The 57671-nt window shown below is 42.6% G+C and carries 52 protein-coding genes, 1 tRNA gene and 1 pseudogene (2 of these 54 only partly in view); 49 read left to right on the top strand and 5 right to left on the bottom strand.

The window, feature by feature from the left end; genetic code table 11:
* Both HMPREF9624_RS02375 and HMPREF9624_RS02370 read left to right on the top strand, forming a co-directional pair.
* Positions 1-25: the end of an S-ribosylhomocysteine lyase gene (locus HMPREF9624_RS02375; RefSeq protein ID WP_009536370.1), read on the top strand. 455 nt of this gene lie to the left of the window's left edge; 25 of the gene's 480 nt are visible here — the last part of the coding sequence; its start codon lies off the left edge, out of view; it ends in the stop codon at positions 23-25.
* Between the two features lie 108 nt (positions 26-133).
* Complete coding sequence (locus tag HMPREF9624_RS02370; RefSeq protein WP_009536369.1) at positions 134-1327, top strand: LL-diaminopimelate aminotransferase; 1194 nt, start codon at positions 134-136, stop codon at positions 1325-1327.
* A gap of 118 nt (positions 1328-1445) precedes the next feature.
* On the opposite strand, the gene HMPREF9624_RS02365 is transcribed toward HMPREF9624_RS02370, so the two are convergent.
* Positions 1446-1841: a hypothetical protein gene (locus tag HMPREF9624_RS02365; RefSeq protein WP_009536368.1), complete on the bottom strand. Its 396-nt coding sequence runs from the start codon at positions 1839-1841 to the stop codon at positions 1446-1448.
* A gap of 179 nt (positions 1842-2020) precedes the next feature.
* Positions 2021-2413, bottom strand: coding sequence for a hypothetical protein (locus HMPREF9624_RS02360; RefSeq protein WP_009427861.1), 393 nt, complete (start codon positions 2411-2413; stop codon positions 2021-2023).
* A 305-nt stretch (positions 2414-2718) separates the two neighbouring features.
* Between HMPREF9624_RS02360 and HMPREF9624_RS02355 the strand changes: the two genes are divergently transcribed.
* From HMPREF9624_RS02355 to HMPREF9624_RS02315, 9 genes are all read left to right on the top strand, one after another.
* On the top strand, positions 2719-3006 hold the full coding sequence (locus HMPREF9624_RS02355; RefSeq protein WP_009536367.1) for a co-chaperone GroES: 288 nt from the start codon (positions 2719-2721) through the stop codon (positions 3004-3006).
* A 42-nt stretch (positions 3007-3048) separates the two neighbouring features.
* On the top strand, positions 3049-4674 hold the full coding sequence (gene groL, locus HMPREF9624_RS02350; RefSeq protein ID WP_009536366.1) for a chaperonin GroEL: 1626 nt from the start codon (positions 3049-3051) through the stop codon (positions 4672-4674).
* A 39-nt stretch (positions 4675-4713) separates the two neighbouring features.
* Positions 4714-5199 carry a DUF6106 family protein gene (locus tag HMPREF9624_RS02345; protein WP_009536365.1) on the top strand — a complete coding sequence of 162 codons (486 nt, stop codon included), beginning with the start codon at positions 4714-4716 and terminating at the stop codon, positions 5197-5199.
* A gap of 48 nt (positions 5200-5247) precedes the next feature.
* A complete protein-coding gene (locus HMPREF9624_RS02340) occupies positions 5248-7302 on the top strand; it encodes an NAD(+) synthase (protein ID WP_009536364.1) in 2055 nt (684 codons plus the stop codon).
* A 274-nt stretch (positions 7303-7576) separates the two neighbouring features.
* Positions 7577-8230 carry a TrmH family RNA methyltransferase gene (locus HMPREF9624_RS02335; RefSeq protein WP_009536363.1) on the top strand — a complete coding sequence of 218 codons (654 nt, stop codon included), beginning with the start codon at positions 7577-7579 and terminating at the stop codon, positions 8228-8230.
* A gap of 104 nt (positions 8231-8334) precedes the next feature.
* The gene (locus HMPREF9624_RS02330) at positions 8335-8613 is read left to right on the top strand and encodes a hypothetical protein (protein WP_009536362.1); all 279 of its coding nucleotides are present in this window, start codon (positions 8335-8337) and stop codon (positions 8611-8613) included.
* Between the two features lie 20 nt (positions 8614-8633).
* On the top strand, positions 8634-9791 hold the full coding sequence (gene rpoD / locus HMPREF9624_RS02325; protein ID WP_009428904.1) for an RNA polymerase sigma factor RpoD: 1158 nt from the start codon (positions 8634-8636) through the stop codon (positions 9789-9791).
* 5 nt (positions 9792-9796) lie between these two features.
* On the top strand, positions 9797-10456 hold the full coding sequence (locus HMPREF9624_RS02320; protein ID WP_036594550.1) for an epoxyqueuosine reductase QueH: 660 nt from the start codon (positions 9797-9799) through the stop codon (positions 10454-10456).
* A gap of 109 nt (positions 10457-10565) precedes the next feature.
* The gene (locus tag HMPREF9624_RS02315) at positions 10566-10856 is read left to right on the top strand and encodes an HPr family phosphocarrier protein (RefSeq protein ID WP_009536360.1); all 291 of its coding nucleotides are present in this window, start codon (positions 10566-10568) and stop codon (positions 10854-10856) included.
* A gap of 197 nt (positions 10857-11053) precedes the next feature.
* On the opposite strand, the gene HMPREF9624_RS02310 is transcribed toward HMPREF9624_RS02315, so the two are convergent.
* A complete protein-coding gene (locus HMPREF9624_RS02310) occupies positions 11054-11911 on the bottom strand; it encodes an Mrp/NBP35 family ATP-binding protein (RefSeq protein WP_009428813.1) in 858 nt (285 codons plus the stop codon).
* Positions 11912-12014: 103 nt separating this feature from the next.
* Positions 12015-12917, bottom strand: a complete 903-nt coding sequence (locus HMPREF9624_RS02305; protein ID WP_009536359.1) for a LysR family transcriptional regulator — start codon at positions 12915-12917, stop codon at positions 12015-12017.
* Between the two features lie 342 nt (positions 12918-13259).
* Between HMPREF9624_RS02305 and leuC the strand changes: the two genes are divergently transcribed.
* The gene (gene leuC / locus HMPREF9624_RS02300) at positions 13260-14525 is read left to right on the top strand and encodes a 3-isopropylmalate dehydratase large subunit (RefSeq protein ID WP_009536358.1); all 1266 of its coding nucleotides are present in this window, start codon (positions 13260-13262) and stop codon (positions 14523-14525) included.
* Positions 14526-14760: 235 nt separating this feature from the next.
* Complete coding sequence (locus HMPREF9624_RS02295) at positions 14761-15261, top strand: 3-isopropylmalate dehydratase small subunit (protein WP_009536357.1); 501 nt, start codon at positions 14761-14763, stop codon at positions 15259-15261.
* Positions 15262-15312: 51 nt separating this feature from the next.
* Here HMPREF9624_RS02295 and HMPREF9624_RS02290 read toward each other — a convergent pair whose 3' ends face one another.
* Entirely contained in the window at positions 15313-16494 is a 1182-nt protein-coding gene (locus tag HMPREF9624_RS02290; protein WP_009536356.1) for a ribonuclease H-like domain-containing protein, read from the bottom strand.
* Between the two features lie 133 nt (positions 16495-16627).
* On the opposite strand from HMPREF9624_RS02290, the gene HMPREF9624_RS02285 reads away from it, so the two are divergent.
* The 36 genes and pseudogenes from HMPREF9624_RS02285 to HMPREF9624_RS02105 form a co-directional block, all read left to right on the top strand.
* On the top strand, positions 16628-17989 hold the full coding sequence (locus tag HMPREF9624_RS02285; protein WP_009536355.1) for an efflux RND transporter periplasmic adaptor subunit: 1362 nt from the start codon (positions 16628-16630) through the stop codon (positions 17987-17989).
* Positions 17990-17998: 9 nt separating this feature from the next.
* On the top strand, positions 17999-18757 hold the full coding sequence (locus HMPREF9624_RS02280) for an ABC transporter ATP-binding protein (protein WP_009536354.1): 759 nt from the start codon (positions 17999-18001) through the stop codon (positions 18755-18757).
* Complete coding sequence (locus HMPREF9624_RS02275; protein ID WP_009536353.1) at positions 18747-19973, top strand: ABC transporter permease; 1227 nt, start codon at positions 18747-18749, stop codon at positions 19971-19973. The genes HMPREF9624_RS02280 and HMPREF9624_RS02275 overlap by 11 nt, the downstream gene beginning before the upstream one ends.
* A gap of 113 nt (positions 19974-20086) precedes the next feature.
* Positions 20087-20746, top strand: a complete 660-nt coding sequence (locus HMPREF9624_RS02270; RefSeq protein ID WP_009536352.1) for a nitroreductase family protein — start codon at positions 20087-20089, stop codon at positions 20744-20746.
* 426 nt (positions 20747-21172) lie between these two features.
* The gene (ruvA, locus tag HMPREF9624_RS02265; protein ID WP_009536351.1) at positions 21173-21778 is read left to right on the top strand and encodes a Holliday junction branch migration protein RuvA; all 606 of its coding nucleotides are present in this window, start codon (positions 21173-21175) and stop codon (positions 21776-21778) included.
* Between the two features lie 9 nt (positions 21779-21787).
* On the top strand, positions 21788-22780 hold the full coding sequence (gene ruvB, locus HMPREF9624_RS02260) for a Holliday junction branch migration DNA helicase RuvB (protein ID WP_009428439.1): 993 nt from the start codon (positions 21788-21790) through the stop codon (positions 22778-22780).
* A gap of 20 nt (positions 22781-22800) precedes the next feature.
* Entirely contained in the window at positions 22801-23184 is a 384-nt protein-coding gene (locus HMPREF9624_RS02255; RefSeq protein ID WP_009536350.1) for a cell division protein ZapA, read from the top strand.
* Positions 23184-24506 carry a peptidase U32 family protein gene (locus tag HMPREF9624_RS02250; RefSeq protein ID WP_009536349.1) on the top strand — a complete coding sequence of 441 codons (1323 nt, stop codon included), beginning with the start codon at positions 23184-23186 and terminating at the stop codon, positions 24504-24506. Before HMPREF9624_RS02255 ends, HMPREF9624_RS02250 begins: the two co-directional genes overlap by 1 nt.
* Positions 24454-25284 (top strand): hypothetical protein, encoded by an 831-nt coding sequence (locus HMPREF9624_RS02245; protein WP_009536348.1) that lies wholly within the window; start codon positions 24454-24456, stop codon positions 25282-25284. The genes HMPREF9624_RS02250 and HMPREF9624_RS02245 overlap by 53 nt, the downstream gene beginning before the upstream one ends.
* A gap of 91 nt (positions 25285-25375) precedes the next feature.
* Positions 25376-26749, top strand: a complete 1374-nt coding sequence (locus tag HMPREF9624_RS02240; protein ID WP_009536347.1) for an FtsW/RodA/SpoVE family cell cycle protein — start codon at positions 25376-25378, stop codon at positions 26747-26749.
* Positions 26742-28322, top strand: coding sequence for a peptidoglycan D,D-transpeptidase FtsI family protein (locus HMPREF9624_RS02235; RefSeq protein ID WP_009536346.1), 1581 nt, complete (start codon positions 26742-26744; stop codon positions 28320-28322). Before HMPREF9624_RS02240 ends, HMPREF9624_RS02235 begins: the two co-directional genes overlap by 8 nt.
* Positions 28323-28338: 16 nt before the next feature.
* Complete coding sequence (locus tag HMPREF9624_RS02230) at positions 28339-30135, top strand: ABC transporter ATP-binding protein (RefSeq protein ID WP_009536345.1); 1797 nt, start codon at positions 28339-28341, stop codon at positions 30133-30135.
* Positions 30136-31890, top strand: coding sequence for an ABC transporter ATP-binding protein (locus HMPREF9624_RS02225; protein WP_009536344.1), 1755 nt, complete (start codon positions 30136-30138; stop codon positions 31888-31890).
* Positions 31891-32182: 292 nt separating this feature from the next.
* The gene (locus HMPREF9624_RS02220; protein ID WP_009536343.1) at positions 32183-33934 is read left to right on the top strand and encodes an ABC transporter ATP-binding protein; all 1752 of its coding nucleotides are present in this window, start codon (positions 32183-32185) and stop codon (positions 33932-33934) included.
* A complete protein-coding gene (locus tag HMPREF9624_RS02215) occupies positions 33924-35828 on the top strand; it encodes an ABC transporter ATP-binding protein (protein ID WP_009536342.1) in 1905 nt (634 codons plus the stop codon). The genes HMPREF9624_RS02220 and HMPREF9624_RS02215 overlap by 11 nt, the downstream gene beginning before the upstream one ends.
* Positions 35829-35944: 116 nt before the next feature.
* Positions 35945-36017, top strand: a tRNA-Thr gene (locus HMPREF9624_RS02210).
* 219 nt (positions 36018-36236) lie between these two features.
* Complete coding sequence (locus HMPREF9624_RS02200) at positions 36237-36656, top strand: NusG domain II-containing protein (protein ID WP_009536341.1); 420 nt, start codon at positions 36237-36239, stop codon at positions 36654-36656.
* Positions 36657-36673: 17 nt separating this feature from the next.
* A complete protein-coding gene (locus tag HMPREF9624_RS02195; protein WP_009536340.1) occupies positions 36674-37600 on the top strand; it encodes a radical SAM protein in 927 nt (308 codons plus the stop codon).
* Positions 37601-37609: 9 nt separating this feature from the next.
* Positions 37610-38885 (top strand): annotated as a pseudogene (locus HMPREF9624_RS12350) (aminotransferase class V-fold PLP-dependent enzyme).
* 23 nt (positions 38886-38908) lie between these two features.
* A complete protein-coding gene (locus HMPREF9624_RS02185; protein ID WP_009536337.1) occupies positions 38909-39604 on the top strand; it encodes a B3/B4 domain-containing protein in 696 nt (231 codons plus the stop codon).
* 272 nt (positions 39605-39876) lie between these two features.
* Positions 39877-41166 carry a double-cubane-cluster-containing anaerobic reductase gene (locus HMPREF9624_RS02180; protein ID WP_009536336.1) on the top strand — a complete coding sequence of 430 codons (1290 nt, stop codon included), beginning with the start codon at positions 39877-39879 and terminating at the stop codon, positions 41164-41166.
* A gap of 53 nt (positions 41167-41219) precedes the next feature.
* Positions 41220-41474 (top strand): DUF3343 domain-containing protein, encoded by a 255-nt coding sequence (locus HMPREF9624_RS02175; RefSeq protein WP_009536335.1) that lies wholly within the window; start codon positions 41220-41222, stop codon positions 41472-41474.
* Positions 41475-41622: 148 nt separating this feature from the next.
* Positions 41623-42558 (top strand): C40 family peptidase, encoded by a 936-nt coding sequence (locus HMPREF9624_RS02170; protein WP_009536334.1) that lies wholly within the window; start codon positions 41623-41625, stop codon positions 42556-42558.
* A gap of 250 nt (positions 42559-42808) precedes the next feature.
* Positions 42809-43606, top strand: a complete 798-nt coding sequence (locus tag HMPREF9624_RS02165) for a L,D-transpeptidase family protein (protein ID WP_242822606.1) — start codon at positions 42809-42811, stop codon at positions 43604-43606.
* 8 nt (positions 43607-43614) lie between these two features.
* Complete coding sequence (locus tag HMPREF9624_RS02160) at positions 43615-44472, top strand: YitT family protein (RefSeq protein ID WP_009536332.1); 858 nt, start codon at positions 43615-43617, stop codon at positions 44470-44472.
* A 272-nt stretch (positions 44473-44744) separates the two neighbouring features.
* Positions 44745-45653 (top strand): hypothetical protein, encoded by a 909-nt coding sequence (locus HMPREF9624_RS02155; protein WP_242822605.1) that lies wholly within the window; start codon positions 44745-44747, stop codon positions 45651-45653.
* A gap of 14 nt (positions 45654-45667) precedes the next feature.
* Entirely contained in the window at positions 45668-46636 is a 969-nt protein-coding gene (locus tag HMPREF9624_RS02150) for a tRNA dihydrouridine synthase (RefSeq protein ID WP_009536330.1), read from the top strand.
* On the top strand, positions 46627-47730 hold the full coding sequence (gene fliB, locus HMPREF9624_RS02145; protein ID WP_009536329.1) for a flagellin lysine-N-methylase: 1104 nt from the start codon (positions 46627-46629) through the stop codon (positions 47728-47730). Before HMPREF9624_RS02150 ends, fliB begins: the two co-directional genes overlap by 10 nt.
* 134 nt (positions 47731-47864) lie before the next feature.
* Positions 47865-49349: a DUF1846 domain-containing protein gene (locus HMPREF9624_RS02140; RefSeq protein ID WP_009427960.1), complete on the top strand. Its 1485-nt coding sequence runs from the start codon at positions 47865-47867 to the stop codon at positions 49347-49349.
* A gap of 329 nt (positions 49350-49678) precedes the next feature.
* Positions 49679-51514: an NAD(P)-binding protein gene (locus HMPREF9624_RS02135; RefSeq protein WP_009536328.1), complete on the top strand. Its 1836-nt coding sequence runs from the start codon at positions 49679-49681 to the stop codon at positions 51512-51514.
* Positions 51508-53244: an NADH-dependent [FeFe] hydrogenase, group A6 gene (locus HMPREF9624_RS02130; protein WP_009536327.1), complete on the top strand. Its 1737-nt coding sequence runs from the start codon at positions 51508-51510 to the stop codon at positions 53242-53244. Before HMPREF9624_RS02135 ends, HMPREF9624_RS02130 begins: the two co-directional genes overlap by 7 nt.
* Before the next feature lie 383 nt (positions 53245-53627).
* A complete protein-coding gene (locus HMPREF9624_RS02125; protein ID WP_009429462.1) occupies positions 53628-54545 on the top strand; it encodes an ABC transporter permease in 918 nt (305 codons plus the stop codon).
* Between the two features lie 18 nt (positions 54546-54563).
* The gene (locus HMPREF9624_RS02120) at positions 54564-55616 is read left to right on the top strand and encodes an ABC transporter permease (RefSeq protein ID WP_009536326.1); all 1053 of its coding nucleotides are present in this window, start codon (positions 54564-54566) and stop codon (positions 55614-55616) included.
* A gap of 13 nt (positions 55617-55629) precedes the next feature.
* Positions 55630-56640: an ABC transporter ATP-binding protein gene (locus HMPREF9624_RS02115; protein ID WP_009536325.1), complete on the top strand. Its 1011-nt coding sequence runs from the start codon at positions 55630-55632 to the stop codon at positions 56638-56640.
* Positions 56640-57620: an ABC transporter ATP-binding protein gene (locus tag HMPREF9624_RS02110; RefSeq protein WP_009536324.1), complete on the top strand. Its 981-nt coding sequence runs from the start codon at positions 56640-56642 to the stop codon at positions 57618-57620. Before HMPREF9624_RS02115 ends, HMPREF9624_RS02110 begins: the two co-directional genes overlap by 1 nt.
* A gap of 45 nt (positions 57621-57665) precedes the next feature.
* Positions 57666-57671, top strand: the start of a protein-coding gene (locus HMPREF9624_RS02105; RefSeq protein ID WP_009536323.1) for a peptide ABC transporter substrate-binding protein. Its footprint extends 1668 nt past the window's final position; only the first 6 of its 1674 coding nucleotides appear in the window; the start codon lies at positions 57666-57668; its stop codon lies off the right edge, out of view.

Here is a 57671-nt window from a genome sequence, read left to right as displayed (position 1 = left end):
TGACAATACACATTACCCTGCATAAAGGTAGGTGTGCTTTAATTCATAACAAGTGGCGCAGGCGAAGCATGACATCTTGTTTGGATTCCGGTACGATTTGTTTTACCGGAGTTGTTAGTATAGAGGGCTAAAAATGGGAATGAAAGTGAATCATCATTATCAAGAGGTGAAGGAAAGTTACCTTTTTGCAGAAATTTCCAAACGTATCCGGGAATGGCAGGAGAAGAATCAGGACAAGGCTGCACAACTGATCCGTATGGGGATAGGCGATGTAACTCGGCCTCTTCCAAAGGAGGTAGTGAAAGCATTGAAAGCGGCTTCTGATGAAATGGGCGTAGCGGAAAGCTTTCATGGCTATGGACCGGAACAAGGATACGATTTCTTAAGAGAAGAAATTCAATCGTATTACAAGAAATTTTCGGTTCAGTTGGAAAAAGAAGAGATTTTTATTTCCGATGGCGCAAAATCCGACTTAGGGAATATTTTGGATCTTTTTGACAGGGGGATTACCGCTCTGGTTACGGATCCGGTCTATCCCGTCTATGTGGATACAAATATTATGCAGGGAAATAAGATTCTTTATGCTCGTGCAGGAGAGGAAAACGGATTTTTGCCTATGCCCGACTCTTCCGTAAAGGCTGATTTAATCTATCTTTGTTCCCCGAATAATCCGACCGGGGCAGTGTATGACAGGGCGGGACTTGCAGCTTGGGTGGATTATGCAAGGGCCCAGGATGCCGTTATTCTTTTTGATGCGGCTTATGAGTGCTTTGTGGAGGGAGATTTGCCGCATTCAATTTATGAGATTCCCGGAGCAAAGGAATGCGCGATTGAGTTTTGTTCTTTCTCTAAGAAAGCCGGGTTTACCGGAACGAGATGTGGCTATACCGTGGTGCCGGATAAGCTTGTCTTTTCCGGGCAGTCTCTCCGAAAAATGTGGTTGAGAAGACAGACTACGAAGTTTAATGGAGTCTCCTATATTGTGCAAAAAGCTGCCGCTGCCGTGTTTACAGAGCAAGGCGAAAAGGAAATTCTGGAGAATATTCAGTATTATAAAGAAAATGCCAAGACGATTATGGCTACGCTGGACTCTTTAGGAATTTATTATACAGGAGGAAAGAACTCTCCTTACGTTTGGATGAAATGTCCGGATGGAATGGATTCTTGGTCCTTCTTTGACAAGCTTTTGAATGAAGTTTATGTCGTTGGAACTCCCGGGGCAGGTTTCGGAGAGGCAGGAGAGGGATTTTTCCGTTTGACGGCCTTTTCCACACATGAAAAAACGAAAGAGGCCATGGAGAGATTAAAGACGCTTTTAGGAAGATAAATAGAGGCTAAATAGATGGAATCTGGAAAAGACCGATAAACCGGCAGTCGCCGGGCTTATCGGTCTTTTTCGGAACTTGTATTTTTAGGAATGAAACGCATCCAATCTTTTTCAGGAATTAATCTGCCCGGATTCCTTTGGAATCTACTCGATAATTGTCAGGAGTAAATTTATTCATATAAAGAGAACCAAGAGGTTGATTTTCAATAGACTTCTCAGAAAAATAATAAGTTTCATAGTTAATCTTTTGCCATCCGATAACCATACGACCGTTTGCGGCAATATAATACCACTGATGCTTGTTTACAATCCAACCGTACATGGGAGAACCCGTGTCATTACTGATAAATGACCAAGATCCGTCTCTGCTCTGAACCCAGTGTCCATAAGAATCCGGCGCAGTAGTGGTAGATCCGCCATAGCCAACTGTGTTATTTTCTTCTGCAAAGGACGGAAGTGCTGCTGTAACGGATAAGAGAAAAGCCCATCCGATTAAGACTATCATTTTTTTCATAAGCAGCCTCCTTAACGAAAAAATAGGAAATGAAACATTGCACATTTTATGCAAAATAGTTTTATGAATAAGAAATCATCGATACTGCAAAGAATCTTCATTCTGAACAAAAGACCGGGGGAAAGTTCCCGCCGGTCTTTTACGATCTTGAAGTGACACGAAAAATCAGAATAAACCGATTAGTTTACCCATCTTCCGTTGGAATCCACTCTGTACCCGTCCGGAGTCAGCTTGTTCATATAGAGAGAGCCTGTCGGCTGATTCTCTACAGCATTGGGAGAGAAATAGTACCAGTCAAATCCAAGCTTTACCCAACCGCCTACCATATGACCGTTATCAGCCATATAGTACCACTGACGCTTATAAACAACCCAACCGATAATGGGTCTTCCGGTCTCATTGCTGATGAAGGACCAAGAACCGTCGCTGTTGGTAACCCAGTGACCGTTTGATTCTGTTGCGTCTGTAGTTGAGCCGCCCCATGCTACAGCCTTACCCTCGGCAAAAGCCGGCATTACAGTTGCAGTGGAAAGCATAGCAATGATTCCTGCAATAAGAATATTCTTCTTCATAAAACTGAACCTCCAAAGTAATATTTTACAACGACTTTCCTCAAAATTAAGGCAATTCGTCTGCTGCATTCTTAATTATACTTAGAAATATTTATTTTACAATAAAGTTTTCTTTTCATTTTCAGCAAAAATTCATTTATTTGTAAGAAAAAGCCATTTATATTTTGGGAGAAACTGTTCACCAAAACTTCACAATCATTTTAGCACTCGATACTTGACACTGCTAATAAGGCGGATTATAATGCCTATTGTTGTTTAAAGAAATGCGTGATTGCATCTTATGCAGATTTGCGAGGAGGTAAGAAATGAAATTAGTTCCCTTATTTGATAAAGTTGTTTTGGAAAAAGAAAAAATGGAAGAAACCACGAAGAGCGGAATCGTTCTTCCGGGACAGGATGATAAGGAAAAGCCGGGACAGGCAGTTGTTGTGGCTGTAGGACCGGGCGGAGTGGTAGACGGTAAGGAAATCAGCATGCAGGTAAAGAATGGGCAGCATGTTCTTTTTTCTCGTTATGCCGGAACGGAAGTGGAATTAGAAGGTAAGAAATACACTGTAGTAAAGCAGAGCGATATTCTGGCAATTGTAGAATAAGGATAACAACATAAACAGGTTTTTCCGTACAAGGAGGATTATATGGCTAAGGAAATTAAATATGGAGTAGAAGCAAGAAAGGCATTGGCTGCCGGTGTAGACGCCGTTGCCGATACCGTGAAAGTAACTTTGGGACCAAAGGGAAGAAATGTGGTACTGGATAAGTCCTTCGGATCACCGCTTATCACGAATGACGGTGTTTCCATTGCCAAGGAAATTGATTTAAAGGATCCGTATGAGAATATGGGCGCACAGCTGGTTCGTGAAGTGGCATCCAAGACCAATGATGTAGCCGGAGACGGAACCACGACGGCAACAGTTTTGGCGCAAGCTATTGTCACTGAGGGATTAAAGAATCTGGAGGCGGGGGCAAATCCCATTATCCTTAGAAAAGGAATTAAGAAGGCGGTCGAGGCTGCCGTAGAGAGCATTCAGAAGCAGAGCTCCAAGGTAAAGGGAAAGGATCAGATCGCAAAGGTTGCCGGCATTTCCGCAGGAGACAGTGCAGTGGGAGAGATGGTTGCCGATGCTATGGAGAAGGTATCGAAGGACGGCGTGATTACCATTGAAGAGTCCAAGACCATGCAGACCGAGCTTGACCTTGTAGAAGGTATGGAATTTGACCGCGGCTATATCAGTGCATACATGAGTACCGATATGGAGAAGATGGAAGCAAACTTGGACGATCCGTATATTCTGATTACCGATAAGAAGATTTCCAATATTCAGGATATTCTTCCGCTCCTTGAACAGGTTGTAAAGACCGGTGCAAAGCTTCTGATTATTGCGGAAGATATTGAGGGCGAGGCATTAACAACCTTGATTGTCAACAAGTTAAGAGGTACTTTCAATGTGGTTGCCGTAAAGGCTCCGGGTTATGGCGACAGAAGAAAGGAAATGCTGAAAGATATCGCCATCTTAACCGGCGGTGAGGTGATTTCCGAAGAAGTCGGCTTAGATTTAAAGGATGCTACAATTGAGCAGTGCGGTAGAGCAAAGTCTGTTAAGGTAAGTAAAGATAAAACCACTCTTGTAGAAGGCTTAGGAAAGAAGAAAGAGATTAGCGATAGAATTGCCCAGATCAGAGGACAGATCGAGGCTACGACATCCGATTTTGATAAGGAAAAGCTTCAGGAGCGTTTGGCTAAGCTTTCCGGCGGTGTTGCCGTAATCCGTGTAGGAGCAGCAACCGAAACCGAGATGAAGGAGGCAAAGCTTCGTATGGAAGATGCTTTAAATGCTACAAGAGCTGCTGTGGAAGAAGGAGTTATCGCCGGAGGCGGATCCGCTTATATCCACGCACAGTCTGCTGTAGAGAAAGTAGTAGATAAGCTTGACGGAGATGAGAAGACCGGGGCAAAGATTGTCTTAAAGGCTCTGGAAGCACCGATGTATACCATTGCTTACAACGCCGGACTGGAAGGTGCCGTAATTGTAAATAAAGTCAAGGAAAGCAAGCAGAACTTCGGCTTTGATGCCTACAAGGAAGAGTATGTTAATATGATGGATGCCGGTATCATTGATCCTGCGAAGGTTGCCAGAACTGCATTACAGAATGCCGCATCGGTTGCCGCATCTCTTCTTACTACCGAGTCTGTAGTAGCAGACATCAAGGAGCCGCAGCCGCCTATGCCTCAAGTTCCGGGCGGAATGGGCGGAATGATGTAAACAGCATTTCACTTTCGTACAATAGAAGGAGATTTTCCCATGGAGAACTATATTGAGCATCTGGTCAAGGGAAAAAGAGGAACGAAAGAATACATGGAAAGGGGAGTGGCAATAGCTCTCCCCTTTCTTTGCTTTATTATCTTGTATTTACTTTCTTTACCGTTGATTTTCTTTGTATTTTCCTTTGTCTTGACATATTATTTATGGAACAGGACAAGTATAGAATATGAATATCTGTACATGGCAGGGGAGCTGAGTGTGGATATCGTATATCATAAAAGCAGTCGAAAAAAACTGTTCAGTGTTGAGAAAGAAGAGATTCTGGAAATTCGGCAGTGGAGCCCGGAAACCCTTGAACGATATAAGAGAGAGGGGATTCCCGTTCTGGATTTGGCGGGGGTTGGAGAGAATCAACACTACTTTTACCTAGTGCAACATGAAGGAAAGAAGACGGCATATATTTTAGATTGTCCGGAAAAGCTGCTTAAGGAAATGCGTTTGTATTCCCGTGATAAATGGCTTTAAAACTTTATTTTCCCCGAAAGAGAAAGAAAAGAGGAGTAGGAGTATAGCATGAATGATTTTGTGAGAGTGGCTTCGGTCAGCCCGAAAGTCAGTGTGGCGGACCCTTTTTATAATGTGGATGAGATGCTTAAATGGGCGAAAGAGGCAGAAAAGCAGTCTGTCTCTCTTTTGGTCTATCCGGAGCTTGCCGTTTCAGGTTATACGGCTCACGATTTGCTCTTACAGGAAAGCTTACAAAAAGCCTGTGCAGAGGCAGTCGGAATTTTTGCCGAGAAGACTGCAGACAGCCCGGTTTTGTTTGTTTTCGGTTATCCCTTTGTTTTACGCGGAAAGCTGTATAATACCGCGTTTGTGATGCAGAAAGGGAAAATCCTCGGAATTGTTCCCAAAAAGCATCTCCCCAACCACAGCGAATTCTATGAAGAACGCTATTTTCAGGAAGGAAGGGAAGAAGTGGAGTGGATTCCCGATTTTTTGGGGAAGGAAGAGGAATGGATTCCCTTCGGGATGCATCTTCATTTTACGGCGGAAAATGAGGCGCGTTTCAGGCTGGCCGTGGAAATCTGTGAAGATCTGTGGGTTCCGAATCCTCCCTCGGTTACGCATTGTCTGATGGGAGCTACGGTCATTGCCAATACTACGGCTTCCGATGCTTTGATTCGGAAAAATGACAGTCGAAGAGCTTTAGTACAGCATTCCAGCGGATGCTTACATAATGCTTATATCTACACCAGTGCCGGTCCATCCGAGTCCACACAGGATATGGTCTTTTCCGCACACAGTATGATTGCGGAAAATGGAAAGATTCTATCCGAGTCTCCTCGTTTTTATGAGGGGATGATTTATAGTGACATCGATCTTTCCGTCTTATGGCAGGAGAGGATAAAGCAAAATACTTTTGAGACGACGGAAGATTCCGCAGTGCAGGTTCCGTTTCCTCTTTATAAGGCAGACTATGAAGCACAGGGAGTTTCGGCCCCCTTCTCTTCGGAAAAGCGGAAAAAGAAGATTTCTTTAAAGCGTTTTATTAACCCTATGCCGTTTCTCCCTCCCGATTCCGGAAAAGACTATGAGAGAGGCGAAGAGATTCTAAGCATTCAGGTGCAGGGGCTTAAGAAAAGACTAAAGCATATCGGCGCACAGAAGGTCATATTAGGCTTAAGCGGCGGTCTGGATTCTACCTTGGCACTTTTTGTCTGTGTAGAGTGTTTCCGACTTATGGGCTATGATTTAGATAACATTTTAACGATTACCATGCCTTCCTTCGGAACGAGCAAGCTCACTCGTAACAATGCTTTGGAATGCGCGAGGCTCCTCGGAACGGAATTGAGAGAAATATCCATTGAAGATGCGGTACTGCAGCATTTTAAAGATATTTCCTATGATGAAACAATGCGCGACGTCGTTTATGAAAATGCACAGGCCAGAGAGCGGACACAAATTCTTATGGATTTGGCCAATAAGGAGGGAGCACTTCTTGTCGGTACGGGAGATTTGTCGGAATCGGCACTGGGATTTTCCACTTACAATGCGGATCATATGTCGATGTACAATGTGAACTGCGATGTACCAAAGACCGTTATTCCCCTTATTCTGAGATCCTTTGTTAAGGAAATGGAAAACGCGGGAAAAGATAGCATGGATAAGGAAAAAGTAAAGGCTTTGAAAAAAATTGTGGAAGAGATTATACAGGTTCCGGTCAGTCCCGAGCTTTTGCCTCCGGATGAAAAAGGCGAGATAAAGCAGAAGACGGAAGAAATTTTAGGGCCTTACGTTTTACATGATTTCTTCCTCTATATGCATTTACGATACGGCTTTTCGGCAAAGAAACTCTTTTTCCTTGCCTGCCATGCTTTTTCGGATGAAAATATGCAGTATTATAAGAGAGAGGAGAAGAAAACCTTTTCTCCGAAGGAAATTCTTCAGTGCTTGAAAGTTTTCTATAGAAGATTCTTTTCGCAACAGTTTAAACGTTCCTGTATGCCGGACGGTCCCAAAATCGGAAGAATTGCATTATCTCCTCGAGGTGATTTAAGGCAGGCGAGCGATGCTTCATCACGAGTTTGGCTTTTGGAACTGGAGGAAATTGAGCATAGCTTATAGTTGTAAAATTGAGCTTTGTCTGAAGGGTATTGAGTTTTGTCCGGGTTCGGAGGAAATTAAGCATAGCTTATAGACGTAAAGCCAAATTTTTGCTATACTTCTTGTTCATGGTGAGGATCTTTTCCGGTCCTCCTTTCGAGTTAAGAAGGATAGGTAAGGGCTGAATGCATAGAATTGATTCACCGGCAAATGCACTACTCAAAGAAATTCGAGAACTCAGTAAAAAAGGAAAAAAAGAAGAGAGAAAGGCTTTTTTATAGGAGAGGGAGAACGCTTGTTAAGGGATTTGCCTCTTTCTTCTCTTGTACAAATATTTATTTCCGAAAGCTATGAAGGAAACTTGCCGCACGGCTTAGTAAAAGAAGATGAACGGGTTTTTCTTCTCAGTAAAAAAGCGATGGAAAGTATTTCGACAACCGAAAGTCAGCAGGGAATCCTTGCTAAAATTGCCATTCCGAAACGAGAAGAGCCGGAAGGAGATTTTTATCTTATTTTGGAGGATATCCAGGATCCGGGGAATTTGGGAACTATTTTTCGAACGGCAGAGGCTGCCGGGATATCGCATATCTTTATGAATAAAACGTGCACGGATATTTTTAGTCCTAAGGCGGTTCGTTCTACTATGGGTTCTCTCTTTCGTGTTTCTTTCAGTATACATGAGGACTTGGAGAGCATTTGCAAAATGTTGAAAAAACGAGCTGTACGCATATATGCCATGCATCTTTCGGGGGAAAATGTGTTTTATCAAGAAGACTTTCGTTGCCCTTCCGCTTTTATGCTCGGAAATGAAGGAAATGGACTTTCGGAGAGTTTGACTAAGCTTTCCGATCAGCTCATACGTATTCCCATGCAGGGACAGATTGAATCTTTGAATGTAGCGACGACAGCAAGTATTCTTATGTATGAGGTTTACAGACAGAGACAGTAAAGAACAAAAACGGAATCCTTTTTCTGATTGGAATGAGTGTTATTGATAACAGTTGTGATACCTCATGGAAAAAAGGAATAATAGAACTATGGGGGTGGTTACAGATGATTGGCAGATCAAGAGGAAAGGTTCCCAATCATAAAATAGATATATTGTATGGAGTCATAGCCTTAATTATTTTTATCATGTCGGTTATGGCGCTCGGTAATCCGGATGAAAACATGGTTCTTTTCCCCTTTATCTTTTTCTTTGCTTTTGTTCTTCGAATCTTTGTTTTTATAGAGCGAAGAATGGAAGAGGGAAAGAGAAAATATATACAACTTGTGATAGCGCTGGCCTTACTTATACTCAGTGTGGTTTCCGGCATTAGCCTTTGGACTTAGTCCTAAGAAAGGAAGAAAACTTGGAAAGAGAAGAATTTGAGAAAATAATTGAAGAATTGATGATTAAGGCAAAGGGCAATAATAACTCTATTGACATGGGAGAGGTCCAGACCGCTGTAAAGGATTTGTCCCTTACAGAGGAGCAAATGGAGAATTTTCTGCTTCTTCTCGAAAATAAAGGCGTAGAAGTGACGCCGGTTCTGGATGAGGATACTTTAAAGAAGCTGGAAAAAGGAGATGAAAAAGAAGACAGTGAAGACGAGCTTCTGGGCTTGGAAGATGATGATTTCACTAAGGATGAAGAAGGTGAAGAAATAGATCTCGATGCGGTAGACCTTCTGGAGGGAATCGGTACGGAAGATCCGGTACGGATGTATCTGAAGGAAATCGGCACGGTTCCGCTTCTTACTGCTGAGGAGGAGTATTCTCTTGCCATGAAGAAGCAGGCGGGAGATGAGTATGCTAAACAGAGACTGATTGAAGCGAACCTTCGTCTTGTCGTATCGATTGCTAAGCGCTATACCGGACGCGGAATGAGTTTTCTGGATTTGGTTCAGGAAGGAAATTTGGGTTTGATTAAAGGCGTTGAAAAATTTGATCCGGAGAAGGGCTTTAAGCTTTCCACCTATGCGACATGGTGGATTCGACAGTCTGTAACTCGTGCACTTGCCGATCAGGCCAGAACGATTCGTGTGCCGGTGCATATGGTGGAAACCATCAATAAAATGTCCAAAATGCAGAGAAAGCTGACACTGGAACTCGGCTATGAGCCGTCTGTGAAAGAACTGGCAGAGCATCTGGATATGACCGAAGAAAAAGTGCAGGAAATCATGCAGATTGCCAGAGAACCGGCTTCCCTGGAGACGCCTATCGGAGAGGAAGACGATTCCAACTTGGGCGATTTTGTAGCCGATGCCAATGTTCTTTCTCCGGAAGGAAATGTAGAATCGGTTATGCTGAGAGAGCATATTGACAGTCTTTTGGATGATTTAAAGGAAAGAGAAAGACAGGTCATCGTACTTCGTTTCGGTTTGGAAGACGGTCACCCGAGAACCTTGGAAGAAGTGGGAAAAGAGTTTAATGTCACCCGTGAGCGTATCAGACAGATTGAAGCTAAGGCTCTGAGAAAACTCAGAAATCCGGTTCGTTCCAAGAGAATCAGAGACTTCTTGCAGTAAAGCTTATGGAAAAGAAAAATTATGAGTGTCTCATGGAGTCGATTCTCGGAGAGATAAAAGATGAGTCAAAACCGAGGCTTTTACTGCATGCCTGTTGCGCACCATGCTCGACCGCTGTACTGGAATGCTTGGAAAGATATTTTGCAATTACAGTTTTCTTTTACAATCCGAATCTGGAGACTGAGGCGGAATACAATCGTCGTGCAGAAGAATGTAAAAGACTTCTTAAGGAAATGAAGCTCCCTATTTCCTGCATAGTAACGAATTATGCCCATGAAGAATTTCTCCAAGTGGCAAGGGGCTTGGAAAAGGAACCGGAGAGGGGAAGAAGATGCACCGCCTGCTTTCAACTTAGATTAGAGGAAACTGCCCGCTTTGCTCAAAAATGGAATGCGGAGCATTCGGACACGCCTTTTGATTATTACTGTACAAGTTTAAGTATTTCTCCTTTAAAGAATGCTGCTCTTTTAAATAGCCTGGGAGAAGAGATTGGGGAGCACTACGGGATTCGTTTTTTACCGTCCGACTTTAAAAAGAAGGGGAGGTATCTACGTTCCGTAGAATTATCCAAGCAGTATGCTCTGTATCGACAGGATTATTGCGGCTGTGAATTTTCCAAGGCGGAAAGCCTCCGAAGGAAACAAGAAAAAGAGAGTATTCAGTAAAAACGGAAAATGAGAAAACAAAAAAATTAAGAATAAAAAAACAAGAAGATTAGGAATAGGAAAATCGGGAAGAGCATAGAATCGCTTCAGAGCAGGAAAAGGGGGAAAAATGACAAGTGCAGAAGTGAAGATTATCAATGAATCCGGACTGCATCTTCGTCCGGCAGGTGTTTTGACACAGACCTGTATCCGTTTTAAGAGTGAGATTATCCTGTATTACGGAGAAAGGAAAATCATCGGAAAATCGGTTTTAAATGTTATGGCTGCGGGCGTGAAAAAAGGCAGTACCGTGAGGGTGGAATGTAGCGGTATCGATGAAGAAGAAGCCTTAAAAGCTGTGGTAGAAGCGATTTCTTCCGGACTTGGTGAGGGCACAAGTACTCCGGAACCTTTGTTTTAGTCTTATGGAGTCGAAAAAGGCTTGTTGGGATGTTTTGACCTTTATCAACACGTTTTATCCTATAAATCTATAACTCGGTTTTCCTATAATTCTATAACTCTAACTTTCGAAAAAGAGCTGTAAAAAATCAAAAGCCAATGGGTTGATTTTTACAGCTCTTTTATTCTTAAAGAGTATCTTCTTTAATTTAGCGGTATTTATGATTGGATAAGCTTTTTTAAGCAAGCTACTGCTGTCTTTAAACTCTCTTTTGTGTCAATGGCTTCTACGGCTCCGGCATCCATATAGGAGGCATTTTGCGAATCGATGGGAAGCTTTGCAAGGAGTTCCAAGCCTTCTTTTTGACAAAGCTCCTCGATGTGGCTCTCGCCAAAAACATTGATTTTCTCATTACAATGCGGGCAAAGAAGATAGGACATATTTTCGATAATGCCAAGGATGGGGATATTCATTTTTTCCGCCATGCGAACCGCTTTTTCCACAATCATGGAAACCAAATCCTGCGGAGAGGTCACAATAATAACTCCGTCAATCGGAAGAGACTGAAAGACGGTAAGCGGTACGTCGCCTGTTCCGGGAGGCATATCTACGAAAAGATAGTCGATTTCCTTCCACTCTACCTCTTGCCAGAACTGCTTTACCGCATTGGCAATCATGGAACCTCTCCAAATCACGGGATCGGTTTCATTTTCTAAAAGTAGATTGGTGGAAATGATCTCCACACCGCCATTGCTGGTTTCTGGCACCATCGACTTTCCGTCCTCACTTAAAGCTACTCCGTCATGGAGGAGTCCGAATGCTTTCGGAATGGACGGTCCGGTAATGTCCGCATCCAAAATCCCGACATGGAATCCCTCTTTATTCATTGCGGAAGCAAGTAAGGAGCAGACGGTGGATTTTCCTACGCCACCCTTACCGGAGACGATGCCAATGACTTTTTTTACGGAAGAGCCTTCCCCTAAAGGAAGCTTTTCAATGCCGCTCTTTCTACTGGGACAATTTGCGGAGCAAGAGCCGCAGTGAGAGGAACAGGAGCTGTTATTTTGTTCTGCCATAAATCGATTTCCTTTCTTTCTATACTTCTATATTGTGTAAGACTGAATCCTATTGCTAAGAAAAGCCGTTACTATTTTACTTTCTATATCCTGAATCTGCAATTTAACCTTTTCCTTTTCTTTTTTCCAAAAAGGAAATAAAACTTTCCAGAGATTTCGAGCAATTGTTGGCATGGTACATAAAGCCGATTTTCCTTTTAGGAATCGGAGAAGTGAGGTGAATCTCCACCAAGCTTCCATTTTCCAGATCTTTCTCTACAAAGGAGCGAATGACACAGGAAATTCCCATATCAATTTTAGCAAAATCAATCAGCAAATCCATAGTATTTAGGGCAATGATTTGCTTAAAATCCAATTGATTATCCCGAATATACATATCAATGTAATGTCGGGAAACATTTTTTTCATCCATGAGCATGACGGTCGCATCTTGAAAGAGGGAAAAATTATTTCCGTGCAGTGCCTTCAGATTTTCAAGATACTTCGGGGAGGCTACGAAGATGTCTTCCACATCCTGCTCCAAAAGAACTCTTTGATTGGGACTGAGATGTTTGGGAATAGCAACTAAGGCCAAGTCGATATCTTGCGCTTCCAGAATCTGAAGATTTTTCGCACTATCCTGATTTTTTAAATTAATCTGGATATTGGGGAATTCTTCCATAAACATCTTTAAATAAGGAAGCAGGACATAGCGGCAAAGTGTCGTACTGGCTCCGATATCGAGGTGCCCGATATGATAATCCTTCATTTTTTGCAGCGCACTTTCCGCCTCTTCGATATGATGAATGGCTTCCTCAACATGGCGGAATAAAACCTCCCCTTCCTCCGTAAGACTAACTCCTCTGGAATTCCTTTTGAAGAGTTTCACATTTAAATTATCTTCCAGACGCACGATGGTTTTGGAGATAGCAGGTTGAGATATATAGAGGGACTCTGCGGCTTTCGAGATATTCCCTTGCTTCGCAACTTCAAAAAAAATACGATAGGTGGATAAATTTTGCTCCATAAAACTCCTTTATTCAGAAATATTCATAATGAGTATCCTATGTAATAAAGCATCGAACACGCATTATATTGAAATAACTTAGAGGAATAATAAACATCTAAAAAATGTATTTTAATTATAGCAAGACTTTTGCTAGTATGTAAAGAAAGCAATCTAAATGCTTTCTAAAATTCATAATGAGTATTGTGCGCAAAGCGTGCGATATCTCGTTTGAAATGAATATATTATGGACGTTACGCAGTATATTTTGTTCAGAGAAGAAAAAGGAAGAAGAGAAAACGTTTTTTCGGAGTGGTTGTGAGCTGTATTTTCTGAAAAATGCTGAAGATAAAGGAGAGTACGATGGGAATGACGATGAGCCAAAAGATTTTGGCAAAGCACGCAGGACTGGAGAAGGTGGAAAGCGGTCAACTGATTCTTGCAAAGGTGGATTTGGTTCATGGAAATGACATCACGACTCCGGTTGCGATTCGAGAGCGGGAGAAGATTCAGGGGAAGGGTGTCTTTGATAAAGATAAGGTGGTTTTTGTTATGGATCACTTTGTGCCGAACAAGGATATTACTTCTGCAAAGTGCACCCAGATCTGCCGAAATTATGCAAAAGAAAACGGTTTAAAGCATTATTATGATGTGGGAAATATGGGAATTGAGCATGCTCTTATTCCGGAGCAGGGACTGATTACAGCAGGAGAGCTTTCTGTCGGTGCGGATTCTCATACCTGTACTTACGGGGCACTGGGAGCCTTTTCTACCGGTGTGGGCTCTACGGATATGGCTGCCGCTATGGCTACAGGAGAGCTTTGGTTTAAGGTGCCGAATGCAATTCAGGTCATCTTAAAAGGAAAGCTGCAAAAGTATGTCAGCGGAAAGGATGTGATCTTACACCTGATTGGAAAAATCGGAGTGGACGGCGCACTTTACGAGTCTATCGAATTTAGCGGAGAGGGCGTTTCTTCCCTTTCCATGGATGACCGCTTTGCCATCTGCAATATGGCGATTGAAGCGGGCGGAAAGAACGGTATTTTCCCGGTTGACGAAAAAACAATAGAGTACATTAAAGCGCATGGAAATAAGTCCTATACCGTTTACGAAGCGGATTCGGATGCCAAGTATGAGAGAGTGATAGAGATAGACCTCTCTACACTGCAGTCTACAGTGGCTTTTCCGCATTTGCCGGAAAATACGCATGAAATCGGGACTTTCGATAAGATTCCAATTGATCAGGTTGTTATCGGCTCTTGCACAAACGGTCGTTTATCGGATATTGCCGTCTCCGCAGAGCTTTTAAGAGGTCGTCATGTTGCGGAAAATATTCGTTGCATTGTGATTCCGGCAACGCAGAAGATTTATTTGGAAGCGATGGAAAAGGGCTATATCAAGGACTTAATCGAGGCCGGTGCAGTAGTCAGTACCCCGACCTGCGGGCCTTGTCTTGGCGGCTATATGGGGATTTTGGCACCGCACGAAAGATGCGTTTCCACCACCAATCGTAACTTCGTAGGAAGAATGGGAGACGCAAGCTCTGAAATTTATCTGGCTTCTCCGGAGGTCGCTGCGGCATCGGCAGTTTTAGGCTATATCGCAGGACCGAAAGAGCTGGGGCTGTAAGGAAAGACCGTCTTTTAACAGGAATCAATAAAGAATTTAGCGAAAAGGATATAGACTATTTCAAAAAATAGAAATCTATAGCGAAGAAAATAGAATTTTGAGAAATGGAAATCATTAGTGGAGAAAGACTGTTTTTATTCTTAACAAGTGGCTAAGGCGAAGCCTGAGACATCTTGTTTTAAGAATGAAAATGAATAGCGAAGAAAATTAGAAACGAAAATAGGAGAGGAACGGTATGGAAAATGCAAGGGGTAATTGTATAAAATATGGGGACAATGTCGATACGGATGTGATTATTCCGGCACGTTACCTGGCAATTCAGGACCGAAGCCTTCTGGCTACACACGCCATGGAGGACATTGATAAGGACTTCCATAAAAAGATGAAAAAGGGAGACATCCTGATAGCCGGAAAGAACTTCGGCTGCGGTTCCTCCAGGGAGCATGCTCCGCAGGTATTAAAGGACTCCGGTGTTTCCTGTATTATTGCAGAGAGCTTTGCGAGAATTTTTTTCCGAAATGCCATAAACATCGGTCTTGCCATTGTAGAATCCCCCGATGCGGCAAAGGAAATCAAAGAGGGAGACGAAGTGGAAGTGGATTTTTCCGCCGGGAGAATTCGGGATATCAGTAGTGGTAAAAGCTACGATATGGCAGTTTTCCCTCCCTTTTTACAGGATATGATCGATAAGGGCGGTCTCATTGCTTTTGTGAATGAGAGCTTGGAGAAAAAGTAGCGAAAAAGAAAGTGATATAAGATAGCGAAAACATAGCCATATTCTTAAAAATTAAAAATGTATTTTAAAAAAGCTAAGCAGATATTCCACCGGACTTATGCTCTCAAAAGTATTTTCCTTAAAAGGAATAAAGCACTGTTTATCCTGATACGTTTTTTTGAAGACTTTCTCTCCTTCCTGAAATACCGGAAGAAAAGATGTCTTCATTTTTTGATAGGCGGTTGATGCCTTGGCCTTTTCCCGCATTTCCTTCGGGTACATGGCTGCTAAGGACTTATGTACTACGCGGTCTTCCGAAGGGATAAATTCATAATCCTTGTAATCTTTAAAGAAATAGCAAAGCTCCCCTTGGTAGAGGGGGACAGTGAGACAAAGAGATGTTTCTTTTATCTCTAGGAGAAAGTTTTTCGGAGTGAGTGTAAGGGGCACGGGGACAGAAGAGGGAAGGGAAAACCTGAGGCAAAGTTTTTCGGAAGTTCGGCTATTTTGTCTTTCTTCCAATTCTAAGTCCTTGATTTGTAAAGAGTTATCTTTTTGATGATTGTCATTTTTCTCTTTCATTTCATCCCTTACTAAGATCTCTGCCCTCTGAAAATGGACATTCCCCTGAAAGATATTTTCATAAGCTAAAAAGGAGAAGAGAGAGGGAAGGTTTTGAATATCCTCTCGATTATGAAGGAGCAACATATTCCTTTTTTCACTGCATTTATCCTGTAAATATTCCCGGTATACGGAAATCAGTTCGTCTCCGCTACACCGGTCTTCGCGATGAATGCCTAAAAAACGTTCACAGGATTTAAGAGAACAACTTTCCAATCCGTAAAATTTTTTTCTTTTACGAATCAGTTTAAATAAATCAAGCTGTTTTAAATTCAGGTGAAGAGGAAGCTTTCCATAGGACTTGGCCATGGACTCGACAAAACGGTTATCAAAGCCTTCTCCATTAAAGCTGATGAGAACTCTCTTTGTTTTACAAAGCTGAAAAAACTGTTCCAAAATTTCCTCTTCGTCGAGGACGCTTTCGGCAAAATACTGGATTAATTCACTATTTTCTTTATGAAAAAGCAGTATACCAAGGAGATAAAGCTGAGAAGACTTCGGATTAAGCCCTGTCGTTTCAATGTCATAGAGCAGGGCGTCTTCCAAGGAGATATTCCTGAAAACGGAAGTGAGGACGTCTTCTAACGCAGCCCTGTCTTCCGTATAAGCTAAATCCTCTTGAATGATTTCCATTTGTCCTCCACAAAAACATGATATTAAAAAATTTTTTTATATTTTCTCATTTTTTTTCTGTTTATTTGTTTTATAATAAGCAAGCATAGTTTATCACAAGAATATTCGAATTTTAAGTTTAAGGAGAAGAAAAATGAAGGAAGAAGAAAAGCAGGGGGGAGATATCTCAGAAGAGGTAGAGAAGCTTCTGAATGAAAAGCCTAAGAAGAAAAAAGGAAAGAAGAAGTGGATATTCCTCGGGCTACTCCTTCTTTTTGTGCTTTTTATTTTGAAAAATCTATTGTTTCCGAGTAAGGCTAGTGGGGTGCTTGTTAATACGGAGAGCCTTTCCAAAGCGGATATTCAGGAAAAACTCAGCGTTTCCGGTCCCGTTTCCGGCACCCAGTCTCAGCATGTCACTTCAGCACTTCATGCCAAGGTGAAGGAAATCCTCGTAAAGGAAGGCGACAAGGTAACGGAAGGGCAGCTCATTGCAAAGCTTGACACCAAGGATGTAGAGGAAGCTTTGGAAGCGGCTAAAACTCAGGTGGAACTTGCAAAGGCCAATAAGGAAGATGCGACGAAGAATACCAAGGCAGAGTATGCCAAAGTGCAGACTGCCTATAACAATGCGCTTCTCGATTTCCAGAGGAAGAGCAGCCTTTTGGAGAGCGGGGATATTTCTCAAAGCGAATATGAGCAGGCGGAAAGTGCCTTAAAGGATGCGAAGGCAAGTCTTGGAAGCTTCAAGGTAAGCGGAGGTAATGTGCAGGTTTCCGAAAGCTATGATTTGCAAATTAAGAGCGCGGAAGAAGGTTTACAGAAAGCACAGAGTGCCGTGGATTCCGCTGAGATTAAAGCACCCATTTCCGGAACAATTACCAGAGTAAACGTGGAAGCCGGGCAGTTTGCGGATAACTTACTGGACGGAAAACCGATGTTTACGGTGGAAAATCTGGATCAACTGGAGCTTTCCATCAGCGTTTCCGAGTATTCTATCGGGAAATTAAGTCTTGGACAGAAGGCAATTATCAGTGCGGATATCTTAGGAGACGAAAAACTGGAAGGAGAGGTTTCTTCCATTTCTCCGACAGGAGAAGCGAAAGGCGGAAATACCGCAGAAAGAGTTATTCCGATTAAGATTAAAATAGAAGGTGATAAAAAGGGACTTATTTCCGGTATCACCGCAAAGGCTGATATTGTGCTTTCCGAGGCCAAGGATGTCTTTGTGGTTCCGCTTTCCGCAGTGATTACGGGTGAAGATGGAAGCAGTCAGATGGCTTTTGTGGAAGACGGAAAAATTCATATTGTAGCTGTAAAAACCGGAGTGGAAAGCGATGTTTCCGTAGAAGTCAGTCCTTTAAAAGAGGATGCCGTCTTTAAAGAGGGAGCCCATTTCGTAAGTGCTCCGGATGCGAGTCTTACAGAAGGCTTAGAGGTTAGTGAGATGCCGAAGAACAATGCGGGAGAGAGTATCAGTGCAAGTGAGAGCGGTGTTGTAGTAAAAACAAACTAGGATAAAAAAATGAATGATGTACTCATTGAACTAAAAGATTTAGTGAAAATATATGATACCGGAGCAGTAAAGGTCTTGGGACTGGATCGAATAAACCTTAAGATAAAAAGAGGGGAGTTCGTAGCGATTATGGGACAGTCCGGCTCCGGAAAATCGACGCTTATGAATATACTGGGCTGTCTCGATAAGCCGACTCTGGGAAACTATTTTCTGGACGGAGAAGATGTTGCCGCGATGGATCCGAACACTTTAAACAAGGTTAGAAATGAGAAAATCGGCTTTGTCTTTCAAAGCTTTAACCTGATCAGTCGTATGAGTGCCCTTCGAAATGTGGAAATCCCCATGATTTATGCCCATAAGAAGTCTCCGGCGGCGAGGCGTGAGAGAGCGGCAATGCTTCTTGAGAAGGTAGGACTGGGGGGAAGAATCCATCATCAGCCGAATGAAATGTCTGGGGGGCAGAGACAGCGTGTAGCCATTGCGAGGGCTCTTACGAATGAGCCGCCCCTGATTCTTGCCGACGAGCCGACAGGAAACCTGGATACGGCAAGTTCCGTGGAAATCATGGAAATGTTCTCCGCACTCCATAAGGCTGGAGCAACTGTGGTGGTCGTTACGCATGAGGAAAATATTGCGGCCTATACGGACAGAATGCTGCGCTTTTCGGACGGAAAGCTCATTTCCGATAAGAAAAATGAGAATCCTACAGCGGTTCGAGACTTGAGTATTTTCGAGGGTATGTATAAAGGAGAAAGTCATGTTTCTTGAGAATGTTAAAATGGCACTGGGCTCTCTTCGTGCCAATAAACTGCGATCCCTGCTTACCATGCTCGGAATCATCATCGGTATCGGATCCGTGATATCCATTGTGTCTATCGGGGATAGTATTCGAAAGATGTTCTCCGACCTGTATAAAAATTATGGTGTGACACAGGCTTCTATCATGATAAGTCCTTATATGGATTGGAATGATCTGCGAGATAGTGATGATTTCACTTTGGATGATTTTAATAATTTTAAAAGGATTTTCGGCAGCCGCCTTGACTATGCGGACAACACCCCCTATGAAAGCATTGATGTCAAGGTGGGAAGAAATCGATTGAAGGTGGGACTTTCCGGTGTGGAGTACAATTTTACCGATTTTCAGCCTTTGAAAATATTAAATGGAAGGACATTTTCTGAGAAGGATGTGGGTGAGAGGAAGCCTGTCGCCATGATTTCCGAGAACACGGCACTAAAGCTTTTCGGTACCGAAAATGCTACAGGAAAACATTTTCGAGCGGACTTTCGTGGAGAGGTACAGGATTTTTCCGTTATCGCGGTTTATCGAAAGGATTTGAGCCCTATCGAAAAACTGCTTATGGGCTCGCAGGACAAAAATGGAGAGGCCTTTGTGCCATGGACGATTCTTACGGGACCCGCAGATACTTTCTCTACGATTCGCTATTATGGGAAAAAGAATTTTACAGTAGAGGAAATGAATAGCTTGAATACAGATATCAAGAATTATTTTTCCCGTGTGAAAAATCGTAAACCTGAGGACTGGTATATTTCTTCCGTTCAGGATGAAATGAAGCAGGTGGACGGTTTTATGGGCGGTCTCTCCGCGGCAATCGGAGGTATTGCTGCGATTTCTCTTTTGGTAGGCGGTATCGGCATTATGAATATTATGCTGGTTACGGTTACGGAAAGGACAAGAGAAATCGGTATTCGAAAGGCACTTGGTGCGAGTAGGGAGGATATCCTTGTGCAATTTCTTACGGAGTCGGCACTGCTTTCCGCACTGGGAGGGCTTATCGGCGTGATTCTTGCCAGTACGCTTGTTCATCTTGGGGCTATGGCATTTAACATGACTGTGGTGGTAAAACCGGCTATTGTAATCATTGCCGTTGTCTTTTCTGCTATTGTCGGTGTTTTCTTCGGGATTTATCCTGCCAATAAGGCGGCGAAGGAAGATCCGATTGTGGCACTTCGATACGAATAATGCATTATGCTTTGAATAAGAAGTAGCAAACAAGACAAAAAGAAGCTATACTGATAAAGTTGATGTCTATTTTCAAAAAATATAAATACTTATACATTTTAAGGAGGAGAGCAATGACAATTAGAGAGGCTATGGAGAAAAGACACATGGTAAGAAAGTATAAGGATACTGTTTTACCGGAGGAAATTGTAAAGAAGTTGAATGAAAGAATCGAAGCTTTAAATAAAGAGCATCATTTAAATCTGGTACTGCATACGGAAGATGGTACCGCCTTTGCAGAGTTAATCGATAAATTGATTACCAAGAATGCCAAGAACTTCATCATCCTTGCTGCGGATCCCGCTGAAGGCGTAGAAGAGAAAATCGGTTATTGCAGTGCAGACATCATGCTTTATGCGCAGGAACTCGGTTTAAATACCTGGTGGGTCGGCGCAAGCTTTAATAAGGATGCCGTAAAGAAAGAGTGCCCGAATCATACGGTATACGGTGTGATTTCTATCGGCTATGGCGAAGAGCAGGGAAGTGTGCACCACAGTAAGGATGACTTCGAGGTTTGCTCCTACGAAGGAGAGGCACCGCAGTGGTTTAAAGACGGCGTAGAGTACGCTCTTATGGCGCCGACCGCCTTCAATCGTCAGTCCTTCTACATCAAAGGAAAGGGCAACACCGTGCACTTTGAGTACAAGGCGGGAGAGTTCCAGGGCATTGATACCGGACTTGTAAAGTATCACTTTGAAGCGGCTGCCGGAAAAGAAAACTTCGAGTGGGCATAAGGATTAGAATTTTTATGCATACCGAGTATCGTGCGGAAAGCGTGCGATATCTTATTAAAGAAAAGTCCCTAATGAGGGATTCACAACGATAGTATTTAACACGGATTGAAAAATTAAAATTATAAATATATTTGATGCAGTATAGGTCTGAAAAGAGGGTAATCTGAACCCGCCGGTACTTGCGAAAAACAGAGGAACTGCCGTTTTTTGCTTAGTAGAGGCGAGGTTAGCGGGAGCGTGCCCCACTTTCAGACCTATACTGCTTAGAAGATGTATTTTATATTTACATTCTATGTTTTAGTGATTTCTGCGTAGAAAGGCTGGAGTATACCTAAGCAAGACATAAGTAAAAGGAGTACTCAATGGCTTTTCTTTCCGTTGAGAAAACCCCGCTTTTATGCTAGACTATTTCGGATTGGAGAAAATATGATTCGTTTTGTACATGGGATTTTGAGAGAGAAAAAAGAGGATAGTCTGATTATAGAGGCCGGGGGCTTGGGGTATGGCGTAAGAGTGCCGATTTCCGTGCTTTCGGAAGCCCCTCCTATTGGAGAAGAGCTTCTCTTACATACCTATTTTTCTGTACGGGAAGACGGACAGGACTTGTTCGGTTTTTTTACGGAGAAGGATAGAGACTTTTTCATGCAACTGATTTCGGTTTCGGGAATCGGAGCGAAGACCGCTCTCGGGATTCTCTCCTGTTTTAGAAGAGAAGAGCTGATTGCGCTGATTCTTTCAGCGGACAGTAAGCGTATTCAAAAGGCACCGGGTCTCGGAAAGAAGTCTGCAGAACGTTTGATACTCGAATTAAAGGATAAATTACAGGTAGAAGATGCGCTACCCGGGGCTGTGGAGCCTGAAGAGCCGCTTTCAGGAGGCTTTAGTGAAGCCATGCAGGAAGCAATGGAAGCCTTGCTTTCTCTTGGCTATAAGCAGGGGGAGGCAAGGACAGCCATCGTTAAGACGCCGAATGTAGAGGAGATGAATGCGGAAGAAATACTACGCTCCGCCTTACGGAAACTCGCTTTTTAAGGAATGGGCATGGAAAGAAGACTAATTCAGACAGAAGAAAGCCGGGAAGATTTGGTTTATGAACCGAAGATTCGTCCCAAAATGCTTTCCGACTATATAGGGCAGGAAAAGCTGAAGGAAATGCTCTCGATTTATATCGAAGCGGCAAAAAAAAGAAAACAAAGCTTGGATCATTGCCTCTTTTATGGTCCTCCCGGACTTGGAAAGACGACGATTTCCAATATCATTGCGAATGAGCTAGGCGTAAATTGTAAGATTACCTCAGGACCGGCGATTGAAAAGCCGGGAGAAATGGCTGCCATTTTAAACAGTCTTTCCGAAGGAGATGTGCTCTTTGTCGATGAGATTCACAGATTGAATCGCCAGGTAGAGGAAGTGCTCTATCCTGCCATGGAGGATTTTGCAATCGATGTCCTTCTTGGAAAGGAAAGCAGTACCCGTTCCCTTCGCTTAGAGCTTCCTCATTTTACTTTAATCGGTGCAACAACAAGAGCCGGCCTTTTATCTGCCCCCTTAAGAGATCGTTTCGGAATCATCAGTAAGCTGGAATTTTACAAGAAGGAAGAGCTTACGAAAATTGTGCTTCGCAGTGCCAAGGTACTTTCCGTTCCGATTGAAGAGGACGGGGCAAAGAGTATTGCGATGCGCTCCAGAGGAACACCGAGACTTGCCAATCGTCTGCTTCGCAGAATCCGGGATTTTGCGGATGTAAAGTACGACGGCGTGATTACCAAAGAAGTGGCAGAGGAAAGTCTGGATTTACTGAATGTCGATAAGTTGGGCCTCGATCAAAATGACAGAGCCTATCTTACGGCAATTGTGGATAAATATTCCGGAGGTCCGGTAGGCCTCGAAACTTTGGCAGTCAGTCTCGGAGAAGACAGCGGAACGGTAGAGGATATGATTGAGCCGTATCTTTTACTGCAAGGCCTCATTGATCGCACGAAAAGAGGCAGAGTCGCAACAGAAAGTGCATACAGACATTTAGGTCTGGTCCAATAATCGGGAAAAGGTGAGAAGCAATGGGAGATAAAAATACAGTAGATGTAATCATTGACGGAAAAATAGTCAGGGTAAGCGGGACAGAGTCGGAGGCCTATCTTGTCAGTGTTTCCAATTATTTAAACGCAAAGATTACCTCCTTTAAAAAGGAATTTAAGAACTACAGATTATTGGACGAAGAGCTTCGCTCCATTCTTTTGCAGATCAATATCTGTGATGATCTTTTTCAGGAACAGGCCAAAACGGAGAAGGCGGAACAGGAAAAGGAAGAGCTGGAAAAGGAGATTTATTCCTTAAAGCATGATCTGGTTAAATCGCAGATGAAGCTGGATGGAGCCTTACAGGAGCTCGAAAAGGCACAGAAGAGGCTTTTTGAGACAGAGGGAAATAAAGGAGAAAAATAATGGGGGAAAAATACAGGGCGGAGCTTTTGGCGCCTGCCGGTTCCCTTTCGGTGTGTAAGGCTGCGGTTTTTGCCGGAGCCGATGCTGTTTATATGGGAGGACAGAAATATTCGGCCAGAGCCTTTGCAAAGTCCTCTTTATCGGAGGAGGATGAACTCCTCTTGGCAATCGAGTTTTGTCATCTCTACGGGGTCAAGCTCTTTATGACGGTGAATACACTGTTTAAGGAGAAGGAAATTGAAGGTCTTTTGGAATACATGGATCCCTATGTGGAAGCGGGAGTGGATGCCATAATCGTGCAGGATCTAGGGGTAGCTAAAGTTCTGAAGGAAGCTTATCCGGATTTACCCCTGCATGCCAGTACCCAGATGACAGCCAACACGAGAGAGGCGGTTTCGCTCCTCTCTTCTTTTGGTATGGAGAGAATTGTACTGTCGAGAGAACTATCTCTTAAGGATATTTCCGATATTTATGAGTCTACCGGAGCGGAGCTGGAAGTTTTTGTGCATGGCGCGATGTGCTACAGCTATTCCGGTGCCTGCTTTATGTCCTCTCTTCTCGGAGGGAGATCCGGAAACAGAGGAAGATGTGCGGGAACCTGCCGCCTGCCATATACTACAGCCGGGAAAAAGGGAAATTTCCTGAGTATGAAGGATATGAATACATTGGATTCTTTAGAGGAGATTTTAAAAGCCGGTGCCTATTCTTTGAAAATTGAGGGAAGAATGAAGTCGGAACTGTATACGGCAACCGTAGTTTCCGTTTACCGGAAATACCTTGATTTAGCCTTAAAGGGGGAAAGCTATACGGTTTCCGATCAGGACAGAAAACTTTTAAAGGCGGTGTATGACCGAGGGGGAGAGACTTCCTATTTACATCAGCACAATGCAAAGGACATGATTGCTCTCGTAGACCGTCCTTTTCGAAAGGAAGAGGAAGAACTTACCGCTTTTCTTCGAAAATCCATGGAAGAGCGGGAAAGAAAGCTTCCCCTATCTATGGAGCTTAAGGTGGAGAGCGGTGCAGTTTTAGAGCTGTCCTTGGAACAGGAAGATATTCGGATTAGTGTTTTTGGAGAGCAGCCTGTGGAGAAAGCGAAGCAGAGAGCCACATCGAAGGAAGAAATGGAAAAACAGCTTTTAAAGCTTGGAAACAGCTGCTTTTATGCGAAAGCTTTGTGTATTAGAGGAGAAGAAGAGGTATTTATTCCACTTTCCGCCTTAAATGCTTTAAGGAGAGAGGGATGTGAAAGAGTAAGGGAGGCCATTCTTGCCAAATTTAGACGAAATCCGAGAAATCGGAAGTGTAACGGTATCCGTTGAAAGAGAAGAGCAGCTGGATGCATGTCTTAAGGCAGAGAATATTCAGCGCATTTATTTGGATGAAGCTTCTTTTTCAGAGGAGGAAATCCGGCGCTTTGCCAAGAAAATAAAAGAAAGAGGATTGGAAGCCGCGCTTCGCTTTCGAAGAATTGAAAGGCGTGAAGACCGGGGAAAGACCTGTCTTTCCTGGCTTACGGAAAATGAAGAAACTTCTCTTTTTTCCGCCTTTTTGTTCCGAAGCTTAGATCAGGTTTCTGTCTTACAGAGGGTGGAAAGAAGAAACTTTCACTCTGTTTTTGATTATACGCTTTACAGCTACAATGCCTCTGCTTTAGAGGTATGGAAGGACTTTGGTGCAGAGACCATCACTTTCCCGATAGAGCTGAATTTCCGGGAAGATAAGGAGTTTTCCTCTTGGGCAAACAAAGCGGGGCTTTCGACCGAGCTTCTCTTTTACGGCCATCTTCCTATGATGGTGAGTGCCAACTGTGTGGAAAAAACAAGAAACGGATGCACGAAAAAGAACCATATTTTAGGATTAAAAGACAGACAAAATAAAGAATTATTTGTACGTTTGTATTGTAAATTCTGCTATAATCAAATCTTCAATGCCGATGTTTTTTCTCTATTCGGCTTGGAAAAGGAAGTAGCGGCTCTTAAACCGAAGAGTCTTCGTCTGGAGTTTACGGTGGAGAGTAAAAATGAAGTGGAAGAGATTCTTCAGGGAAAGATGAATAAGAGTTTTACCAGAGGGCATTTTCATAAAGGAATTGAGTAGAGGTAGAGAAATTCAGGAAAGAAACAGTTTGGAAGTAAAGCTTCTGAATTGCAGCTTTCGTGGGTATGCGTTTTAGTAAGGGGGGATCGGTATGGGAAATCTCTTCAGCAGTTTTGCCAAGATTATCAGCATTCTTTTAATGCTTTTATACAGCTACGGGCTGTTTCGAAATTTATCGATAGATTATAGAGAAGGAAAGAAGAAGCTCTCCGGTCTTTTGTATAAGATATTGCTTCTTCTTCACTTTATTTCCTATGCGGTATTGTATTTTCAGACGGGAAATCTGTTTTATATTTATTTTTACCTTCCGCAGCTTCTTTATTTTTTGCTTTATCCTCTTATTTGGAAAAAGCTCTATCCCTTCTATAACGAGGTATTACTGAATAATCAGTGTCTTTTTCTCGCTTTAGGGTGGATTCTACTTGCTAGACTGCAGGAGGCTAAGGCAATCAAGCAGTTTGCGGTTGCCATGGCGGCAAGTCTCCTTGTTTTAGTGATTCCCTATATTGTGGATAAAATTTGGGATTTTCAGAAGTTTCGCTATATTTTCGCAGGTATCGGGATTGTATCTTTACTTCTTGTGCTTGTACTGGGAACGGTGAACTTTGGTGCCAAGATGAGTGTGAGCCTTTTCGGTTTTCGTTTTCAGGCATCGGAGTTTGTGAAGCTTTCCTTTGTTTTTTCCATAGCGGGAATCCTCTCGGAAGAGCATGGGAAAGAAGGCGTCATCCATTCTGCGTGTGTCGCGGCATTGCATGGCATCATTTTGGTGCTTTGTAAAGACCTGGGTTCAGCCCTCCTCCTTTTTATTTCCTATGTTTTTATGCTCTATGTCGCAAGGAACCAGCTTCTCTATCTCTTAGCGGGAGGGCTTGTTTCCGCCTTGGCGGGGATTGTGTCGTACGGCTTATTTTCGCATGTGCGAACCCGTGTTTATGCCTTTATCGATCCCTGGAGAGATATGGCGGGGAAGGGCTATCAGATTACTCAATCTCTCTTTGCAATCGGTACCGGCGGATTTTTGGGGCTCGGCCTTTTTCAGGGACTTCCCAATAAGATTCCTATTGTGGAAAATGACTTTATTTTTTCCGCTCTTTCCGAAGAAATGGGAGGGGTAGTGGCCATTTGCCTAATCCTTATCTGCCTTTCCTGCTTTATGCAAATGATGATGATGGGAAGAGATATGGAAAGCTCTTTCTATAAACTTGTGGCTCTGGGCTTAAGCGTAATTTATGTTATTCAAGTGATTCTCACCATTGGAGGCGCAATTAAGTTTGTACCTTCCACCGGCGTAACCCTACCCTTTATGAGCTACGGCGGATCCAGTTTGATTTCCAGTTTTATCGTATTCGCCCTTTTTCAGTCCCTCTTTATCATCCAGGGACAGGAAGATGAGGTAGAAATGGAGGAAGACGCAGAAAGCGCAGAAGAACAGGAAATGGAGTCGGAGGAAGAAGATGCGTAGAGAAGATAGCGAAGAGAAAAAAAGCCGAAAAGGGAAAGAGAAGAATCCGGAGAACAAGATCAATAAGCAAAGAGAGAAACAGACGGAAGGAAGACAACAAGCGAAGAGAAGACGGGAGGAAGCTATTTCCGAAACCAAACTTGCCATGATAAGAAGAAAGCAAAATCGAGAAATGCTCGGGATTGTCTATCTCTTTGCCCTCATATTCTTTGCTATGATTGTTTATTTTTGTCATTTCATCCTGTTTCAGGCAGAAGATAAGATGGCAAGCCCTTATAATGCAAGAATTGATTATCTTGCGCAAAAGACGGTAAGAGGGGAAATTCAAACGGCTGACGGCATGGTCATTGCAAAAACCGTGACGAAAGAAGACGGAACGGAAAGTAGAGAATATCCGGGAGGCGCTGCTTTCGCCCATCCTGTGGGCTACAGCGTGAAGGGAAAGACAGGCATAGAATCCCTTGGGAATTATTACCTCACGAATTCCGGCATCAATCCCTTACAGAAGTTTATGAATGAAATCGAAAACAGAAAAAATCCGGGAGATACTTTGGTTACTTCTTTAGATGCGGATTTACAAAAGCTTGCCTATTCTTTACTGGACGGAAGAAAGGGAAGCATAGTTTGTATGGAACCCTCCAGCGGAAGAATCCTTGCCATGGCATCCGCGCCTTCCTTTGACCCGAATCAATTACAGGAAAATTGGGACAGTTTAATTTCCGAAGAGAATACGGACGGGAATCTTGTAAATCGCGCAACACAGGGACTCTATCCGCCGGGATCGACTTTCAAGCTCCTTATGGCACTGGAATATATTCGGGAGCATCCGACTGACTGGCAGGATTTCAGCTTTAAATGTAAGGGAGAATACGTGGATCCTTCCAATCCCGCGAATGTGGTTCACTGCTATAACGGAGAGGTGCACGGGACGGTGAATCTCGAGTCGGCTATTGCGCAGTCCTGTAACTCGGCCTTTGCTTTTATCGGCTCGGAGATTGATGTAAATCGCCTTCAAAGCTTAGCGGAAGATTTTTATTACAACAAGGACTTGTCTATTGGGCTTCCTTCCAAGGCAGGGCAGTTTAGCTTGACAGCGGATTCTCCGACCTGGCTTAAGATGCAAAGCGGAATCGGGCAAGGGGAGACTCTCTGTAGTCCCTTGCAAAACCTTTGCATGGTTTCAGCCATAGCAAACCACGGAACACTTATTTATCCGACCATTCTTTCTGAAGTAAAGTCAAAAGAAGGAACGGCGGTGCATCATTTTCCGAAGGGAGAAGAAATTACACTGATGTCTTCTTCCGAGAGCGATGCTTTAAAACAATTTATGCGTTCTGTCGTTACGGAGGGAACGGCTTCCGCTTTAAAAACCAAGGCATATCAGGTTTGCGGAAAGACGGGATCGGCACAAGTGAAGGAAGGCGGAAAGCTGAAGACCAATGCCTGGTTTGTGGGCTTTGCTCCGATGGACAATCCGAAGCTTGCTGTCTCTGTTTTGGTGGAGGATGGAGATACCGGCGGAAAAACGGCGGCGCCTCTTGCAAGAGAACTATTTGATTTGTATTTAAAGTAAAAACGAAGGAAGAAGTATGAAAAGGCTATTATCGTATATTTCTGAGTTAAAAGGGAAGAGTATCATTGCACCGCTTTTCAAATGTTTGGAAAGCCTCTTTGAGCTCTTTGTTCCCATGGTCATTGCCTATATGATAGATAGTGGAATTCAAAAGGGAAATGCGGCAATTATCTGGAAAAGCCTTTTTCTCTTATTGCTTCTTGCCCTAATCGGCTTGTCTTGCGCGATTGTGGCACAGTATTTTGCAGCGGAAGTGGCGATGCATGTGGGACAGTCCTATCGCAATGCCTTATTTCATAAGGTCCTGAATCTTTCCTACAGCAATGTTGACGAGGTCGGCAGCGCCTCTTTACTGACAAGGCTCGGTCCCGATATTTTTCAGATTGAATCCACGGTAAATATGGTTTTACGCCTGTTTCTCCGTTCTCCCTTTATTGTATTCGGTGCAGTGATCATGGCCTTTCGGATTTCTCCCTCTATCTCACTGCTCTTTATTCTGGTACTCGTTCTTCTTTCCGTTCTTATTTTCGGAATCATGTTGATAACGATGCCTCTTTACAAGAAGATTCAAGTAGCGCTGGAGAAAATCACAAAGCAGGTTCGGGAGAATATTCTCGGTGTCCGCGTGATTCGTGCATTTTATAGAGAAAAAAAGGAAGAAGAGGGATTTCAAAAAAGTAATGAAGCCTATACCGCCATGCAGGTAAAAGTGGGAAAGATTTCTTCCTTACTGAATCCCCTAAGCATGCTTATTATTCAGCTCGGTCTTATGGGAATTTTGTATTTCAGTTCCAGGCTTGTGAACGACGGCAGGCTTTTTCAGGGAAATGTAGTGGCTCTTACGAACTATATGAGCCAGATTCTTGCGGAGCTTCTTAAGCTTGCCAACTTGATTATCCTCATTTTAAAAGGACTCGCCAGTTTAGACAGAGTGGAAGAGGTTTTTGCAATAGAAAATGAACAGGTAGAAGAGGCCTCTTCAGATTTATCAAGACAATACGGAAGCATGGATAATGCAGAAATAGAGAGTGATTCAAAGTGGAACACGGAAGATAATACCTCTAAGGATGAGGAAGAAGCCATCGTTTTTCAAAATGTTTCCTTTTCCTATGGAAATAATGGAGAATATGCCGTTTCCGACTTGAATTTCTCCATAAAAAAAGGAGAAAGTCTCGGAATAATCGGGGGAACAGGTTCCGGAAAGACGACTTTGATTTCCCTTCTTTCCGGCTTTTATCCATGCTACAGCGGAGAAATTCGACTCTTTGGAAAAAACCAGCGGAATTATGTGAAGGAGGAGCTTTTCGGTTCTATTGCGCTTGTTCCTCAAAAAGCTGTACTATTTTCGGGAACGCTTCGGGAAAATTTGCTCTGGAGGAATAAAAATGCCACGGATAAAGAGCTCTGGGATGCGCTTGACATGGCCTGTGCGAAGGAATTTATAGAGGAAAAGGGAAAGGGACTGGAACTTCCTGTTACAGAGGAGGGAAAGAATTTTTCCGGAGGACAGAGGCAGAGGCTTTGTATTGCAAGGGCTTTGGTAGGAGAGGCTAAATTCCTGATTTTGGACGATTCTTCTTCCGCACTGGATTTTGCTACGGAAAGAAAACTTAGACATGCACTTTCCGCCTATAAAAGAGTAGAAAATAAAATCATTATTTCACAAAGAGTGGCCAGTATCCGAGACCTGGATAAGATCATCGTCATGGATCAGGGAAAAATAGTCGGTATGGGAAAGCACAAGGCGCTTTTGGAGAGTTCTCCGGTATACAAGGAGATCTGTCTTTCCCAGCTTAAAAAAGAGGAGTTGTAAATGGAGGAGAAAAAATATACCCAAGGTAAGGTCTTTCGAAGAATCTTGCAATATGCCAAGGTCTATAAGCTTTGGATATTCTTATCCTTTTTTCTCTCATTTTTAACTGTGGTTTTATCCCTGACCCTTCCTATTCTGATGGGAAAGGGAATTGACAATTTGCTTTCCGAGGGTAAGGTGAATTTTTCGGGTTTACACCGGATTCTCCTTCTTATGCTTGTAATCTTAGTTTTTACGGTTTTTTTCCAATGGTGCATGAATCAGGTGAATACCTATTTAAGCTATAAGCTCGTGGAAGATCTCCGAAGAAACTGTATTCATCATATGCAGAAGCTTCCGATTTCCTACTATGACAGGGAGAAACCCGGGGACCTCCTCAGCAGACTGACTACGGATATAGAGCAATTTTCCCAAGGGATTCTTATGGGCTTAAATCAATTTCTGCAGGCTGTACTGACGGTTATAGAAACAGCTGTCTTCCTCTTCATTTTGGAATGGAAGATAGCCGTTATCCTACTTCTGATAACGCCGCTTTCCTATTTTATTGCGAAGTTTATTGCAAAGCGTGCCTATATTTATTTCCAAAGGCAGTCCAAGGAAAGAGGAGAGACCTCGAGCTTTACAACGGAAGTGGTAGGGAATATCAAGTTGATTCAGGCTTTCCAAAAGGAAGAGGATATGGAGAAGCTCTACCGGGAGAAGAATGAGAAAATGTCCAGATCCAGTATGCAGGCGAATTTCTACAGCTCTCTCGTGAACCCTCTGACCCGTTTTTTAAATGCTCTGGGCTATGCGCTTGTTGCCGGAATCGGCGGATATCTGGCCATTCTCGGGATGCTTTCCGTAGGAAGCTTAAGTTCCCTTTTGGCCTATGCCACCCAATATGCAAAACCCTTTAATGACATTACTTCCGTGATTACGGAGCTGCAAAATTCTCTGGCTTCCGCCTCTCGGGTATTTTCCTTTTTGGATGAAAAGCCCATGGACAGAACGAAAGAAACACAGGAACTGGGAGCGGAAATCAGCGGAAAAGTGGCTCTTTCCCATGTGGATTTCTCTTATCAAAAAGGACAGAAGCTGATAACGGACTTTAATTTGGAGGTAGAGCCCGGACAGACCATTGCGATTGTCGGTCCTACCGGCTGTGGAAAGACGACTTTAATTAATCTTTTAATGCGTTTTTATCCTCCCAATCAGGGAGAGATTTATCTGGACGGCTTTCCTTATGAGAAGATTGAAGAAGCTTCTCTTCGAAGAGCCTACGGCATGGTACTGCAGGAAACTTGGTTAAAGTCCGATACCGTTTTCGAAAACATTCGTTACGGTAAAGAGGATGCTTCCTTGGAAGAGGTTAAAGAGGCTTGCAAGAGGGCGCACTGTCATCATTTTATCATGCAGCTTCCTAAAGGCTACGATACCATTCTTGCCGAGGACGGCGGAAATCTTTCTCAGGGACAAAAGCAGCTGCTTTGCATTGCAAGAGTGATGCTGATGGATCCGACTATTTTGATACTGGATGAGGCAACAAGCTCCATCGATACCCGAACGGAACAGAAAGTACAGAGCGCTTTTCAGGAAATGCTGAAAGGCAGAACCGCTTTTATTGTAGCGCACAGACTTTCCACCATACAAAATGCGGATTGTATTCTCGTTATGAAAGACGGAAACATCATCGAGAAGGGCAGTCACCACGCGCTTCTTCAGGAAAACGGTTTCTACAAGGAACTCTATGAAAGCCAGTTCCAGGCAAGCTAGAAACACGAAACAGTACGCAAAAAAGTGACGCTTCGTGCTTAAAAAAGTTTGGAAAAAATTCACGAACCGATGTTCTCAAAAAATCCATATTACTTTTTGCCGTATTTTGTTTTATAATGTCACGTATTTAATGAGTATTCGTGCTTTTGCAGGATACTCATTATTATGTGGCAGACTTTATCCTTTCCTACGTGTAGAAAAGGGATGTTAATGTTATAAAAGTTATAATTATTATTCTGTTTAGAAATAGGATTTCCGATCACCGTGTATTTTTCAGTTTTAGGAGGAGAATATGACAATCATAAAAACCTTGTCTAAGTCCGTAAGGGAATTTAAGAAAGACTCTATGCTTTCTCCCGCCTTTGTCAGTGCGGAAGTGGTTTTAGAGTGCATGATTCCGTTCTTTACGGCAAGACTGATTAATCAGATGAAGGTGGATGCTTCCCTTCCTATGATTTTGCGTTATGGCATAGTCCTTGTGATTATGGCTATGCTTTCTTTAGTTTGCGGAATCAAGGCCGGAAATTATGCGTCTTCCGCATCGACCGGTTTTGCCAGAAATTTAAGAAGAGATATGTTTCAAAAGATTCAGGGCTTTTCCTTCAGTAATATCGACCGATTTGAAACCTCTTCTTTGGTTACCAGACTGACTACGGATGTCAGTAACGTCCAGATGGCCTATATGATGCTTGTGCGTCTGGCTTTTCGTGCGCCTTTAATGATGATTTTCGCCTTTACGGCCGCCTTTCTTCTTGGCGGAAGAATGGCTATCATTTTCTGCATCATGATTCCGTTTTTGGGAGCCTCTCTTGCGATTCTGATTGCGAAGGCGATGCCGATGTTCGATAAGGTCTTTAAAAACTATGACGCATTAAATGATTCCATCGAGGAAAATGTGCAGGGGATGCGAGTTGTAAAGGCCTTTGTAAGAGAAGAGTACGAGAAAAAGAAGTTTAACGATAGGGCGGAAAAGCTTGCGAATGAGTTTATTCGGGCGGAGAAGCTTGTTTCGATTACGAATCCTTTAATGCAGTTCTGCCTTTATATTGGGGTTATTTTTATCTTAAGCTTCGGTTCTTACCTCGTTGTAATTACACAGGGCTTAAGTCTGGATGTCGGACAGCTTTCCGCCTTACTGACCTATAGCTTCCTGATTTTATCGAGCCTGATGCTGGTGGCTATGGTTTTTGTTATGGTTTCCATTTCCATTGAGTCCACTCGAAGAATCGTAGAGGTTCTTACGGAAGAAAGCGACTTACAAAATCCGGAAAATCCGGTCATGGAAGTCCCGAACGGCTCCATTGATTTTCATCATGTTTCCTTTAAATATTCGAAAGATGCCAAGAAAAATGTGCTTTCCGATGTGGAAGTGCACATTCCGTCCGGTGCAACGGTAGGTATCATTGGCGGAACCGGTTCTGCGAAGTCTTCTTTAACCCAGCTTATTTCCCGTCTTTATGATGTAACGGAGGGCGAGGTTCTGGTTGGCGGAGTGGATGTACGGAACTATGATTTAACCGTACTTCGTGATCAGGTAGCCGTGGTTTTGCAGAAGAACATCCTCTTTTCCGGAACGATAGCGGAGAATCTGCGCTGGGGAAATAAAAATGCCACGCAGGAAGAAATCGAGCATGCCTGCAAGCTTGCTCAGGCTGCCGAATTTATTGACAATATGAAGGACCGCTATGAAAGTCGTGTGGAGCAGGGAGGAAGTAATTTCTCCGGCGGACAGAAGCAAAGACTTTGTATTGCTAGAGCACTCTTGAAAAAACCGAAGGTCTTGATCTTAGACGATTCGACTTCCGCGGTGGATACAAAGACGGATGCTTTAATTCGAAAGGGCTTTAAGGAATTCATTCCCGATACCACAAAAATCATCATTGCACAGAGAATAGCTTCCGTGCAGGATTCCGACCTCATTTTGGTCATGGATAAGGGGCGCGTTATTGCGCAGGGAAATCACGAGAAGCTAATGGAAAGCTCGAAAGAGTATAGGGAGACCTATGAGTCACAAAACAGAAAGGAGGAAAAAGATGGAGAATAAAAAGAAAGGAATCGATAAAGATTTTTTTCCAACTTTGAAACGAATTCTAAAAACACTTTTTAGCTTTTATCCGGTCTTTTTGCCTCTTACACTTGTTTTGATTGTAGTCAATGCCGTAGTTTCGGCGATTCCGTCCCTGTTTCAGCAGAAAATTATCAGCCTCGTGGAAAGGGCTTATAAAAGCGGGGAATGGAAGTCTGTTTCCGAGCCGATTTTTAATCAAATTACTATCCTCGCAATTTTATACGGTATTTCTTTACTGGCCGCTTTTATCTATAACTGGAATCTGGCGACAATCACACAAGGCTCCTTAAAAAAATACAGACAAAAGATGTTTGACGGCATGCAGGACCTTCCGATTTCGTTTTTTGATAAGAATAAGACCGGAGACATCATGAGTCATTACACAAACGATATTGACTCCATGCGGCAGTTTATTTCGATTTGTATTCCGCAAGCACTGTCTTCCTTTATTACTATTGTGACGGTTGTTTTTCTGATGTTATATTATTCTCTTTGGCTAAGCCTCCTCGTTATTTTGGGCTCTGTTCTGATGATTCGAGTTGTAAAGGATATCGGCGGAAAGTCAGGACATTTCTTTATGCGCCAACAGGAAGAACTAGCCAAATCCGAGGGCTTTATCCAGGAAATGATGAACGGTCAAAAGGTAGTGAAGGTTTTTAATCACGAATCGGAAGCGATAGCCGATTTTGATCACTATAATGACGAGCTTTTCTCCGTATCCAATTCGGCAAACCGCTATTCCAGTGTCATTATGCCGATTTTAGGAAATATCGGAAATATTCTTTATGTCTTGGTGGCTATTCTTGGCGGTGTTCTTTTAACCTATAAGGTACCGAATCTTTCTATCTCCGGTTTGGCATTAAGCATTTCCATTGTCATTCCCTTCCTCAATATGACTAGACAATTTGCCGGCATGGTGGGGCAGATTTCGTCGGAAGTGAATGCTGTTGTGATGGGCATTGCCGGAGCAAAGAGAGTCTTTGCCTTAATGGATGAGATGAAGGAAGAAGATAGCGGTCATATTCGTCTTGTAAGCGTTAAGGACATGGACGGAGAACTTGTGGAAACAACGGATCGCACGGAAATGTGGGCATGGAAGGAAGTAAAGGAGGACGGCACTGTCGTTCTGAAGCGTCTTTTGGGAGATGTGGAGCTTCGGGACGTCGATTTCTCCTATGACGGAAAGCGCATGATTTTAAAGGGAATCAATGTCTTTGCCCATCCCGGTGAGAAGGTGGCTTTTGTAGGAGCTACCGGTGCTGGAAAAACCACAATCACTAATCTTTTGAATCGCTTTTACAGCATTCAAAAGGGAGAGATTATTTATGACGGCTTCGATGTCTATGACATTTGCTTAGGAGATCTTCGCCGTTCTCTCGGGATTATCCTGCAGGATACCGTACTGTTTACCGGTACCGTAATGGAAAATATTCGTTATGGAAAGCTCGATGCCTCTGACGAAGAGTGTATTGCAGCGGCGCGTCTAGCCGGAGCGGATGATTTCATCACAAGACTTCCGAATGGATACGATACCGAGCTTAGTGGAAACGGAGGAAACCTTTCTCAGGGACAGAGACAGCTCCTATCCATTGCCAGAGCTGCGGTAGCCGATCCTCCCGTTCTGATTATGGACGAGGCAACCTCATCCATTGATACTAGAACGGAGGCCATCGTACAGAAGGGCATGGATGCTTTAATGGCCGGTAGAACTGTATTTGTTATTGCACATAGACTATCCACTGTACAGAACTCCGATGTCATCATGGTGTTGGAACAAGGGGAAATCATCGAGAGAGGAAGCCATGAGAAATTGATTTCAGAGAAAGGAAAATACTACCAGCTTTATACCGGAGCTTTTGAGCTGGAGTAAGAATAGTTTCTTGCTGAGAAATGGATTTTTTGATGCCAATTTGTAAAAGCAAAGTGAATTGCAGCAAAATTTCTTACTTGCACAATTTCAAAAACCTGTGTTATACTGCAGTGGTTGCCACAATAGCACAGTTGGTAGTGCATCTGATTCGTAATCAGAAGGTCACCGGTTCAAGTCCGGTTTGTGGCCGAAAAGGAAAACGGGGAAGCTTGACTTCCCTGTTTTTTTTCTGTCTATCTCTGCTATAATGAAGAAGTAGAAAGTGCTTTATAAAGTGAAAAACAGCGGGATAAAATAGCAGAAGGAATGTCCAGAAAAGAAATATTGAGAACTAAGGAAGTATAGAGAACTAAGGAAGTATAGAGAACTAAGGAAGTATAGAGAACTAAGAGAATAGGAAAGTAATTTATGAAGAATAAAAAAGAGTTAAAAGTCATTATCGGAATCGTCTTAATCGTGCTTTTTATAGCAGGCTTATCTTATTTTATTCCGAAACTTCTGTCCAAGCCCTCTCAAAAACTTCGTGTTTTAAAAAATGGAGAAATCCTTCTGGAGCATGAGCTCGGAAAAGATGCCAAGTTTATGATTCTGGACCAGGAAGCCAAAGAAGTTTCTTTTGAGGAAAGTTTAAGCAGTTTGTCAGATGACGAGCGAAATCCGGCGATGCACGAGGTGAATTTCATTGAAGTAAAAGACGGAAAGGTGCTTTGCACAGAATCCAATTGTAACAATCAAATCTGTGTGCATACGCCGGCAATAAGTGCGGAGAATGCGGACTTACCGATAGTTTGTCTTCCCCACGGATTGATTTTACAGATTGTAAGTTGAATGGTAAGGAGGCTTTGATGGATTACGAAGGAAGGATTTGTCGCTCTCCTATGGAGAAGAGTTCCTATATGTTACCCGTGACTGTGGGATGCCCCTATAACGGCTGTCATTTTTGTAATCTTTTTCGTGACCTGCACTACAGAGAACTTCCATTCTCACAGATAGAAGAAGAGCTTCAGCGTGTTCAAAACGCCGGGGGAAAGCCTAAGAAGATATTTTTAGGAGACGGCTGCGCTTTCGGTTTAAAAACCGAGCAACTTTTAAAAATACTGGACTTAATACATCGCTATTTTCCGGAATGCGACACAATTAATTCTGACGCAACTATCACAAGTATTCGTATGAAAACGGACGAGGAGCTTAGGGCACTTTCGAACAACGGCTATAAGCATCTCTATATCGGAATAGAGAGTGGACTTTCGGATGTCTTATCCTTTATGCATAAGGAGCATGATGTAGCGGAAGCGGAGCGGGAAATTGCGAGAATTAAAAATGCCGGTATGATTTATGATGCGCACATCATGAGCGGAGTGGCAGGGAAAGGACGAGGCATAGAAAATGCGGAAGCCCTGGCCGCTTTTCTAAATCGGACAAAACCGGAATTTGTCGTGAACTTTTCCATGTTTATTTCCTCCGATACACCCTTGTATCAGGACATAGTAAAAGGATGCTTTCATCCGGCAACGGAACTGGAAAACCTAAAAGAAGATAGAAGGCTGGTGGAACTTTTGGCTACGGACGGAACGGAACTATTTTACGAATCCTTTCACGACTGTATTCGAAAGCGAGTTTGGGGTAACTTAGCAAAAGATAGAGAAAAAATGCTAATACAGCTGGACAAATGGATAGAAGAATTCGAAAAGAAGGAATCAATCTATGCTACTGATTTTTCCTACAAGGGCTGTCCGGCTCAGACTATGCTCGATTTAGAAAAAATTTTATAGGAGAGACAGATGAAAACGGAAAAAATTTATCTGGATAATGCCGCAACTTCCTTTCCGAAACCGGAAGAAGTTCCGAAAGCGGTTTACGATTACATGACAAAACTAGGTAGCAATGTAAATCGGGGCGGATATGCGACTGCCTATGATACGGAAACCGTTGTCTTTGAATGTAGAGAACTGATTGGAGCCTTATTTCATGCGCCGGATTATAAAAATGTCGTATTTACAAGGAATATCACGGAAAGTCTGAATGTGGTACTAAAAGGTCTTTTGCATAGTGGAGATCATGTCATTGTTTCTTCCATGGAGCACAATGCGGTAATGCGGCCTATCAGACAGTTGGAAAAAAAGGGAGTCAGCTTTACAAGAGTGCAGTGCGAGTCGGACGGAAGCTTAAAACCGGAAAAGCTCTTAAGCTGCATTCGTCCGGAAACAAAGGCGGTAGTGATGACGCATGCCAGTAATGTTTTCGGTACCATGCTTCCTATTCAAGAAGTGGGCGCTTTTTGTAAAGAAAACGGATTGGTTTTTATTTTGGACTCGGCACAAACAGCCGGCGTTTTTTCCGATCGATATGGAGAAAATGCAGATTGATATTCTCTGCTTTACCGGTCACAAAGGACTTCTCGGACCGCAGGGGATAGGCGGCTTTATTCTTCGAGATGAACTTGTTATGAAAATTGAACCTTTGATTTCCGGAGGAACCGGAAGTCTTAGCAATGTAGAGACGGTTCCGGAGTTTATGCCGGATCGTTTTGAAGCGGGCACACCGAATTTACCGGGAATTTTCGGCTTGCATGCCGCTTTAAACTGGATTAAAAAACTTGGAGAAGATAGTTTATTAAAGGCGGAAAGCGCAAAAGAACACAGCTCTATGCGAAAACTATCGAGTCTTCCTTCACTTTCTCCGGAACATTGCTTTGAAGCCTCTCTGCAAAAAATCAGAGAACATGAATTAAGTCTTACTGCATTATTTCTTAAACTTCTGGAGCCTCTGGAAAAAGAAGGAAAATTAAAAATAATCGGGAAAAAAGATACGGAAATGCGTACCGGAGTGGTTTCCATTCAGACTCTAACAAGAGAACTTTCCGATACGGCTTTTCAGCTGGATACACGCTATGGTATTATGACGAGAGTTGGCCTGCACTGCGCCCCGTCCGCCCATAAAACCATGGGAACTTATCCGATGGGAACAATTCGTTTTTCCTTTGGCTTTGCGAATACAGATCAAGAAGTAAAGATAGCTGTCGATGCTCTGAGGGAATTATTGAAGGAAGAAAAGTAAATTTTAGCAAAGGAGATTTTTCTATGAAAATTATTGTGGACAAAAGTATTGCCGATTTGGGGAAAAAGAGTATTGTGATTGCCATTGCTAAAAACGTGGATCCTGCTGCAAAGCTCTCGGACGCCTTCCTCGAGAAGCAGAAGAAGATGGAAGAGTGGGCTCTGAACTGTGATGCCGAGGAAGCGTCGAAGCATCCGGTTAATCAGGGCTATATTGACTCTATTTCTGCAGTAGGAAGAAGTACTAAGAAGAATCCCCCTACGGCTGTAGCACTTATTCAAAATATCAAGCGCCGCGGCTCTATGCCAAATATTAACAGCATTGTAGATATCTACAATGTGGAGTCCCTGCATTCTTTCCTTGCTATCGGAGGACATGATTTCGATAAGATTGATGAAGAAATCTGCTTTACGGTCAGCAAAAAGGAAGATATTTTTTACCCGATTCTTGCCCCGGAGAAGTATGTGGCGGAAACGGATTATGTTTACAAGGATAAGAAGGGCATTATGGCTTGGATTGATGTTCGTGACGGAGAAAACTACAAGTTTGACGAGAATACGAAGAATGCAATTTTTATCATCCAAGGGAATGCCAATACTTCCGTAGAGATGCGCCTGGAGGCCTTGGAGCGTATCCGAAAGGATATGGCGGAATGTATGCCGGATATGGAATTTACTACACATGTTATTACTTATGGAGAGGAGAATACGGAAATTTAGACAAAAAATTTATAAAGAATCTATATAAATCCATAATTTTATACAAACTCACGATTTCTCAAGTTCTTTTTCACTCGGTATAATGATATAGAAACCATTTTGTGTTATCGAGGGACTTATGGAGCGTGAGTTCCCTCAAAGACATCGGAACGATTTCCGGTGTCTTTCTTGATTCATAACGAGTATCGCGCATAGTGTGCAATATTTCGTTCATAACAAACATTGTGTATAGCTTGTTATGAATCCAAAAGTTTTCTTCAGGAGGTTAAATTATGGACAAGAACCATCAGATGTGGTCCGATCTGGGGATGGATCTGGACAAACACGACTTACTTTGTGCCGCCCTTCCGGGTGCATTCGGCGATGTGTTTTTAACGCAGGAGAACCGTCCGAAAGGGATGGATTATTTCAATATGGTTACTGCGGATATTCACGGGATTCGTCCTGCAGAACTGATTGCAGCACAAAAAGAAGGCAGAAAGGTCATTGGTACATTCTGTGTCTTTGTTCCGGATGAGGTAATTATTGCGGCAAACGGAATTGTTACCGGTCTTTGTGGCGGTTCCCAGTTCTGGGTACCGGAAGGAGAAAAGGTACTTCCGGCCAATACCTGCCCCTTGATTAAGGCATCTGTCGGTGCAAGACTGGGTAAAACCTGCCCTTATTTCCGTATTGCCGATATGTTTGTGGGAGAGACGACCTGTGACGGAAAGAAGAAGGCCTACGAAATTCTTTCCGAAGATGTCAAGATGCACATTATGCATCTTCCACATGGAAAAAGACCGCAGGACGCAGCTGCCTGGGATAAAGAAATTCTTGATTTTGTTAAAGTCATGGAGGACTTTACGGGGAATAAAGTCGATATTGATAAGTTAAATCAAGCTATTCATATTGTAAATGAAAAGAGAAAGGCACTGCAAAGACTCTATAATTGCAGAAAAAATACTTGCGTACCGATTAGCGGAAGAGATGTGCTGCTCATTATGCAGATTGCTTTCTTTGATGATCCGGAGCGTTTGACGGCTCAAGTCAATACGCTTTGTGATGAGCTGGAAAAGAGGATAGAGGAGGGAATTTCCGTATCTCCGAAGAATGCTCCGAGAATTTTACTTACCGGTACACCGATGGCTATTCCGAACTGGAAGATGCATAATATTGTGGAAACCAGCGGTGGAATCGTGGTTTGCGAAGAAAACTGTACGGGAACCCGTTATTTTACCCATACTGTAAAAGAAAACAACAAGACCATGGAAGAAGCTGCTTCCGCCCTTACGGAACGTTATTTCAACAATATTCATTGTGCTTGCTTCACTCCGAACCCGGAAAGAATCGACGATATCCTAAGACTTGCCAAGGAATATCAGGTAGACGGTATTCTCAATGTAAACTTAAAGTTCTGTAATCTCTATGCTACGGAAAATTACTTTGTAGAGAGACGCTTAAAGGAAGAGGGATACAAGGTATTAAGCCTGGAAACCGACTATGAAGACAGCGATGCGGAACAACTGAGAACTCGTGTCAGTGCTTTTCTCGAAATGATTGAAGCGAATAAAACTAATTAATTGAATAGTTAACATACATAAAATATTTTTATACAATATGGTGATATTTCAAAATGTTAAATTATTACATTTTATTTGACAATCATGAACAGGCAATAAAAATGCATAGAGACTTGCAAAATGCAGGGATTGATTCCGTTATTGCGCCCACCCCTCGTTCGGCCAGTCTATGTTGTGGAGTGTGTTTAAGAATCAAGAAGGAAGATTATCAGAACCTGGAGCGTTATCTACAGGAAAATAAAGCTGTATATCGAGAAATAAAAGAAATTCAGGAGAACTTGAATCCGAAAAGAGATGCTTATTTATAAAAAAATGTCGCTACAAAAAAGAGCGACATTTTTTATAAACTTACAAAAACCTAAACTTTTGAGAGTAAAACTTACAATTTAAGTTTTGTTCTTGTGAAAAGAGAAGCTTTGCTTTATGATAAACAAAGTTTAGAAGAAGAGGTTTAGTATGAGAAATAAGAAATTTTTAGCTCTATGTTCGATAGCTGTTCTTTCTGTGTTTTTGGCTGTTCCTGCCTATGCCGGGCAATGGCAAAAGGGGAGCGGAAAAAATAAAAATAAATGGTGGTATAATCACTTGGACGGAACTTATCCTAAGTCTGCTTGGGCATGGATTGACAGCAGTGGAGACGGTTTTGCGGAGTGTTATTATTTTGATGGTCAAGGATGGTTACAAACCAATAAAACAATTGACGGTTATACTGTAGATTCCACAGGAGCCTGGATTGAAAATGGTGTTGTAAAGTTGAAGTCCGTTAGTGAAGCGGGTGTATTTACGAACGGAAAAAATGAATATAGTACCGGTACCGTGGAGATGGAAGGTGATTTGAATCTTGGCACGGAAGTGAAGGAAATTAAAGAAAATTCCATTTCCGCAGGAAAGAATACACTGATTGGAAAGTCCACTCAGCCGGATAAAAAATCACAGGATAAGAAGGATGGAAGCGATATCCTGGATTTGACCGACTCTTTCGGAGATCCGGATTTGGATACGATTAACGCTGCGCTGAATGCTAACACGGATATGAGTGATTTAATCAGCTATGCTCGTTCCTTTATTGGAGTGCTTCCCTATAAAACAGCCGGCAGTTCTCTGATCAATGGTACGGACTGCTCAGGTTTTACACAGCAGGTGTTTAAAAAGTTTGGAATATCCATTCCGAGAGACTCCAGATCTCAGTATGCGGCAGCCATTAAAATTTCCGAAGCGGACTTACAACCCGGAGATTTGATTTTTTACGGTTCTTCTCCAAGCACAATCTATCATGTCGGTATTTATTCCGGTAATGGTACCATTATTCATAATACAAGAACAGGAGACTTTGTCCGGGAACACGACTACCACTATGCAAAGACTTACGGTTTTGGAAGATATCTTCGTTGATTTATATTTGTAAGTGTTTTTGGGAAGATATATTTGTAAGGTATTACGAGACGGTTCGACCGTCTCGTTTTTTTGAAAATATTCTTTTTTGTATAATGTCATTCCCTTTAAATATTTTCTTATTTGCCTTTCTGTCTTCATATTTACAGAAAGAAAAAAATTGAGTATTATAGCTAGGTCTTGGCGAAACGAGATATCGCACGCTTTGCGCATGATACTCGTTATGAATTAGAAAGAATAATTTGAAAATATGAAAATAAATAAATTTAAAAACAAAACATGGATTATTTTTTTGCTCCTCTGTTTTTCTGTCGGGTTCTCGGTTTTTGCAGGTCCCGGAGAAGAGTACCGGAGGAAGCTTGAAGAAAAGAAAATTGCAGAAGAGGACAACAAAAAACCTTCTTATGAAGCAATAGAGTTTGATGATAATCTTCCGGAAAGTCAATCCGATGAAAAGGAAGAAAGAATCGGAAAGGCTCTCTTTGCATCTAAGGTAGGGCAGAGAGAATCCCAAGTCATTTTGGTATTAGACCACCAATTGAGCCTTTGGAATAAAGGAGAGGATCGTTATTTTAAGCTGAAAGAGTGGAAAAACGGTTACGGAAGAAAGGGAATGAAAAAGGCGGAAGAGCGCAAAGAAGGAGATGAAACGAGTCCTATAGGTGCATTTCCGATTTCCTTTGCCTTCGGCTTTAAGGAGAAAGAAAATACTTTGTTGCCTTATCGTCAAATCAAGAAAAATTCCGTCTGGTCCGGAGAAAAATCCACTTACAATCAGTGGGTGGAAAAAGAAGTTCCTGTTGCGGGCGAGCAGCTTTGGAACTATAAGATTTGCTATGAAAAAGCGCTTGCAATCGGTTTCAATCAAGATCCTGTTGTGTACGGGAGGGGATCGGCTATTTTCTTACATATCAAAGCCCCCGGTACTTGGGAGAGCGCAGGTTGCATTACAATAGAAAAGTCTTCTATGGATGAGCTATTGCCTTTATTAAAAGAAAAACTGAGTATTCTGATTCTTCAAAATGAAGAGGAAATCAAGGATTACTAGGAGGAAGAATGGATAAGAAAAAAAGAGTTATTCGAGATTATATTTTTATTATTGTTGGAAGTTTTCTGATTTCCGTGGCATCCCTATCCATTTACGATAGGGCGGAACTCGTTATCGGAGGAGTAACCGGTGTATCCATTATCATCCGTCATTTATTTTCCGTACCGCTGTGGTTGAGTTATACATTGATTAACGTGCCTTTATTTGTTATCGGTTTTTTTACCAAGGGCGGAAGATTTCTGTTTCGAACGATTGTTTCTACTTTACTCTGTTCTTTTTTTCTGTTTATCTTACCGGCTTGGGAAATTTTGCCCAAAGACGATTTCTTCTTAGCCTCGGTAGTCGGCGGAATCTTTATGGGCTTAGGTTGCGGTATGGTTTTTATTTCGAACTGTACAACAGGCGGAACGGATTTACTTGCCGCAATTCTGCAAACCAAGTTTAAACACATTTCCATGGCTAAGCTGGTTCAATGCGTGGACTCTATGGTTATTCTTTGGGGCTTACAGATTTTTGGTGTAAGAAAGGCTTTATATGCTCTGGTCTCCATCTACGTTTTTACCAAAGTTTGTGAATCCATTATGGAAGGAATGCACTTTGCCAAGGCGGTAACCATTATTTCTCATAAAGGAGATGAAATTGCGAACTATATTATTACCACGATGCATCGTGGCGTGACCGGACTGGACGCCAAAGGAATGTATACTAAAAAAGGCATTACCATGCTGTACTGCGTTCTTAGTAATCGTGAAGTTTCCAATCTGAAAGACGTTGTGAATGATATGGATGAAAAGGCATTCTTCATTATTTCCGATGTACGAGAGGTTCATGGAGAGGGATTTATCAGAAGGGATGAATTGGTTTGATTAGAAGAAATCATAAAAAATGGCTTCTTTTCCTATTGGCAGGATTGTTTTTACTTTCCTGCTTTTTCGTTTCTCCGGAAAAGATTACGAATCAAACTTCTTTTTCTTTCTTTTTGCAATTTCCCTTTATCCGCTATTTTCCCTTTGAATCATTCTTGTATTTGGCGACTTTATTAATTTTGTCGTCTTATCTTATGGAAACAAGAATTCTTTTCTATTTGAGCTATCCTCTTTTACGCTTATGTAAAAGTAAAAGAGGATTACATGCCTGTTTGGTTTTGATCAGTTTCTTTGTTTCTCTGTTTTTTGGAACCGGGATTAGCCTGTATTACACCCTTCCCTTATGTAATGCCACTCTAGGCAGAGAAGAGAATTCCCCTTTTCTATTTATTCATTGTTTTTGTCTGCAGATCCTGGCAGCGGAACTGGGTAGTATTCTTTTGCCCTATACGGCTTTGTCCGATTTTTATTTATTTTTACATTTTAATTATTCACTCCTCGAGTATTTCCGTATCAGTTTTTTGTTTTTCCTCTTTTCTATTCTTTTTTTGCTTCCTTATGTTTTTTGCTTTAAAAAAGAAAAGAATCAAACATTGTCCCCCGGGACGTTGGAAAGACTGCAAAACTCCTATTTCACATTGAAGAAGGAGAAAATTTTAGGAAAGGGAAACTGTTTCTATCCCTTTTGTTTTTTCGGGATTTTGTTTTTCCTTTCTTGCATAAAATGGATTCCAATTCCGCTTTGTTTTGCGCTTACTTTGATTTACACCATCTTCTTTCGACGTAGAGTCATTGCAAGACTGGATTATGATCTCCTAAGCTTGATTGTTCTGGTTTTTCTTATCCGGGGAAATCTTCTTCATCTTCGCGGGTTTTCCGAATTTCTATTACCTTTTATCCAGGGAAGGGAAGCCTCTCGAGCTTTGATTTTATCGGAAATTTTTACGCGTCTTCCGGTCAGTGTGTTTTTGGCGGATCTAAGCACGAAGGGGAGACAATTGATTATCGCCTCTATTTTATCCGCTATTCATCCTTTGGCCTTAAATTACAGTGGAATTATTACTCATTCCATGCTAAAAAACAAAGAGCATACCAAAGTATTTGTTTTGCATTACATTTTTTTACATCTTCAGATGCTGCTCTTATTTGTTTTTCTGGCCTTTTTTACCGGCAATCTATAGATAGGAGGAGCGTTATGAATTGTTATTTTGCACCATTGGAGTCTATCACTTCCTATCCTTTACGAAATACTCATGCACATTTTTTTCCTGAAACGGATAAGTATTTTAGTCCGTTTGTATCGGCAAATGAAGAAGGCAGTTACAGCGGAAGAATTGCAAGGGACCTTAGTCCGACAAACAATGAGAAACTTTATCTTGTTCCACAGCTTATGGGGAAAAACCCCAAGCATATGCTGGAGGTTTTCAAATATCTGCAAAATTTGGGATATCAGGAAGTGAATCTGAATTTAGGCTGTCCGAGCGGAACGGTTGTCGCAAAAGGAAAAGGGGCGGGTATGCTTCGGAATCTGACACTTTTAGAAGAATTTTTCAACGATATTTTTTCGGCACTTCCTAGTGGTCTTTCCATTTCGGTTAAAACACGAATCGGTATTTCGGACAGCTCGGAAACGGAAGACATTTTCTTACTTTTTAATGCATTCCCTTTTTCTGAAATGATTGTACATCCTCGTTTACAAAAGCAGTTTTATAAGGGAAATGTAGATTTGGATGCTTTTAGAAAGATTTGCGGCATCTCAAAACATAAATTGATTTATAACGGAGATATTGAAAATATTGCAACGGCAATAAAAATCCGGGAAGAGTTTCCCGAGATTTCGGGCATTATGCTTGGAAGAGGGTTGCTATCCAATCCGGCTTTGGTTCGTGAAATAAAGGGGGGATTGGCTTTACAGGAAGAGGAGTTTAAAGACTACATTTCCGCTGTGGAGGATGCCTTTTCAAAGGAAATAGCGGAGGATAGAAATCTGCTTGCAAAATTAAAGGAATGTTGGACCTATTTTTCCAAGAACTATCCGGGTAGCGTGAGAGGAATAAAAGAACTTCGCAAAGCAAAAAATATGGCAGAGTATCGCAGTGCAAAATATAGAATTTACAGTGAAAGCAGTTTCTACGCGTATAGAGGAGAAAAGGAATGGATATAGAATATCCGAGTTATTATGAAGAATTCAGATGTATTGCGGGAAAATGCAAGGACAGCTGTTGTAGAGGCTGGTGTATCGATGTTGACAGGGAAAGCAAAAAACGGCTGGATAGAATTAAAGGACCTCTTGGAGAGAAGATTAAAGAGAAGCTGAAAGAAGAAGAGGGGAACTATTATTTTCCCTTGGAAGAAAATGGGGATTGTCCCTTTCTTTTAAAGAGCGGCCTCTGTGAAATGATCCTATCCGAAGGAGAAGATGCATTATGTAATGTCTGTGCGTCTTACCCTCGAGTGAAGCAAATCTACGGAAATTATGCCCAATATGACTTAAATGCTTCTTGCGAGGAAGCGTTCCGATTTATTTTGAAATGGGATGGACGCATCGTTCGTGCAGTAGAAGAGGGCATGGGAGAAAAACTTTCAAGAGAGCAGGAGAGAGAGCTTATCCATGTTTTAGCTTTTCGCACTGCTCTTTGGGAGGAGTTATCCTATCTTCCAACCGATTTCAATGCTTTTTTTCTTCATCTATTCCCATTTTTTTTGGAGGGAGAAAGTCAAATATTTCCTCAAAGTGATCATCCGCTAAGAAAGAATAGACCGATCCATGAGCTTCTTACAAAATGGCAGGAACTGGAAGAATATCCTTTCTTAAGCAAGGAGCGGTATTCCGCCTTTTTAAAATGGCAAGACAAAAGTACGGAAATAAATAAGGACTTCGGTCAATGGAAAGAACTATTTAAGAAATACAAAATGAATCCGGAAATACGGTTTAACAGCCTTTCAAAAGAAAAACGACTGGAATGGGAAAACCAAATCGTAGCACTGTGTCGTTATTATCTGTTTCGTTATACTTTGCTTTCCATAAAGGAGACGTCACTCCTTCCTGTATTTTCCCTACTTTATCAAAGCATAGAGTGGATTTATACCGCTTTTGTTTTTATCAACACGGTATCCGATGAGGAAAAAAAGCAATTTTCCTGTTTTTTTGGAGAAGAGCCCGATGTACTGCGTATAGCTGTATTTTTTTCCAAAGAACTGGAACATGATGAAGGAAACATAAGAAATCTTTTATACTTTCTTCCTCTTTTCAACTAAAGGAAAAAGAGTATAATGGGCTGAGTTTGGTACAAAGAATCTATTTCATCAAATCGTTCTGAAGTAGAAATTTATTTTTAACGAGTATCCTGTAGAGTACAGTTTCTCGTTGTAGAAGAAGGGATGGGGAGAACTTGGATAAGATTGGATTTGATAATGAACAGTATCTGAAAACACAATCGAAGCACATCAAAGAGCGAATTGCTAAATTTGGCGGCAAATTGTATCTGGAATTTGGCGGAAAATTATTTGATGATCATCATGCAAGCCGAGTTCTTCCCGGTTTTCAACCGGACAGCAAGATTCGCATGCTTGGAGAATTAAAGGATGATGCTGAGATTGTTATTGCCATTCATGCAGGGGACATTGAGAAGAATAAGGTTCGGGGAGATCTTGGAATCACCTATGATATGGATGTCCTTCGCCTAATCGATGCTTTCAGGGGATACGGGCTTTATGTCGGTTCCGTTGTTTTGACCCGATTTAGCGGACAGGAGGGAGCAATTGCTTATCAAAAGAAACTGGAAGCCTTAGGAATCAAGGTCTATCGTCATTATTCCATTCCGTCTTATCCGTCCAATGTTCCCCTCATTATCAGTGAGGATGGTTTTGGGAAAAATGAGTATATTGAAACCTCTCGTTCCTTGATTGTGGTGACCGCTCCCGGACCGGGATCGGGAAAAATGGCGGTTTGTCTGTCACAGCTTTACCAAGAGCATAGACACGGTATCAATGCGGGATATGCGAAGTTTGAAACCTTCCCGATTTGGAATATTCCTTTACAGCATCCGGTAAATTTAGCCTATGAAGCGGCTACGGCTGACTTAAATGACGTGAATATGATTGACCCCTATCACTTGGAAGCCTATGGAGTCAGTACGGTGAATTATAACAGAGATGTAGAAGTTTTCCCCGTGTTGAAAGCTATGTTTAATACCATTTACGGAAGCTCTCCCTATGAATCTCCAACGGATATGGGCGTCAATATGGCGGGAAACTGTATCATTGATGATGAAGCGGTTAGAAAAGCTTCTCAACAGGAAATCATCCGACGTTACTATCATGCTTTAGTAGAAAAAAGAAAGGGAAGCGGCAGTGATTCCATAGTGGAAAAAGAACAGCTTCTTATGGAAAAAGCAAATGTTTCCGGAAAGGACAGACCGGTTATTTCCGCAGCTTTACAGAAAGCCGAACTGACAGGAGCTCCTGCAGCTGCCATTTCTTTACCAAACGGTTCCATTGTGACCGGAAAAACTTCTTCTTTACTGGGCGCTTGTTCTGCAATGTTACTCAATGCATTAAAGGTTTTAGCGGGGCTTCCGGATGATTTGAAGGTTATTTCTCCGGAAATCATTGAACCGATTCAACACTTGAAGGTTGAGCACTTGGGGAACCATAATCCGAGATTGCATACAGATGAAATCTTAATTGCCTTAACGATTTCCGCAAATACGGACCCCAATGCGGAGAAATGCATGGAACAGTTGGTTAATCTGAATCAGTGTGAAATGCATTCTACCGTAATTCTTTCTCAGGTAGATGAAAAAACACTGGGGAAACTGGGAATCCGCATTACGTCCGAACCGCAGTACCAAAACAAAAAGCTTTTTCACTCATAATTGAATTCATAACAACAGCGAAGCTCGAGACATCTGGTTCTTAACGAGTATTGTGCGCAAAGCGTGCAATATCTCGTTTATCGATAAACTATTGCACCTTTATCGTCGTTTTCTTTTGAAAATGGATAGGGGTGCTTTTTTAGTTTGTCTTTATAAATGTTAGATATATCTAACCAAAAATACTCTGTTAAAAAAATAACTTTTATACATTGTGCACAAAAAAATCCTTCTTTTTTTGTGAGAAAAAAAAAGTAGGCAATGTTATACTGGCTTTGAACACTAGAGTCTTAAGGCGAAAGCGCATCTTGCGTTTTAGCAAAGGAGAAAAAATGAGCAGGTTAATCATTGTAACGGAAAATGAAGCGCAAAAAACCGTGGAAGGTCTATATCGTGACCTGGAACGGAGAATTCAAGCTTCGCAACCGGGATTATGTCCGGTTGATTTGGCAGAGGCATTCTTACATGTTTGCCATTCCCAGTCATGCGGTAAATGTACCCCCTGCAGAGTGGGGCTAGGGCAGTTGGAAAAATTAATGGAATCCGTTTTAAACGGTTCCGCCGATATGGATACATTAAAAACAATTGAAAAGACTGCAGAGGCGATTTATCATTCAGCGGATTGTGCTATAGGCTTTGAGGCTGCAAAGATGGTCCTAAGAGGTATCCGCGGATTTTATGACGATTATGCGGAGCACGTAAAACATGGCAGATGCTTCGCTAAACAGAGTCAGCCGGTTCCTTGTGTGGCACTTTGTCCTGCTCATGTAGATGTTCCGGGCTATGTATCCTTGATTCATGAGGGGCGTTATGCCGAGGCAGTCCAACTGATTCGAAAGGATAATCCCTTTCCTGCCGCATGCGGTTTAATCTGCGAACACCCTTGTGAGCTTCGATGCAGAAGAACTATGGTGGATAAGGCGATTAATATTCGAGGACTGAAGCGCTACGCCGTAGAACATGAAGGAGAAATCAAGGTTCCCCAAATTATGGATAAAACCGGCAAGAAGGTAGCCATCGTCGGGGGAGGACCTTCCGGTTTAAGTGCCGCATATTATTTAAGTATTATGGGACATGATGTAACCGTCTATGAGCAGAGAAAAAAGCTGGGGGGAATGCTCCGCTACGGGATTCCGGCTTACAGACTTCCGAGAGAAATTCTGGATCATGAAATTGAAGGCCTGATGAAGACCGGTTTTCAGGTTAAGACGGATGTAAGTATCGGAAAGGATCTGAGTCTGGCTCAGCTCAAGAAAGATTTTGATGCAGTTTATGTTTCTATCGGTGCTCACACGGATAAGAAACTCGGCATTCCGGGAGAAGATGCGGAAGGCGTTATTTCCGCAGTAGAAATGCTCAGAAATATCGGGGATGATCGGTATCCGGATTTCTCCGGTTTGGATGTTGTGGTAGTCGGAGGCGGAAACGTTGCTATGGACGTGGCCAGATCGGCAGTTCGTCTTGGTGCAAAGACCGTAAAGGTTGCCTATAGAAGAAGACGTGTAGATATGACGGCACTTCCTGAAGAAGTGGAAGGCGCTATTGCTGACGGTTGCGATATTGTTGAACTACATTCTCCGGTTCGGATTGAAAAAGATGAGAAGGGACATTGTAAGGGGATTGTTTTAAAACCGCAAATTATTGGGGGAGTTCGATATGGAAGACCTTCTCCCAAGGATTCTCAGTCTCCCGAAGTTCTGGTAAATGCGGATTTGGTTCTTGTTGCCATCGGACAGGGAATTGACTTCCGTAAGTTTGAAGAATACCAGGGAATCACCATTGAATCGGGACGCATTAATGCTTTGGATACTTCCGCTTTAAAGAATGCTGAAGGAATTTTTGCAGGTGGTGATTGTGTAACCGGCCCGGCTACGGTTATTCGTGCCATTGCCGCAGGAAAAACGGCAGCGGCAAACATTGATGAGTATCTCGGCTTCTTCCATGAGATTGAGTCGGATATTGTGCTTCCGCCTGTTCGTTTTGATGACAATGCACCCACCGGTCGTGTCAATATGAAGGAAAGACCGGCTAATGAAAGAGTCTGTGACTTTAAGCTCATGGAGTACGGTATGACGGATGAAGAGGCTTGCCAGGAATCCGGAAGATGTCTGCACTGTGATCACTTTGGTTATGGAATATTTAAGGGAGGCAGAGAGAGCAAATGGTAAATTGTATAATAGATGGGAAAAAAGTATGTGTGCCGGAACATACTACGATTTTAGATGCGGCAAAAGAAGTGGGTATAACCATTCCGACACTATGTTACTTTAAAAATTTAAATGAAATTGGCGCTTGTCGTGTCTGTGTTGTGGAAGTGGAAGGAGACGCCCGTTTACACGCCGCATGTAACAGCCCTGTACTGGAGGGAATGGTCATCCGTACCAATTCCAAAAAAGCCAGAGAGGCAAGAAAATATAATGTTGAATTGATTCTGTCTCAGCATAATGTCACCTGCACCACTTGTGTTCGTTCCGGAAACTGTTCTCTACAGTCCGTAGCCAATGATTTAAACATCGTAGGAAAAGACTATTTTCCGAAGGATTTACCAAAGCAAAAAGGCTCAAAGACCTTCCCGTTGATTCGTGAATATGATAAATGTATCAAATGTATGCGTTGTATCCAAGTCTGCGATAAAATTCAGGCCACCCATGTTTGGGATGTTATCAATAGTGGAGGAAAGAGTACCGTTGATGTAAGAGACTTTTATCGCCTGGAGGATTCCTCCTGTGCGCTCTGCGGACAATGTATCACCCACTGTCCGGTTGGCGCTTTACGGGAAAGAGACGATACCGATAAAATTTTGGATGCACTGGATGATCCGGAGACCATTGTTTTGGCACAAATCGCACCTTCTATTCGAACAGCCTGGGGAGAAGAGTTCGGCTTAAGTCCGGAGGAAGCAACGGTGGAGCGTTTATCCGCTTGCTTAAAGGAAATGGGCTTTGATTATGTCTTTGATACGGATTTTTCTGCAGACTTAACGATTATGGAAGAAGCTTCGGAGTTTTTACACAAGCTGACACATAATGAAGGACAGTTTCCGATGTTTACCAGCTGTTGTCCGGGATGGGTTCGCTTTATCAAGAGTCATTATCCTGAATTTATTCCTCAGGTATCCACTTCCAAGTCTCCGCAGCAAATGTTCGGTGCAATTGCAAAGAGTTATTATGCGGATATCTTAAAAGTGGATCCGAAGAAAATATTCTCTGTCAGCATTATGCCCTGTCTCGCGAAAAAAGCAGAATGTGCTTATCCCAATATGGTGGATAAAGATGGAAATTTTGATGTCGATGTCGCTTTAACAACCAGAGAAGTGAACCGCTTGATTCGTGCACTGCACATTTCTCCGGCTAAGCTATCCGATAGAGCATTGGATATGCCTCTCGGCATCGGTTCGGGAGCCGGAAATATCTTCGGCGCAACCGGCGGTGTAATGGAAGCGGCACTCAGAACGGCTTATTATCTTGCGACCGGTGAGAATCCGGATCCGGATGCCTTTCAGGAAGTCAGAGGTATGGAAGGATGGAAGGAATCCAGCTTTTCCATTGCCGGAAATAAACTAAAGATTGCAGTAGTGCATGGTCTTGCCAATGCAGACCGTTTACTGAACGCCCTGAAAAACGGTCAAGTCCATTATGACTTTGTTGAAGTTATGGCTTGTCCCGGAGGATGCGTAGGCGGTGGAGGACAACCGATTCATGATCAAGTGGAAATGGCTGCTCTTAGAGCCCCTGTCTTATATAAGCAGGATAGAGAAGGCAGTATCCGCTTCAGTCATGAGAACCCCTCTATTAAGTCCGTATATAAGGATTATTTGGGAGAACCGCTGTCTGAAATTGCCGAGGAACTGCTTCATACCGACCAAAAGGGTTGGTTGATGCCTCAAGAAATAAAATAAACTAAACTTTCGGGATGGAGTTATATCCTGTTGGTTTTCATTTCATCAAAGAAAGTCTGTAAAAAATCGTAGATTGATTACAGACTTTTTTTGATCTTAACGACTATCTTTCGCACATTGTGTGGTATCTCGTTTTAACAAGACATCACTCTCAAAGTATGCGTATTTCATTTTAACAAAACATCATTAGATAAGTTATACAAGAAAAAATATGCAAGCTTTATATAAAACAATAAAGACAATCAGTTTTATTATGGACATAAATTAGTAATTTGAATTTTATGTCTTGAAATCCAAACTCTAATCGTGTATATTCTTCAGTAAAATTTCATTTAAGCCAGCTAAAGACAAATGTTTGTTGTACGTCGCCTTGGGAGGATACTATGCCAAAGTATATCTTGAAAAGAGCCATTATGTCTCTGATAACTGCATTTTTGGTAGCAACCATGACCTTTTTTGTCATGAACATGGTTCCCGGCGGTCCTTTCCTGGCTGAAAAAGCGGTGACTCCGCAGGCACAGGCTGCAATGGAAGCAAAATACGGTTTGGATAAACCGCTCATCAAGCAGTATACGACTTATATGACCGGGCTTCTACACGGTGACTTCGGTCTTTCCATTAAGAAGAGGGGAAGGACCGTAGCGCAAATCATTGCCGTAAAGTTTCCGGTTTCTGCTCGTATAGGAGGCATGGCACTTGTTTTGGCCGTTCTTACCGGGGTGCCTCTCGGTGCGGTTGCCGCCTTCAACAGAGGAAAGTTTTTGGATAATCTCATCATTGTTTTATCCACGGCGGGAATCGCTATTCCTTCCTTTTTATCCTCCACTCTTTTAGTTTACGTCTTTACAACAAAACTTCATTTATTACCTTCTTTAGGCTTAAAGGATGCGCGAAGTTATGTGATGCCGGTCATTGCTCTGGCCCTATATCCCAGCTTTTATATGGCACGTCTTATGCGCTCATCCATGCTGGACGTTATGGGACAGGACTATATGAGAACGGCAAGAGCAAAGGGCGTAACGACTTTCAAATCCATTTTTAAACATGCGCTCCGAAACGCTATTCTTCCGGTTATTACCTATTTGGGACCGCTTCTTGCGTCTCTTATGACCGGTTCCTTTATCGTAGAAAAGATTTTCAATATACCGGGACTCGGTTCCGAATTCGTGAGCTGTATCACCAGCCGAGATTATCCCATGATTATGGGAACGACCATTTTCCTGGCCGTATTTGTTATCGTCATGAATCTTTTCGTGGATATTGCCTATGCTTTTGTCGATCCGCGTATCAAATTAAAGTAGGGAAGGAGAGAACAGCGTATGGAAGAAATCAAGAAAAATCCCCTGAGTATGCAGGTCTCCATGGAGGATTTTATGCCTGCCTCCGGTGAAGATAAAGAGTCCTTGGTCATTATGCGGGAGTCTGTCGGCTTCTGGAAAGACGGTATTCGCAGATTCCGTAAAAACAAGATTGCCATGAGTGCCTTTTTCCTTGTTCTTTTGATTATGATATTTTGTTTTATCGTTCCCGCCTTTTATCCTTATAAGTATGAACAACAGATGAAGGGGTCTGAGCGCTTGGCACCGATGCAATATTCGAAGGTGGAAAAAGCGGAGATGGAAAAAGGAGAGAAGATTTTTCCGCATCTCCTCGGAACGGATCAAAATGGACGTGATTATATGATTCGTGTTCTCGTTGGAGGAAGAGTATCGATGACTGTCGGACTTGTAGCGTCTGTTCTGATTTTAATGATCGGTTCCGTGTTCGGTGCCATAGCGGGATATTTCGGCGGAATTATCGATATGATTATGATGAGAATCGTGGACATTATCTATACCGTGCCGGATGTTTTGATTATTATTTTACTGGCACAGACCCTGAAGTTTCCACTGGAAAAGCTATCCATGCTTCCTGCTTTTACCTGGATGCAGAAACTGGGCTCCAACATGATTTCCATGTTTATCGTCTTTGCCTTACTCTACTGGGTCGGCATGGCCAGAATCGTTCGTTCTCAAATCATGATTTTAAAGCAAAGTGAATATGTTACGGCGGCTAGAGCTTTGGGAGCAGGCCCCGGAAGAATTATTTTCAAACACCTGATTGTAAACTGTATCGGTACTTTAATTGTTACGACGACACTGCAAATTCCGAGTTCCATCTTTACGGAATCCTTCCTTTCCTTCTTGGGACTTGGAGTACAGGCCCCGATGCCGTCCCTCGGTTCCCTGGCCAGTGCGGCACTGAACGGCTTCCAGACTTATCCGGAAAAACTTTTTGCACCGGCTTTCCTGATTTTTATCATCATTTTAAGCTTTAACCTCTTGGGAGACGGACTTCGTGATGCTTTTGATCCCAAGTTAAAACAGCAATAAGAAAGGAGTAAATATGGCAGAAGAGTTTCTTGTAAATATCCAAGAAGAACGACTTTCCTTCTTTACTCCTGCAGGAGAGGTAAAAGCCTTAAATAATGTCAGCATTCAAATGAAGGAGGGAGAGGTTCTCGGTATCGTTGGAGAATCGGGTTCAGGAAAGTCCGTTACAGCCTATTCCATTATGGGTCTTACCGCACAAAACGGAAAAATTGTAGGCGGAACCGTGGACTTTAACGGACATGCCATTCAGAATATGACGGAAAAAGAGCTCCGTAAGATTCGGGGAAATGAGGTCAGTATTATTTTCCAGGATCCCATGACGTCCTTAAATCCGGTATGGACTATCGGAAACCAAATTGCGGAGGCGGTGTCTCTTCATACGGATAAGAAGGGAAAGGCGGCGAGAGACAGAGCGAAAGAACTTCTTGAGCTGGTTGGCATCAACGAACCGGAGAAAAGACTCAAGCAGTATCCGCACGAGCTTTCCGGCGGTATGCGGCAAAGGGTGATGATTGCCATCGCTCTGGCCTGTGAGCCGAAGCTTCTTATTGCCGATGAGCCGACGACTGCGCTGGATGTGACAATTCAGGCTCAAATTCTGGAGCTTATGCAGGAATTAAGAAAGAAGCTTGGTATGGGAATCATCATGATTACCCACGATCTCGGAGTAGTGGCATCCATGTGTGACTATATTGCGGTAATGTATGCCGGTGAAATTGTGGAATACGGTACAACCGATGATATTTTCTACAATCCGAAACACGAATATACCAAGGGGCTTCTCCGGTCTATTCCGAAGTTCCATGAGAAGGATTATTCGAGGCTGGTTCCGATTGACGGTCAACCCGTGGATTTATTAAATCCGCCAAAGGGCTGCGGCTTTGCACCAAGGTGTGCATCTTGCATGAAAATTTGTCTGGAAGTGAAACCCGAAAAGAATTATTACGGGGGAGTACACTATGCCAGATGCCTGTTACAGCAGAAAGAGGATTTCTTAAAGAACTCCGGAAAGGGGGAAGTATAATGGCGGATCATTTACTCGAACTCAGTCATTTAAAGCAGTATTTTCCCGTTGCCGGCAGTAAAAAAGTGGTTAAAGCAGTGGATGATGTTTCTTTCTTTATCAATAAAGGAGAAACCCTCGGTCTTGTTGGAGAATCCGGTTGCGGAAAAACGACCACCGGTAGATCGATTTTACGACTCCATGAGCCTACAGAAGGGAAAATCGTCTATGACGGAGAAGTGATTTTTGATTCTGAAAAGGGAATCAAGAAAAACATGCTTCCTTACAGAAGAAAGATGCAAATGGTTTTCCAGGATCCTTATGCGTCGCTTGATCCCAGAATGACCGTAGAGGATATTGTCGGAGAAGCTATTGACATTCATAAGCTTTGTAAGAATAAGAAGGAGAGAAGAGAGAAGATTTTATCCCTTCTTTCTACAGTAGGACTGAACTCCGAGCATGCGAACCGTTATCCGCACGAGTTCTCCGGAGGGCAGAGACAAAGAATAGGAATTGCCAGAGCGCTTGCCGTAAATCCCGAATTTATTGTCTGTGATGAGCCGGTATCCGCTCTTGATGTCTCCATTCAGGCGCAGGTTGTGAATATGTTTGAGGATTTGCAGGAAAAGTTCGGCTTGACTTATCTCTTTATTGCGCACGACCTTTCCATTGTAAATCATATTTCATCCCGAATCGGAGTCATGTATCTGGGACACCTCGTGGAACTTGCGGACAGCGACCAAATCACCTTCCACTCGATGCATCCCTATACCAGATCCCTTATCTCGGCAGTACCGATTGCCGATCCGAAGGTGGCCAGAGCCTCACATAGAATTATCCTGAGCGGAGACGTACCGTCTCCTCTAAATCCGCCTTCGGGTTGCCCTTTCCGGACTCGCTGTCCCTATGCGGATGAACAATGTGCATCGGAAACACCAAAATTCAAGGAAGAGCAAGCGGGACATTTTGTAGCTTGTCATCATTTAGACCGACTAAATTAGTTACCTGCTATCTTAGGATAGTGTAGATACAGAAAAGGAGGGTATATGAAA

Origin of the sequence: Oribacterium asaccharolyticum ACB7 (assembly GCF_000238075.1) — a bacterium.
Taxonomy (GTDB): domain Bacteria; phylum Bacillota; class Clostridia; order Lachnospirales; family Lachnospiraceae; genus Oribacterium; species Oribacterium asaccharolyticum.
This window is presented reverse-complemented; position numbering and strand designations above follow the sequence as displayed.

What these genes read in the sequence shown, in the direction of transcription:
- HMPREF9624_RS02310 (WP_009428813.1), bottom strand. Translation starts at nt 11,911, where the DNA reads ATGGCAGAACAAAATAACAGCTCCTGTTCCTCTCACTGCGGCTCTTGC.
- HMPREF9624_RS02340 (WP_009536364.1), top strand. Translation starts at nt 5,248, where the DNA reads ATGAATGATTTTGTGAGAGTGGCTTCGGTCAGCCCGAAAGTCAGTGTG.
- HMPREF9624_RS02285 (WP_009536355.1), top strand. Translation starts at nt 16,628, where the DNA reads ATGAAGGAAGAAGAAAAGCAGGGGGGAGATATCTCAGAAGAGGTAGAG.
- HMPREF9624_RS02125 (WP_009429462.1), top strand. Translation starts at nt 53,628, where the DNA reads ATGCCAAAGTATATCTTGAAAAGAGCCATTATGTCTCTGATAACTGCA.
- HMPREF9624_RS02255 (WP_009536350.1), top strand. Translation starts at nt 22,801, where the DNA reads ATGGGAGATAAAAATACAGTAGATGTAATCATTGACGGAAAAATAGTC.
- HMPREF9624_RS02270 (WP_009536352.1), top strand. Translation starts at nt 20,087, where the DNA reads ATGACAATTAGAGAGGCTATGGAGAAAAGACACATGGTAAGAAAGTAT.
- HMPREF9624_RS02120 (WP_009536326.1), top strand. Translation starts at nt 54,564, where the DNA reads ATGGAAGAAATCAAGAAAAATCCCCTGAGTATGCAGGTCTCCATGGAG.
- HMPREF9624_RS02175 (WP_009536335.1), top strand. Translation starts at nt 41,220, where the DNA reads ATGTTAAATTATTACATTTTATTTGACAATCATGAACAGGCAATAAAA.
- HMPREF9624_RS02195 (WP_009536340.1), top strand. Translation starts at nt 36,674, where the DNA reads ATGGATTACGAAGGAAGGATTTGTCGCTCTCCTATGGAGAAGAGTTCC.
- HMPREF9624_RS02235 (WP_009536346.1), top strand. Translation starts at nt 26,742, where the DNA reads ATGCGTAGAGAAGATAGCGAAGAGAAAAAAAGCCGAAAAGGGAAAGAG.
- HMPREF9624_RS02185 (WP_009536337.1), top strand. Translation starts at nt 38,909, where the DNA reads ATGAAAATTATTGTGGACAAAAGTATTGCCGATTTGGGGAAAAAGAGT.
- HMPREF9624_RS02330 (WP_009536362.1), top strand. Translation starts at nt 8,335, where the DNA reads ATGATTGGCAGATCAAGAGGAAAGGTTCCCAATCATAAAATAGATATA.
- HMPREF9624_RS02170 (WP_009536334.1), top strand. Translation starts at nt 41,623, where the DNA reads ATGAGAAATAAGAAATTTTTAGCTCTATGTTCGATAGCTGTTCTTTCT.
- HMPREF9624_RS02200 (WP_009536341.1), top strand. Translation starts at nt 36,237, where the DNA reads ATGAAGAATAAAAAAGAGTTAAAAGTCATTATCGGAATCGTCTTAATC.
- ruvB (WP_009428439.1), top strand. Translation starts at nt 21,788, where the DNA reads ATGGAAAGAAGACTAATTCAGACAGAAGAAAGCCGGGAAGATTTGGTT.
- HMPREF9624_RS02305 (WP_009536359.1), bottom strand. Translation starts at nt 12,917, where the DNA reads ATGGAGCAAAATTTATCCACCTATCGTATTTTTTTTGAAGTTGCGAAG.
- HMPREF9624_RS02225 (WP_009536344.1), top strand. Translation starts at nt 30,136, where the DNA reads ATGGAGGAGAAAAAATATACCCAAGGTAAGGTCTTTCGAAGAATCTTG.
- HMPREF9624_RS02135 (WP_009536328.1), top strand. Translation starts at nt 49,679, where the DNA reads ATGAGCAGGTTAATCATTGTAACGGAAAATGAAGCGCAAAAAACCGTG.
- HMPREF9624_RS02295 (WP_009536357.1), top strand. Translation starts at nt 14,761, where the DNA reads ATGGAAAATGCAAGGGGTAATTGTATAAAATATGGGGACAATGTCGAT.
- HMPREF9624_RS02355 (WP_009536367.1), top strand. Translation starts at nt 2,719, where the DNA reads ATGAAATTAGTTCCCTTATTTGATAAAGTTGTTTTGGAAAAAGAAAAA.
- HMPREF9624_RS02360 (WP_009427861.1), bottom strand. Translation starts at nt 2,413, where the DNA reads ATGAAGAAGAATATTCTTATTGCAGGAATCATTGCTATGCTTTCCACT.
- HMPREF9624_RS02180 (WP_009536336.1), top strand. Translation starts at nt 39,877, where the DNA reads ATGGACAAGAACCATCAGATGTGGTCCGATCTGGGGATGGATCTGGAC.
- HMPREF9624_RS02160 (WP_009536332.1), top strand. Translation starts at nt 43,615, where the DNA reads ATGGATAAGAAAAAAAGAGTTATTCGAGATTATATTTTTATTATTGTT.
- HMPREF9624_RS02165 (WP_242822606.1), top strand. Translation starts at nt 42,809, where the DNA reads ATGAAAATAAATAAATTTAAAAACAAAACATGGATTATTTTTTTGCTC.
- HMPREF9624_RS02290 (WP_009536356.1), bottom strand. Translation starts at nt 16,494, where the DNA reads ATGGAAATCATTCAAGAGGATTTAGCTTATACGGAAGACAGGGCTGCG.
- groL (WP_009536366.1), top strand. Translation starts at nt 3,049, where the DNA reads ATGGCTAAGGAAATTAAATATGGAGTAGAAGCAAGAAAGGCATTGGCT.
- HMPREF9624_RS02115 (WP_009536325.1), top strand. Translation starts at nt 55,630, where the DNA reads ATGGCAGAAGAGTTTCTTGTAAATATCCAAGAAGAACGACTTTCCTTC.
- HMPREF9624_RS02275 (WP_009536353.1), top strand. Translation starts at nt 18,747, where the DNA reads ATGTTTCTTGAGAATGTTAAAATGGCACTGGGCTCTCTTCGTGCCAAT.
- fliB (WP_009536329.1), top strand. Translation starts at nt 46,627, where the DNA reads ATGGATATAGAATATCCGAGTTATTATGAAGAATTCAGATGTATTGCG.
- HMPREF9624_RS02280 (WP_009536354.1), top strand. Translation starts at nt 17,999, where the DNA reads ATGAATGATGTACTCATTGAACTAAAAGATTTAGTGAAAATATATGAT.
- HMPREF9624_RS02215 (WP_009536342.1), top strand. Translation starts at nt 33,924, where the DNA reads ATGGAGAATAAAAAGAAAGGAATCGATAAAGATTTTTTTCCAACTTTG.
- HMPREF9624_RS02150 (WP_009536330.1), top strand. Translation starts at nt 45,668, where the DNA reads ATGAATTGTTATTTTGCACCATTGGAGTCTATCACTTCCTATCCTTTA.
- HMPREF9624_RS02220 (WP_009536343.1), top strand. Translation starts at nt 32,183, where the DNA reads ATGACAATCATAAAAACCTTGTCTAAGTCCGTAAGGGAATTTAAGAAA.
- ruvA (WP_009536351.1), top strand. Translation starts at nt 21,173, where the DNA reads ATGATTCGTTTTGTACATGGGATTTTGAGAGAGAAAAAAGAGGATAGT.
- HMPREF9624_RS02230 (WP_009536345.1), top strand. Translation starts at nt 28,339, where the DNA reads ATGAAAAGGCTATTATCGTATATTTCTGAGTTAAAAGGGAAGAGTATC.
- HMPREF9624_RS02370 (WP_009536369.1), top strand. Translation starts at nt 134, where the DNA reads ATGGGAATGAAAGTGAATCATCATTATCAAGAGGTGAAGGAAAGTTAC.
- HMPREF9624_RS02320 (WP_036594550.1), top strand. Translation starts at nt 9,797, where the DNA reads ATGGAAAAGAAAAATTATGAGTGTCTCATGGAGTCGATTCTCGGAGAG.
- HMPREF9624_RS02240 (WP_009536347.1), top strand. Translation starts at nt 25,376, where the DNA reads ATGGGAAATCTCTTCAGCAGTTTTGCCAAGATTATCAGCATTCTTTTA.
- HMPREF9624_RS02365 (WP_009536368.1), bottom strand. Translation starts at nt 1,841, where the DNA reads ATGAAAAAAATGATAGTCTTAATCGGATGGGCTTTTCTCTTATCCGTT.
- HMPREF9624_RS02130 (WP_009536327.1), top strand. Translation starts at nt 51,508, where the DNA reads ATGGTAAATTGTATAATAGATGGGAAAAAAGTATGTGTGCCGGAACAT.
- HMPREF9624_RS02250 (WP_009536349.1), top strand. Translation starts at nt 23,184, where the DNA reads ATGGGGGAAAAATACAGGGCGGAGCTTTTGGCGCCTGCCGGTTCCCTT.
- leuC (WP_009536358.1), top strand. Translation starts at nt 13,260, where the DNA reads ATGGGAATGACGATGAGCCAAAAGATTTTGGCAAAGCACGCAGGACTG.
- HMPREF9624_RS02315 (WP_009536360.1), top strand. Translation starts at nt 10,566, where the DNA reads ATGACAAGTGCAGAAGTGAAGATTATCAATGAATCCGGACTGCATCTT.
- HMPREF9624_RS02110 (WP_009536324.1), top strand. Translation starts at nt 56,640, where the DNA reads ATGGCGGATCATTTACTCGAACTCAGTCATTTAAAGCAGTATTTTCCC.
- HMPREF9624_RS02345 (WP_009536365.1), top strand. Translation starts at nt 4,714, where the DNA reads ATGGAGAACTATATTGAGCATCTGGTCAAGGGAAAAAGAGGAACGAAA.